The following is a 57,163-nucleotide window of genomic DNA, read 5'->3' as shown; positions in this document are numbered from 1 at the left end:
AGTTGGTTGCGGGGGCCGGATTTGAACCGACGACCTTCGGGTTATGAGCCCGACGAGCTACCGAGCTGCTCCACCCCGCGTCCGAATTGTCACCCTCAAGCCGAGCAGTAGCTTGGTGGCGTTTGTCTGCCTTCGACTGTTTACACAATCGCATGCTGACGAAAGAGTTGGTTGCGGGGGCCGGATTTGAACCGACGACCTTCGGGTTATGAGCCCGACGAGCTACCGAGCTGCTCCACCCCGCGTCCGATTTTTTTCTCGAAGTGGCCGAGCAGTAGCCAGTTCGATTTCTCCTTTCCCACCAACCGGTTACACCGGCTTGACTGGTCAGGATCTCAGATGGTTGCGGGGGCCGGATTTGAACCGACGACCTTCGGGTTATGAGCCCGACGAGCTACCGAGCTGCTCCACCCCGCGCCTGAGGTCGCCAATAATAGGCGCCAGCGCACAGATTGCAAGTAAATATCTCAAAAAAAGTTTATTCGTAGATTAATCGGACAAATAGTGCGGTCATTAGCAGCATCATGCTGTTTTTTCAGGCAATCGAGTCCTTGCCAGGCATCCGGCACTACACTCAATAAGGTGAACACTCCTCATTTTGGGTAGGTAGAATATGCGCATCTCCGCCGGTCACTGCCGTCAGTTGGGGGCCACACCCGACAGTCACGGCGTCAACTTCGCGATCTGGGCACGCCTCGCCAGCCGGGTCGAACTGCTGCTCTTCGCAAGCGCAGACGATGTGACCCCCGAGGTGATCCCCCTCTCCCCGCGCCTCAACCGCACCGCCTACTACTGGCATATCCATGTGGAGGGGATCTCGGTCGGGCAACGTTACGCCTATCGCATTCAGGGCCCGTGGCGCCCATATGGCGGCACCCGCTTCGATGCCGAGAAGGTGTTGCTCGACCCTTACGGCCGCAGCATCGAGCTTGGCGCCCATTACGATCGATGGGCGGCGGCCCGTCCAGGCAGCAATCTGGCTTGTTGCGCCAAGAACAAGGTGGTCGATACTCGCTACTACGACTGGGAAGGAGACAAACTGCCCGCTCACTCCCTCTCCCGCTCGGTGATCTACGAACTGCATCTGGGGGGCTTTACCAAGTCCCCGAGCTCCGGGGTCGATCCGGCGCTGCGTGGCACCTATCTCGGGCTGATTGAGAAGATCCCCTATCTGCAATATCTCGGTGTCACCGCCGTCGAGCTGCTGCCGGTGTTCCAGTTCGATCCTCAGGATGCGCCCAAAGGACTCTCCAACTACTGGGGTTACAGCCCCATGTCCTTTTTCGCCCCCCATGCCCAATACGCCTGCGGCGATGATCCGCTGACCGAATTTCGCGACATGGTCAAGGCGCTGCACAAGGCCAATATCGAGGTGATCCTGGACGTGGTTTACAACCACACCGCCGAAGGGGGTGATGATGGCCCCACCTTCTCGTTTCGCGGCATCGACAACGAGGCCTACTACATCCTCGACAACAACCAGAAGGACACCAACTATTCGGGATGCGGCAACACCTTCAACGGCGCTCATCCGGTGGTGCTGCGGATGATCATGGACAGCCTCCACTTCTGGCGTCAGGAGATGCACGTCGATGGCTTTCGGTTTGATCTGGCGGCCATTCTGTCGCGGGATGAATCGGGTCAGCCGCAGGCCAATGCGCCTACCCTGCGCACCATAGATACCGACCCCAACATCGCCGACATCAAGCTGATTGCCGAAGCCTGGGATGCGGGGGGACTCTATCAGGTGGGGTCACTGGCCGGCGCCCGCTGGCGTGAGTGGAACGGCCAGTTCCGGGATGATGTGCGCCGCTTCCTGCGCGGGGATGACAACAGCGTCACCGCCTTTGTCGAGCGGCTGTGCGGCAGTCCCGACATCTACCACTATCACCACGCCGATCCCGAGAAAAGCATCAACTTCGTTACCTGCCACGACGGTTTTACCCTGTGGGACTGGGCCAGTTACAACAGCAAGCACAACGAGGCCAACGGGGAGGAGAACCGTGACGGCTGCGATCATAACTTCAGCTGGAACCACGGCCATGAAGGGGTGACAGAAGATCCCCAGATCAACGCCCTGCGGATGCGCCAGGCCAAAAACATGATGGTGGCGACCCTGCTCTCGGTGGGCTCCCCCATGCTGCTGATGGGAGACGAGCTGCTGCGCACCCAGCGGGGCAACAACAACGGCTACTGTCAGGACAACGCCACCTGCTGGATGAACTGGCTGCCCAATGCCCGCAGTCAGGAGATGTTCCGCTTTATGAAGGAGCTGATCCAGTACCGCAAACACCTGTTTCAGCGCCCGGAACAGGAGAGCATGCCGCTGTCACTCACCGAGATCCTGCGCCACAGCGAGATCTGCTGGCACGGGGTCAACGCCGGGCAACCGGATTTCAGCCCCCACTCCCACGCCATCGCCATGTCGGCGCTGTCGAGCGAAACCAAGCTGGCGCTCTATGTGCTGTTCAACGCCTACTGGGAGCCCCTCACCTTCAACCTGCCGAGCCCGCCAAAGGGGGTCGGCGGCTACTGGCGGCGGATCCTCGATACCGCCCTCCCCTCGCCGCAAGATATCTGCACCTTCGGCATGCCGCTGGAGGGGCTGACCCGGGAGTATCTCGCCCAGCCGCGCAGCAGCTGCCTCTTTATCTGCGGGGCCGACGATTTCTATTGATCGATTGCTGTGAATTGATAGTTGCGATTCCTGCAAGCCAGATATGCAAAAGCCCCGAGCCAAGGCTCGGGGCTTTCTCTTTTCAGCGCCAGTGTCAGATCAGCTGGTGCAACACACTGGTAGCGGCAATCTGGGCGATCAGCAGGCCACACAGGGAGGTGGAGACCACCACTGGCGCGGTATCACGCTGCAAATAGAGCGGGCTGAACCAGAGCAGCAGAGAGGCCACCAGCAACGCTGCCTGGGTCACCACCGCCGGGATCAGGGCATCAAGATTGGCCTCCCCCCCTTGCCAGCCCACCAGCACTGCCAGCCAGACAAGGCTGGCCATCGCCCCCACCAGACCGGCCAGCGGCAACAGGGTGTTGAATGCCTTGAGACGATGACGGGCCCGCAGCAGCATCAGGTGGGCAAAGGCCGCCCCCAGTATCGCCATCTGCAGCAGGCCGCTCACCCAGCCCTGCAGTTGCAGCAGCCCGATGCCATAGAGAGCGAGCGGCAACGCTGGTAGCCAGAGCAGTGTCGAGGGGACTGAACGCTTGCCCTCCAGCCGTGACTGAGCCAGTGACAAGCCGACGCCGAGCACCAGTGCGCCCCCACCACTCCAGATGAGCCAGCTGGCCGCCTTGGCCTCTACCGCCAGCATCAGGGAGAGCGCGGTAATGACCCAGATGGAGAAGAGCTGCTGACTGATGCGCGAGCGCTGGCCAGGGCAGATATCACCGCGCCACAGCACGATGCCGAGGGCGATCAGGGCGCCAAGCGCCATCAATCCGGTGAGAGGAAAGAGCCAAAAAGGGAGTTGGACGAACACGACGCCTCCAGCAGTAAAGATTCGAGGTGCGCCACCGGGGCGCCAGAGAGGGGCGAGTATACCCAAACCGGCGGCTATCCCCAATCGCGACAAACAATCGCGGGCAAACAATCCGGGGCAATTTGCGCCAGCAGGGCCCACCTTGAAGGGTGCCCTGCTGGCAGCCATGTCCATAGGGACGGGATACGGCGCTGGCTTTAGCCCTGACCGCGGGCCAGCGCCACCACCCGGGCAAACATCTGGCGGATCACCGGCGGAATATGCTCGGCGCCGAGCCGCTCCGCCTCTTCCACCACCGCCAGCGCCATTCCCGGCTTGCTGCGGTGATGAATAGCCTTATTGATGATGTGACTGGCGCTCCACATGGCACGCCCGCCCACCCCGGCTTCGCGGCGAAACACAGCTTCAAAACCGTTGTGATAGAGGTAGTGCTCGATGTCGGCGGCAGGGAGCTGGGTCAGTCGGTCCCGCTCCCGCTCTCCCTTGAGCTGGCCCCGGGCCGAGGTGGCATACTTGAGCCCCGCCTCGTCGCCATCGGTCAGCAGGTGCCACTCGATGCCAAAGTCCCGCGCCACCTTGATCAGCGGCGACTGGCCGCACTGGGCAAACTCGATGATCCGCACCCCTTCGGCCCGCAGACTGTAACCGCAGATCTGCGCCAGCTCGGAGAGCAGCCAGATCTCGGTCTCCCCCTCCACCAGCAGCCAGCAACGGGCAAACAGCGACATGGGGCGGTTGATCCGCACGTGGAAGGCGATCTTGCGCAGATCGTCGCTGCTGTAACGCTCGCCCCCCAGCTGGTGACAGAGGATATCCTGTTGACGGCGCACCAGCCGCCGCACCTGATTGAGAGGCAGGGAGGAGAGCAAGTCCCCCGAGTTGGTGGTGAGCAGCTTCTGGCCCGGCAGTTGTTCCAGCAGCCCCCACGCCAGCGCCAGCATGGTCGGGTGCAGCCGGCTCTCCGGGTCCTCCAGGATCATGATGGGACGGGCCCCCTCCTCCAGCTCGCGGTTGCCCCGCGCTTGCAACAGGGTAGCCGCCATCCCCGCCATCGCCAGCTGCAGCGCGCGGTTATCGGCGCGGCGCAGCAGGGTATGCAGGTTGCCCGGGTTGCGCAATGTCATGGGGCGATTGATGATGTCGCGCTGACTGCGTGGTTTGTTCTTGATGGGGGCTAGTGCGTTGAAGTAGTGATCCATCAGCTGGCGCACCGCCTGCAATGCCTCTTTGAGCTCCGGCTCGCCGATCCGCTGGGGTTCGTCGATCAGCTTGTCCGCCAGCTCGCTCAGGCGATGCTCGGAGAGATCACCCCATTGCAATGTCTCCACCCCGTTGCGAGCGGTACGAGCGTCCCGCAGCCGGAACACCGGGTTCATGGTGATGAGCATGCAGACCAGCTCGTGGGTGTTGGCGATGGGCAGGCTCTTGCCTACCCCGTCGAGAAAGTCGTGAATGGTGAGCACAGAGCCATCCGCCTGCAGCTCGGCGCTGGCGCGATAGTGAATGCGGTGGAATTTGTCCTTGTGCAGCACCCAGGAGGGGCAAAGACGGGCCAGCCGACGGGAGTGCTGACACATCTGGGGTCTGTGCTCACTGAAGGTGAGCACCAGTTGCAGGTGGCGCGCCGGGGCCAATTCGGGATCTTCCGGTTGGTGAAAATCCTCAGCGGTGAACTGATAGGGCTCGGCATCCTGCCCCAGCAGACACCAGAGGGCGCGCAGCAGGCTCGATTTACCCCAGGTATTCTCACCGATCAGCACCGTTGTCTGATCCAGCCCGAGCGACAGGCGATTTATACCGCGAAAACCTTTTACTTCAATACGTTCCAGAAACATCCAGCCATGTCCACATCATTGTGATGGGGCAATAGTGGCAAAGTTACCGGAAAAATCCTATCGCAGGCGGGGCTTTTTCAACGTGAACTGTGAGGCACTGCAGGTTCGGGAGGGGTAACAACAGCGGTGCGATCTTGCGGGGCATTCCAGTGGCTGAACCAGAGATGACGGGTACGGATTTGACGTTTGCGATAATTCAATGGGCATTCCTTTCAATGGATAAGTGGTAGAGAGTACACCTCTTTTGCCCAAAGTCTCAGGGTTATCTGTGACGAGAAGATGACAATTGCGCCCGCCACTGCCCCGGCGTCAAACCAAACGCCTCGCGAAAACGATTGCCGAAATGGGCCTGGGAAGAGAAGCCACACTGACTGGCGATACTGGCCAGCGGCTCAGGGCCGGCCAACAGCTGCTTGGCCCGTTTGAGCCGCAGCCCAAGCAGATAGCGGTGGGGCGGGCAGCCGAGACTCTGGCCGAACATGCGGGCAAAGTGATACTCGCTCAGCCCCGCCTGCTGGGCCAGCTCTGCCAGCGTGACCGAATCGGCCAGATGGGCCTGCAGATACTCCTGCACCCGCTTGATCACCACGGGCGCCAGCCCGCCGCGTAGAGGCGGCAAACCGGGAGCCTCCTCGGTGTGGTGGCGGTAGGCGTGGAGGATCAACATCCAGGCGCCGTGGGAGAGTGCTAGCCGATCGACCCCGTGCTGCCACTGAAGCTGCATCAACTGGCGCTGCACCAGCGAAGCCGCCTGCGGATCGTCGATAAAGGTCTTGTCCACCAGTTGCAGGTGGCGCCCCTCCTTGTCACACACCTCCTCGGCGATACGGGTGAGGTGAGCCGGGGTGAAGTAGAGATGAAAGAAGCGAAACTCTTCGCGCACCAGCCACTCGGATCTGTGGTGATCCGGCATAATGCACACCTTGCCGGTGCCGCCGTGGCCACCCGGCCCATCGAGTCGCTCGGTCTGCTCGCCTCCTTGCAGATAGACGCTCAGGGTGTGGTGGCCCGGCTTGTGATAGCGGGTCTGGTCATAGCAGTTGCGCCAACTGGCGACGCCAAGCCCGGGTTCGAGCCAGCAGGCGTCCTCCAGCCGGGCGCCGGTGCTGACCAGTGCATCAAATACCCCTGCTGTTTTCATTCGCCCCTGCCGCCTGTTCCGGTGTACATGTTATGCCGCTGCCATCCATCTTACCGACCGCGCCCGCAGATGACAGCGCGTGACGATGAAAAACCGCAAGATGGTGCAATCCAGCCATCAGGGCTCGCCCCATAGTGGGTCATCTCTCCCTGACTCACCGGAACTGTGATGAATCTGATGCTCTATCTTGCCACCGTGCTTATCTGGGGTAGCACCTGGATTGCCATCGCCTGGCAACTTGGCCCCATCCCCATCGAGGTGTCGGTGCTCTATCGCTTCCTGCTGGCAGCGGTTGCGCTGTTTGCACTGCTCACCGCCAGCGGCCGCTTTCCGCGCCTCCCCTGGCACGGCCAGCGTTACGCAGCACTGCTCGGTGCCCTGCTCTTTTCCACCAACTTTCTCTGCTTCTACCACGCCACCCGCTATATCCCGAGCGGCATGTCGGCAGTGATCTTTGCCAGTGCCAGCATCTTCAACGGCCTCAACCTCTGGCTGTTCGAGAACAAGCGCCCCACCCTGCGCTGGTTGCAAGGCTCTTTGCTGGGGCTCTTTGGCACCCTGTTACTGTTCTGGCCGGTGCTGGCAGATGCGCAATTGGGTGCAAACGGCTGGAAGGGGCTGCTGCTCGCCTGTTGCGGCACCCTCTGCTTTTCGCTGGGCAATCTGGTCTCGGCCCGGGGCCAACGCCACGGCTACCACGTACTGCAACTGGTGCCCTGGGGCATGGTTTACGGCGTGGTGCTGTTGCTGGGCTGGGTCATATTGCTCGGGCAGCAACTGGTGGTGCCGACCGATGGCCACTATCTGGCGGCCATGGTCTACCTCGCCCTGTTTGGCTCGGTGATCGCTTTTACCGCCTACCTGACGCTAGTGGGGCGCATCGGTGCCAGCAAGGCCTCCTACGCCACAGTGCTCTTTCCGCTGGTGGCACTTACCCTCTCCACCTTTTACGAAGGTTTTGTCTGGCAGCCGGTCTCGGTGGCCGGAGTGGTGATCAGCCTCATCGGCAATCTGGTGATCTTCGCGCCGCCCTTAAGCGAATGGCGCATTCGACCGGCCAAGGCAGCAAACGACCCTTGCTCCTGAACCAGTCAGCCCCTAAGGTAGCGCTCAATCTGTGACGATCCTGATGGCGATAAACAAGGGGGCGAGATGTTACTGGAAGGGCTGGAGACGCTGAGCCTGCTGGCAAGTGAAAGAACCATGGCCAAGGTGGCCAGTCGCCTCTATATCAGCCAGTCGGCGGTGAGCAAGCGAATTGCCCAGCTGGAGCAGCGCCTCGGCAAGAAGCTGATCGAGCCGGAGGGGCGCCAGATCCGCCTCACCCCGCAGGCCAAGGAGCTGCTGGAACGAGTGGCCCCGAGTCTGGCCGAAATGAAGGGGGTGCTGGCCGATAGCCAGGATCTGGCGGATCAGAGCCCCCTCCCCATCGCCTGCTCCGAAACCCTGCTGGCGGGTTATCTCGCCCACTTTATGCGCGACTATCTGGAGCGCGATCCCCACCTTGCCCTCTCCACCCACCACACGCCGGTCATTCTGGCACGGGTGCGCAGCGGCGATGCCCTGCTCGGCATCTGCGCCGGTCGGCTCCCTCCCGGCCATGGCCTCGGCGCCGATCTGCTGCTTGAGGAGCCCTTCTATCTGGTGGGCGAGGCGCAGCAGATCCTGCCGCCAGCCAGCGCAGAGAGCAGGCGCAAGATCCTCACCATGGATCTGGAGAACCCCTCCAACCGCTACCTGCGCCAACCGCTGGCAGATATGGGATTGGAGCCCACCATGGAGCTCGACTCCTATCTGGCGCTCATCGAACTCGCCAAGGCAGGCATTGGCCCTGTGCTGCTCCCCGCTGGCCTGCTGGGGCTGGTGGGAGAACAGGGGGAGATGGCGCGCCCACTGCCCGGGCTGGGCCGCCCCCTGCATCTGGTCTACCGGCCAAACAGCCTAAAGCGCGAGCGCATTGCCAGGCTGGTGAGCGCCCTGCACCAACACTTTCTCCACCGCAGCGACACGCCGCGCTAGCCGTGTAAAACACCTGATATGACAACGGGGCCCAAGGGCCCCGTTAACAATTGCGATGCGGCAAGCAAGGCGCACATCAGATCCAGGCAAACAACTCCGGATACTGGCTCCACACCAGCTTGGCAGACATCAGCAAGGAGACGGTCACCAGCAGCGGCTTGATCAGCTTCACCCCTTTTTTCAGCACCATCTTGGAGCCAAAGCGGGCGCCGATAAACTGCCCCAGCGCCATGCAAAAACCGACACTCCACACCACCTTGCCACCGAGCGCAAAGAACAGCAGGGAGGCGATATTCGAGGTGAAGTTGAGCAGCTTGGTATGGGCGGTGGCCCGCGCCATGCCAAACCCTGCCAGCGCCACGAAACCGATGGCAAAAAACGAGCCTGTGCCCGGCCCGAAAAAGCCGTCATAAAAGCCGACGCCGCCCCCCACCAGCAGCGCAAACAGCATGGGAGTCAGACGGCGGGAGCTCTCGGCATCGCTTACCCGCGGCGAGAAGTAGAAGTAGCAGGCAAAAGCCATCAGCAGGAAAGGGAGCAGGCGCTCGAGAATGGCGGCGTCTATGTTCTGCACTGCCAGCGTGCCGATAGCCGCACCGATAAAGGTGCAGATCACCGCAGGCCAGATCATGGCCCACTCAAGCAGCCCCTTGCGAGCATAGAACCAGGTGGCAGAGAAGGAGCCAAAACTACTCTGCAGCTTGTTGGTGCCGAGCACCAGCGCGGGGGGCATGCCGGTGGCCAGCAGGGCCGGTACCGTCAACAGGCCACCGCCACCGGCGATGGCATCGATAAAGCCGGCGACAAGCGCTACACCGAACAGGGCAAACAGGGTAACCAGTTCCAATTCCATCCATAGACCTCACGAGAGTGGGTTGCCCGAAGGAGCAACCGGATATAACCAAAACGACGTTGTGCGGGGGGCTGCACAGGCTGTCCGCTATCCTAACGGGCCACTGACCATGAATCTAACGAAACAGTGGCAGCCAATTGATTCCTGATTTTCATTGATTTGAGCTATCAGGCCCCTGCCTCCTCAGAAGAGGGCCCCGTTAGCAAACCGTTGAAGCGACGTTCGCTTCCTTGATGGCCGCCAGCGCCTCACAGAGATGATCCTCATCGGCACCGGGGAAACGGCTGACCCGACCGGCCATGTAGCGGCTGCTGAACAAGTTGAACCAGTGCTGCAGTGCCTGCCCTGCCTTGAGCTCTCCCGCCACTTCCAGCACGCAGGCCGCCACTTCGGCGGTGCAGAGGTGCTCCTCGCTGTTGGCCACCCGCATGCCGTAGGTGGAGAGCGCATCGGGTTTGATGGCGAGCACCGGAAAACCGTCCAGGTAGGGGCTCTTGTTGAACATCTTGCGCGCCTCCGGCCAGGTGCCATCGAGCAGGATAAAGAGCGGTTTTTTACCCGGTGCCAGCGTCACCTCGCCGGTCAGGCGGGCAGGCTCCTTCTCGCAAGCGGGAAAGACCACATAGGGCTGCCAGGCGGGATCGGCCAGCAGGGCCAGCAACTCTGGATGGGGCTGGGTACGTGACCAGAGAAAGGCCCAGGTGGTATCCGGCAACACATCGGCGATGAGACGGCCGGTGTTGGAGGGCTTCATCGGCTCGCTGTCATACATCAGCAGGCAGAAACCGGCCTCCGCTTTGAGCTCGGGGCGCCACTCGCAGGCACACCAATCCTCGCGCAGCTGACAAGCCGGGCAGCGGGCCAGGGTGCCGCCACGGGCAAGAAACGGTCGGGTAGAGATACTCTTGCGCCAAGCCCGCAGGCGGTTGACGGCGTGATCAGGAACAGGCTTCATCTAGGTTCACAACTGGAGTCAAAACAGGAACGGCAGCGGTGCCAACAAGTCACGGCGCCACAGGGCCCGATAACAGGGGGACTGCCGGAAAAGCGCAAGATTGTACCGAGTTACGCGCTGGCGGAACAGCAATCCCTGCCCTTTTCGCCAGACACTGCGCCAACTCCTCTTGTCTTACGACTCCTGACAGCTGCGCAGCAGCTCCAGCAACAGGCTGCCATCGCGCAGCGCCTTGTGCACCTGCACCGAAGTGGGCTTGGTGGGATCTTCGTAGAAGTGGGTGGATTCAATCTGCAGCCGAACCAGATATTCGGCGGGCAACTGGCTGGCCAGCGACTGGTGCAGCATGGGGAACAGCAGCCGATCGGCACGGGTGATCTCGCCCCCGAGCAGCAGCTTGCCCGGATTGAGCAGGCAGATGAGATTGGAGAGCACCTTGGAGAGGCGACCTGCCGCCTGATGGAGAATATCCTGACAAAGGCTGTTGCCTGCCAGCGCCAGCTCGCACAGCTCGCGGATGGTGACGCTCTCGGGCAAGTCGTGTTCCTGCATCCGCTCGCGCAGATCCCGGTATTGCGCCTCCAGCGCCTGATTGGTCACCAGGGTGCAGGCGCAGCCAAAACCGCCGCAGTAGCAGCGCTGGCCATAGGGCTCGAGCTGCAGGTGGCTGAGATCCCCGAGCAGCGCATTCTCGCTCTCGATAAGCTGACCATTGACCACCATGCCGACCCCGATGTCGTTGTGGACAAACACCAGCACCGCGTCGGCGCAATTTTTGGCGGCCCCCCACTCCCGCTCGGCCTGGATCCAGGTGCGCACGTCACCGCTCACCAGCACAGGTACCGAGAACGCCTGTTGCAGAGTCGGGCCAAGGGGCCAGTTGCGCAGATCGTAGAAGGGGAAGTGCTTGACCATACCGGAGTGGCGCTCTACCTGACCCGGCAGACAGAGGGCGATACAGGCCAGACTGAGAGATTTTCTCGGCAAAAACACCTTGATGGCGTGTACCAGACTGCCCAGCAGATCGGCGCGCTCCTCCTCGGTAAAGAGGTGGCGCTGGCGAGCCAGCGAACGGCCGGAAAAGTCAAACAGCGCCATATCCACGTAGCCACGGCCGAGACGCATGGAGAGAAACTGGAAGCGGCGTTCGTTGATGCGCAGCAAGGTCTGACGACGGCCGCGCCCCACTGAACTTTCACCACAGGTGACCACCAAACCGCCATCGAGCAGTTCCCTGGTGATCTTGGTGATACTGGCAGGCGAGAGGCCGGTCAGGCGGGAGAGATCGGTGCGCGACAGCTCCTTGTGCTCTTCCAGGCTGGCATAGACCAGGCCGTAGTTGAGCTGCCGGATCAAATCGATACTACCTTTCACGATCTCATTCATAGGGTATGGGGCAAAGGCTGAAAAAAAGAGGCTGGCAATTTTCACACATTATTGGTCAATCCCCAAATAAAGTGCGGCCTGAACCGGGGGTCAGGCCGCATCTTGTGGTTGCCGTCACGGACCCAGGCAGGATCAATATCGGAATTGCGATACCAGTTTGCGCAATTTGTCGCCGGTACTGGCCAGATCGCGGGTGGTGCTGTTGGATTCCACCGCCGCGCTGGTCAGCTCGCTGACAATCTGCTGAATGGCCACCAGGTTCTTGTTGATCTCCTCGGAGACCGCGTGCTGCTCCTCGGCGGCGGTGGCGATCTGGATGTTCATGTCGTTGATGGTACTGACCGCCATCACCATGCTGTCGAGGGAGCTGGCGATATGGCTCGCCTCCTGCACCGTCTCCTGGCTGCGATCCTCGCTCGCCTGCATCACCTCCACCGCCTGCTTCACCCCGCCCTGCAGACGTTGCAGCATCTCGTTGATCTCTTTGGTGCTCTGTTGGGTACGGCCGGCCAGCGAACGCACTTCGTCCGCCACCACCGCAAAGCCCCGCCCCTGCTCACCGGCACGGGCCGCCTCAATAGCGGCGTTCAGCGCCAGCAGGTTGGTCTGCTCGGCAATGCCGCGAATGACCTCCACCACAGAGCCAATCTTGGCGGTCTCTTGCGCCAATTGCTCGATAACGCCGGAGGCGGTATGTACCTCCCCCACCAGCCGGTTGATACTGTTGATGGCCCCGCTCACCACACCTCGGGCGGCGTCCGATTCACGGGCCGCATCGCTGGTTGCCGTCGCGGCATTGGAGGCACTGGCCGCCACCTCCTGCGCGGTGGAGCTCATTTCGGTCACCGCTGTGACCACCTGATCGGTCTCGCGGCTGTGGCCCTGCATCTGATGGTCATAGTGCTCGCTCAGATGGTGCAACTTGTCGACCGCGCTAAAGAGGTGGTTGCTGGTCTCGCCCACCTGACTTACCACCGACTGGATCCGCTCGACAAAGCGGTTGAAAGCGCTGGCCAGCTGGCCAATCTCGTCCTGACTCTGCACCTTGAGACGCTGGGTCAGATCCCCGTCGCCGTTGGCAATATCGTTCAATGCCAGCACCGCATCCGCCAACGGCTTGGTGACCCGGTTGCCCACAATGACGGTCGCCGCCAGGGTGATACCCAGGATCAGCAGGATCACCAGCACACTGCTCTGCAACGAGGCATGCATGTTGCTCTCGCGCTCTGCCCGCAAGGCCGCAAGTTCGTTGTCGATATCATCGATATAAAAACCGGTACCAATAGCCCACTGGTATTTGTCCAGCACCAGAGTAAAGGCCAGCTTGGGGGCATCGCGACTGATGGAGGGCTTGGCCGTCCAGTATTCGGTAAAACCATCCCCCTGACGGGCCGACTTGAGGATCTCCTGGATCAGCAACTTGCCCTTGGCATCCTTGTCGTTCCAGCGGTTTTTCCCCTCCAGCTCGGTACGCACCGGCAACAGTATGGTGTTGCCCTCGAAGTCATAGACAAAGAAGTAGCCGTCACTGCTGTAACGCAGCGGCCTGAGCAACTCTTTGACCTTTTGACGATTTTCCGGAGAATCCGGCAGGGAATACACGGCATCGACGGCGGTTTTGGCCATCATGATGTAACTGCTGAGCAGCGCTTTACGCTCCTTGATGGCATTTTCCCTCGCCACCACCAGATCAGACTCCAGATCGCGCTTGGAGACCATGTAGTTACTGAGATTGACCACCAGGGCCATCAGCAGCACGGGTACTGCACCCAGTAACAGGATTTTCTGCTTTAGCGTCATCTTTCACATCCTTGCAGCTGTTTTTATTGGAATTCCTTGCTTACTCATCAGTATAGGTGCTGGCAGGGCGAGCCCAGCTTTCGTTACAATTCCCTTAAACAAATCGGCCAGAACGTAAAAATCATGAATCTTTGTCCTTGCGGCTCAACCCTTTCTCTCGAATTGTGCTGTGGCTCACGTCACAGTGGCGCTGTGGCTGACACCCCGGAACAGCTGATGCGCTCGCGCTACAGCGCTTTTGTGCTTGGTCTGGGGGAGTATCTGGTCCATAGCTGGCACCCGGCCCACCTTGGCGGCCTCACCGCCGAAGAGCTTTCACGCATCGACACCCGCTGGGATGGTCTCGAGATCATCGCCAGCCAGGGTGGCCCGGAGGATGAAACCGGGATGGTGGAGTTCAAAGCCTGGTTTCTGGAAGGGGATGAGCGTCACTGCCTCCATGAGCGTTCTCGCTTCGTGCGTTATCAGGGGCGCTGGGTCTACACCGAGGGAGAGCAGGATCCAGCCCCCCTCAAGGCAGGACGCAACGATCCCTGCCCCTGTGGCAGCGGCAAAAAGCACAAGAAGTGCTGCGGCTGACGCATCACACCCCCACCAGACTCGTCAAACAGTGACAAGGGGCATCCGATGCCCCTTTTTTGTGCCTGTTATTCGCCAACAGCCTACAAACCGATGCGATAACAAGCGTGACAAATGTCACATAATGCTCATTAACGCGCGAGCAAATGAGCGTTTGCGAACGCAAATTTGGCCCATATCAAACATTTCCACTCAGAAGTAGGCCACACTGGCCTCATCTGGAAGAGATGAGACGGGCAACAATGAAAAGAATAACTACACAAGTCGTCATCATAGGCGGCGGTGCCACAGGGGCCGGCATCATGCGCGATTGCGCACTGCGCGGCATCGACTGCATCCTGCTCGAGCGCGATGATATCGCCGCCGGCACCACCGGCCGCAACCACGGCCTGCTCCACTCCGGTGCCCGCTACGCGGTAACGGATCAGGAGTCCGCCCGCGAATGCATCCAGGAAAACCGCATCCTCAAGCGGATTGCCAGCCACTGTGTCGAGGACACGGGCGGCCTCTTCCTCACCCTGCCGGAAGATGACATCAATTTCCAACGCACCTTTATGGATGCCTGCGCCCTGGCCGGTATCGAAACTCGCCAACTTGATCCCCGCGAAGCGCTGCTGCTCGAGCCCAATGCCAACCCGGCGATGATCGGCGCCATCCATGTGCCGGATGGCACGGTCGACCCGTTCCGCCTTGCTGCTGCCAACGTGCTGGACGCCAAAGAGCACGGCGCGCGCATCTTTACCCACTGCAAGGTGCTGGGGCTCTTGCGCACGCAAGATCGGGTGCACGGGGTCAAGGCCATCAACACCCGCACCTGCGAAGCGTTCGAGGTGGAGTGTCAGGAGGTGATCAACGCCGCCGGCATCTGGGGCCAGCAAATTTGCGAATACGCCGATCTCGGCATCCGCATGTTCCCGGCCAAGGGCTCCCTGCTCATCATGGATTACCGCATCAACCAGCTGGTGCTCAACCGCGCCCGCAAACCGGCGGATGCGGACATTCTGGTGCCGGGCGATACCATCTCCCTCATCGGCACCACCTCCAGTCGCATCGATTACAACAAGATTGACCAGCTCACCGTCGAACCCGAAGAGGTCGAAGTGTTGCTGCGCGAGGGGATCAAGCTCGCTCCCATCATGGCCCGCACCCGTCTGCTGCGCGCCTACGCCGGGGTGCGCCCGCTGGTGGCGGTGGACGGTGACGACACCGGCCGCAACATCAGCCGCGGTATCGTGCTGCTCGATCACGCCGAGCGGGATGGTCTCAAGGGCTTCAACACCATCACCGGCGGCAAGCTGATGACCTACCGCCTGATGGCTGAGTGGGCCACCGATCTGCTGGCCAAGAAACTCGGTAACAGCAAGCCCTGCCAGACCGCCGAACTGAGCCTGCCCGGCTCGCGGGATCCGGAAAAGGTCTCCGCCCCCGGTCTCTCGGTGCCGGTCGAAGGCTCAGCCCAATACCGCCACGGCGAGCGGGTCATCGCCTTCTTCCGTGACAATCCCAAGGCCAACGCCCTGATCTGCGAGTGCGAAATGGTCACTGCGGGCGAAATCGAATACGCCCTGCGCGAGCTGGATGTGGACAACCTCATCGATCTGCGCCGCCGCACCCGTCTGGGAATGGGGCCCTGTCAGGGCGAGCTGTGTGCCTACCGCGCCGCCGGCCTGATGCAGGAGTATGGCAAGGCGGACGGTCGTCAGGCCTGCGTCATGCTGCGCCAGTTCCTGGAAGAGCGCTACAAGGGAACCCGCCCCGTCCTGTGGGGTGATGCCCTGCGCGAGGCCGAGTTCACCTACTGGATCTACGAAGGGCTGTTTGGCTTGGGGGAATGGACGGCGCCACAGCTGGTCGCCGATACCCCACGCGACCCAACCAGCGAGACCACTCACAAGGAGAGCCGTCATGAAGTTTGACAATATCGTTATCGGCGGTGGCATGGCGGGACTCTCGGCTGCCCTGCGGCTGGTGGAGGCGGGCCAGAAGACTCTGCTGATGGCCTCCGGCCAGAGTGCCCTGCACTTCTCCTCCGGCTCAGTCGATCTGCTCGAAAGCGAGGGAGATCCCCGCGCGACGCTGCCTGCATTTATGGCAGCCCATCCGGATCACCCCTACAGCAAAGTCGGAATGCAAAATATCGAAGCGAGCCTGGCCGATCTGCAGCGCCACTGCGCCGAACAGGGATTGCCTCTAGTGCGCCACGACACCAATCACCAGCGCCTGACCCCCATCGGCACCCTCAAGCGTACCTGGCTCTCCCCCGATACCTGTGCCTGCGTGACCGATGCGCCGATCCCGGACGTGCTGCTGCTGGCCACCCTCGAGGGCTTTCGTGACTTTCATCCGGCACTGGCGGCCGCCAATCTGGCGACCCATCCGCGCTTTGCCCACTGCCGCATTCTGACTGGCGAAATCCGCCTGCCCCAGCTGGCGGAATTCAGCCGCAATCCCCACGAGTTTCGCTCAGCCGATATCGCGCGCCTGTGTGACAAGCATCATCTGGTGGCCGATCTGGCCCGCGAGATCAGCCGCATGGTGCAGGAGAGCGGCGTACCCGGCTGCCGCCATATCGTGCTGCCCGCCTGCCTGTCGTTGGGGCTGGTAGGCCCGCGTCTGGCGGAGCTGGAACAGCGTACCGGCTGCACCATCAAGGAGGTGGCCACCATGCCGCCGTCTCTGATCGGAATGAGAATGCAGGAGGCGCTCAAGCGCCGCTTTATGGCCCTTGGCGGCACCTTCCTCACCAGCGAGCGGGTGCTGGGCGCCCGCTACGACGGTGACCGGGTGGTCGGCGTACATACCCAGAATGGCGATGATCAGCTGTTCGAGGCGGACAACTTCGTGCTCGCCTCCGGCAGCTTCTTCAGCCGTGGGCTGGAGTCCCGTCTGCGTGGCATTCGCGAGCCCATCTTCGATGCCGATGTGCTGAGTCTGGAGGAGCGTGACGCCTGGGCCGGTCGCCGCCTGTTCGACCATCACCCTTTCATGGGCTTCGGGGTCAAGACCGACAACAAACTCAGAGTGCTGCGTGGCGGCAAACCGCTCACCAACCTCTATGGCGCTGGCAGTGTCTTGGCCCATTACGACCCCATTAAAGAGGGCTCAGGCTCCGGCGTTGCCGTTGCCACCGGCTGGCAGGCTGCCGGCCATATTCTGGGCGCGGCCCAATGATTACTACGTCCCATATCCCGTGTCTTCATCATCGCCGGGAGGAGAACTGACATGCTACTGGATCACGCCAACCAAACTTTCGATCAGTGCATCAAATGCACCGTCTGTACCGCCTACTGCCCGGTGGCCAAGGCCAACCCCGCCTACCCCGGCCCGAAACAGGCGGGCCCGGATGGGGAGCGGCTGCGCATCAAGAGCCCCGAGCTGTTCGATAGCGCCCTCAAACACTGCACCAACTGCAAGCGCTGCGAAGTAGCCTGCCCGAGCGGGGTGCGCATCGGTGACATCATTGCCAAGGCCAAGCATCAGTACAGCGGTTTCAAACCGGGGATCCGCGAGTTCGTGCTCTCCCACACCGATCTGATGGGCAGCATGTCTACCCTGATGGCGCCGGTGGTCAACTTCACCACCGGCCTCAAGCCGATGAAGCTGGTGCTGGACAAGGCGCTGGGGGTCTCATCCCACCGCGATCTGCCCAAATACTCCCAGGGCACCTTCCGCGGCTGGTACAAGAAGCAAAAAGAATCTCAGGCCCGCTTTGCGCGGCAGATCGCCTACTTCCACGGCTGCTATGTCAACTACAACCACCCGCAGCTTGGCAAGGAGCTGGTACAGGTGCTCAACGCCATGAACATCGGCGTGCAGTTGCTGGAGCGGGAGAAGTGCTGCGGCGTGCCGCTGATTGCCAACGGCTTCATGGACAAGGCCAAGCAACAGGCGGCCTTCAACATCAAGCAGATGGAGGACTCCCTGCTGGGCAACGAGATGCCGCTGCTGGCCACCTCCTCCACCTGCGGCTTCACCCTGCGGGACGAATACCCCCACCTGCTGGAGCAGGATAACCACAAGGTGCGGGATCGCATCTCGCTGGTGACCCGCTTCCTGTGGAACGAGTTCTACAAGGGCAACAAACCGGCGATGAAGCCGCTCAATCTGCACATCGCCTACCACACCCCCTGCCACATGGAGAAGATGGGGGGCGTCATCTACACCCTCGAATTGCTGCGCGCCATTCCCGGAGTCAAGGTGACGGTGCTGGAGTCCCAGTGCTGCGGTATCGCCGGCACCTACGGCTTCAAGTCGGAGAACTACCAGACCAGCCAGACCATCGGCGAGGGGCTATTTGATCAAATCAACCGCCTCTCCCCCGATCTGGTGATCACCGACTGCGAGACCTGCAAATGGCAGATCGAGATGAGCACCAGCTTCCGCTGTGAACATCCGATCCACCTGCTGGCCCAGGCGTTGGCCTGAATCCCCGGCCCTTACGGCCGCATAAAAACAATCCACGCAGAGATAAACAAAGAGCCGGCAATTGCCGGCTCTTCTTTTTTAAGCTTCACGCACGCTATCAGGGGTGCTGGATGATCAGGCTATGTTGATCTTCCAGCATGCTCTGCAGGATATCGTGGGACGAGGTGCTGGTGAGATTCCAGCTGGTTAGATCCACATCCTTCAGGGTGATCTGCTGAGTTATCTGGCCATCACCCGCGGGGGAAACCGAGAGATTCACATCGCTCAGGCCATTGCTCCCCGTGGTCACCGAGGCTGAGAGATGCTTGAGCAGATCATCGACACCATTGCCAGTGACCCCTTGCAGCATATCAGCCAGATCGATCTTGTCCCCCTGTTCCGGATGGAAGTCGGTGATGGTATCGATGGCGGGCTGCCCCTGACTCCCCTCATCCCCGTTCTGCCAGACGAAGAGATCGCTGCCAGCCCCGCCGGTGAGGATGTCGTTGCCATGCCCCCCTAATAGACGGTCATCGCCAGCGGAGCCAAACAGCCAATCCCCCTGATCGGAACCGACCAACTCATTACCACTCTGGCCGTGCACCGTAATGGTCTCAAGGGGCGTGCTGACGGTTGAGCCGCCGACACTCGACTCGGCACTGATCCCCAGCACATGGTCACCGTCGCCAAAACCGCTGAAGTAGAGCAGAACCGAGTGATCGGCCGGGATCAGCCAGTCGCCATTGCCATCGGCATGACCAACGATCTGACCATGCTCGTCCTGCACCTGCGCCCCATCCAGACCGCTGATGCGGATGGAGAGCTCACCGGTTGCCGGATTGACCACGCTGGCATTGATGCCAAGGGGGATAACGGCCCCCTGCAAGGCATGGAACGCATGCTGATCCACCGTCAGACCCGGCATATCCGGCTCGGGAGTGACAGTGATTGTCACCTGATCGGTGTCGCTCAGAGAACCGCCCGCACCACTGTTGCCCTGATCAGAGGTAGTGACGGTAAGGGTATCCTCTCCCCAGAAATCTTTGGCCGGTTCATAGTGCAGGTTGCTTGCCAGCAACTGGTTGAGATCAGCCAGCGACCCCACCAAGGTGATCTCGCTGGTACCCGCCCCCTGCACAATCACGGCACCGGTTGCACCCAGCAAGGTCAGCACACCATGCTCGACCCGCAGCACCATGGAGACAGGCGCACTGCCTGCATCCACATCCTTCACGCTGACGCCAGAGAGCGACAGGGAGCCATCCTCTTTGACCGTCATGCTGCCAGGCAGCTGATTGACCGGCGCATCGTTGACCGGCTGCACCTCGATGGGCAGCACATCGGTATCGCTGAGTGCCCCGCCACTACCCGTGTTCCCCTGATCGTTGGTGACCATGGTCAGAGCGTCATTGCCGTAGAAATCACTGTTGCCCTGATAGGTGACCCCACCAGAGAGCAAGGCATTGAGATCGGCCAGCGTGCCGGTCAGCACCAGCGAACCGGTGCCGTTGCCGACCACCGTCACGCCGCTGCCAGCAGGCAGCGTCAGGGTACCATGCTCCACCGAGAGGGTGATCTTGATGGGGCTGTTGCCCGCATCCACATCTTTCACCTGCAAACCGTGGATAACGAAGGGCTGATCTTCCTGCGCGACTTGAGGGGTCGTTGGCAATACGTTGATTGGCGCATCGTTGACCGGGCTCACCTCCACATGGATGGTGCCATTGACCTCGGGGCCAAGGGTGCCGTTGTCGAGGCTCTGGGCGGTGATCTTGAGATCCAGTGCACCGTTGGCATCATTGGTCACCAGCTCGACCGTACCCAGCTTGCCGCCCTCGGTAGTGACCTGCCAGCGACCGCCACCCAGATCAACAACCGTCCCCGCCACGCCATTTGGCAAGCGGATCTCGGCGCCATCAGGCACCCCTTCGATGGTGACCCGCACCTGCTCTGGCTTGTTCTCATGCACATTACCCGCACTGCCGCCGGTTGGCTGGGTATCCCGGGTCTCCAGCCCCAGATCCAGCGTGATCACATCCCCTTCGGTACCGCTCGCCTGACCCTGAATGTCGGCGATAAGGGCATCCCCCACCGGATTGACGGTGACGGTAAAGCTGCCACTGGTTTCGAGTGGAATGGTGAGCCCCTTGTCGAGGGTAAAGGCGCTCAGCGACAGCTCCACGGTGCCGCTGAAATCAGCTGGCGGGATCAGGGTCAGCTTGGAGAAATCGGTCCCCACCGGGATCTGCCAGACGCCGCCACCATTGTTGACCGCCGGAGCCGACAGGGTGAAGCCATCCGGTACCCCCTTGATCTGCAGCGCGACGATCTGCTCCGAGCCATCGTTATCGATTAGGGTTGCGCCAAATCCGGCAAGGTTGACCGTACCATCCTCGCTCCCGGTGACGCTATGCACCGAGAGCTGGGCCGGATCGTTGACCGGTCTCACCTCAAAGCCGACCTGTCCGCTCCAGCTGCCGCTGTCAGTCACCTGCTGGCCGCCGACCAGCGCGGTATCGACGATATCGACCTTGATGTCGAGCGGTACCTGACCGCTGAAGTGCTCTTTGGGCACAAACACCAAGTCCTTGAGGGCTGCCACATCGTTGACCACCAGGGTGTTGACCGGATTGCCGCTGCCATCGAGGAAGTAACCATATTTCGTATCCACCGTGATGGTGACCCGCTCAACGGTTTCGAGACCGCCGCCCGCGATGGAGGGGCTGATATCGGCCAGTTTCACCGAGAGATCGAGGTGGATCTCGCTATCTTCCAGATTGTCCGGCTGCCCGTCCTGATTGGTGTCCTGCACGGTCAGTGTCAGTTCCGGATGCTCGCCACGACCACCATTCACATCGACTACGGGGGCCACATCGACCCTAACCGTGCTGCTGTCAACCTTGATATCGCCACTGGCGGTATCGGTATTCACCACCTTCACCTCGATATTGAGCGAGCCAGCAAAGTCCTGTGGCAAGCCAAGGGTCAACCCTTCCAGGCCCGCCAGTGACGGCGGCACCTTGATGACGTATTCACCGGTCGAGATATTGTACTCGGCCCCGCTGATGGTGACGCCCGCTGGCAACCCCTTGAGGACAATGGTCACCTCGTCGCTCGCCTGGTCGGCGGCGCCGATATGGATCACGCCTTTGAGCTGCTGACCAAAATCAACCCGGATATCCTCCTTGCCCACCAGCACGGCGTTGTCGTCGATATCGACAGTCGCCGCCGGCGTCTTGGGCGTCACTGGCTGGTTCTCAAATTCGGCACTGGTTTCCAGGCTCACTTTGACATGGGCACTGGCATCGCCATCATCGCCCCTGTCGATCACCATGGCATCGATGCGGATCGGTTCGACCTTGCCGACAAACCCGTCCGGCGCATGCAGCTTGAAGCTGCCGAGGTTGCCCGCCGGCACGATCCAGCTGCCGTTACCGTTGTTGATACCGCCAACCACCACGAACTGATCGCCTGCACCACCATTCAACACCGGCAGGTTGATCACCAGATAGTCGATCTCCTCCACGCTCGAGGGATCGAGGTCGGTAAAGACGAAGCGTCCAGTCAGGTCTATATCAGCACCGCTCTGCCCCACGAGAGCTCCACCGCTCTGGGTCAGCACGCCATCGGGCTCCACCACGGCCTGGATATCGACATGCAGATTGCCATCGATCACCTTCTCGGCCACCGCGCCCGAATCCACATCATGCTGGGTCACGGTGACGTGGCTCTGTATAGTGGTATCCCGATCGCTATCCTCCGGCGCCTTCACCAGCAGCTGGCCCCCGTTGAGCAGGCTGTCGAGCTGGGCAGCAGTCAGGGTGACCTTGCCACTGACCAAGATCAGCTGGCTCTCGACACCGCCGACTCGCAGCCAGATCTGGTAGCCATCCTCCACCCCGGAGAGACTCAGCGCCGTGACTTTCTCGGCGCCGTCAGTAAGGGTCGGATGCCAGTCCAGCACGGTAAACTGATCTTCCAGGCCATGACTGGTCTTGCTGTAGTCGTTGGCGTCAATCTCCGGCTCCACCTTGATATGCAGCGGCACATCGAAGCTCTTGTGGTCGCCATCGTTCTCGGTCACCACCACCTTGGCGATCAGGTTCAAATCCGCCGTGCTGTTATGGGGCGGCTGAATAAGCAGGTTGCCAAAATCGGAGACATCGACCTGATAGGTCGGCTTGCCATGGGCGTCGAGTCCGGCAAAGGTGAGGGTCAGCTCCTTGCCATTGGCATCAAAGACCCGGGCACCTTCCGGCAGCCCTTGCAGCACCACGTTGAGGCTCTCGGAGGTGTCGTGCGGGGTATCGGCCCACTCGCCCGAGGTGAGGGTAAAGTTGAGCGGTGCCCGTCCATCCTCACCCACTGTGGTGGCATAGCCTGTCCCCTCTACCTCCCAGCCGGTATTGCCAAGCTCGAAATGGGGCTGATCCACCACCCCCACCAGATCCACATGAATGGTCTGGGAGCCCGTCTCCTTCTCGTTCACCACGGTATGGGTCTGGCCACTGGCATCGGTCAAGGTCGCCGTGTCTTTCACCACCCCCTTGATGGTCAGGTCGAAATCGACGTTGCTGTTTTTCGGCGGTTGCAGCTTGAGTTCGCCAATCCGATCAAAAGGAACCTCATAGTAACCGGCTATGTTCTGTGCAACGGCGGAACCACCCAGCAACAAGGTTGCACCGTCAGGCAGGCCACTGATGCGGACAAACATCTGCTCGGAGCCATCGAGTTTGTCACCCAGATGAGCAAGGGCAATCTTGCTGCCCAGATCGAGCAGGGTGTCTTCCTTGCCCTGAATGTCACGCACGGTGAGCTTGGCGTCATCGGCCACCGGATTGACATTGATCACCAGATCAATTTTGTCTCCCTGCGCCGTACCCTGACCCTGAGCGATCGGGTTCTTCTCGGTGCTGATCGGCGTCACCGACAGCTTGATGTCACCACTGAAATCCTTGCCCGGAACCACAGTCACCTTGTTGATGTTGCCTACCGAAACGGTGTAGATGCCACTGCTATTTGGCTTGAGCTCGACACCGTTGAGCATCAGGGTTCCCTTGCCCGCTTCCAGCTTGATCTGATAGGTCAACGTCTCGGAGCTGTCGGTGTCAGTCAGGCTCGCCTTGACGTCCAGCTTGATACCCGTGCTGTCTTCATTGGTGTCATAGTGGCGAGTGGTGTTGGCTGTGTCCCACATCGGCTTGTCGGCCACGCCGCGCACTGTCACAGCCAGATCCCCCGTTACAGCCGCAGGTGCCGCCCCTGCGGTGACACCGACCTGCAGTTGCACCTGGAAGTGCAGCGGCTGACCGCCATTGCTCCAGCTCGACCAGTTGCTTGAAGGCACAAAGGTCACCCCCTGAGTGGTGTAGTGAACATTATCACTGGTCACCATGGCCGCTGGCGGCACGATAAACCACTTGCCATCAGCCGTGGTGGTGAGGGCAACCCCGTTGTAATAGAAGGTGCCATGGGCATTGGCAGGCGCCTGGATAAGCAACTGATCCACATGCTCACCGCGATCGAAATCGCCAATATCGAGCTGCATGTTGATAGGGATACCCAGCCTCGGGTCTTGCGCCCCCTGATCTTCGTTACCAATGGCTGCGCTAACGGTAAAACGCACCCCTTCATCCTGCAGATTGAGGGTCAGGGTGCTGTCTGCTCGATCGCCATCGCCATCGACCAGATGGGCTGTCACCACCTGGCTGAGCTGACTTGCATCGTGATTGAAACCGGCCGCAGGATTGAAGGAGTAGGAGCCATCGGCAGAGATGGTCAGGGTTCCCATCACCTGCTTGCCATCGGGGCTCATCACATCTTGTATCAAAGAGCCATTGATGGCGTACGTCTGGCCATTGATGGTAATCGACTCGACGCGGGCACCATCCGCACCTTCATTGGCAGTAGGCAGCAGATCGCCGGTCACGGTACTGCTCCCCTCGCTCAGGGTATGTGCCAGCACAGTGCCGATAGGCATGTCATCTTGTACCGTCACGGTCACACTGACGTTCGGACTGCGATCGCCATCATGATCGGTGACAAACAGCGGCACTTCGATGGTCAACTCATCCTTGCCCTGTGCACCGTGATCAAGCTGGCCAACCAGATGGACGCTGTAACTGCCGTTAACATCGAGGTGGACCCAGAAAACGGGTTTGCCCCCCTCGGCCGTAGCCAGATACCAGCCGGTGCTGTGTGGAGCCAGCGTAACCGCTTTGCCACCCGACATGAGGTGATTGGCCTGATTGAATGCAGCCACATCCAGCTCAAGGGAGGCAACCCGATCCGAACCGGCGGTGATGGTCACCTTGCCACTATCGGTTTCTCCACTCCCTGCAGGTGTGGTCCCCGGATGCTGACCGTTCACTGCATCGAGATCAGACTCCTCGACCCGAACCGGTTCAATGGCGGATATGATTGGGTTGATGCCATCAGTCACCGTGACAGTGGCGGTTCCCTGATTTTTGCTGCCGTCACTGTCTGTGACTTCTACCGGCAGATTCAGTTCCAGCTTGTTGTCTGCCCCGTGATCCAGGTTGGTATGCACCGTCACCTGATAACCTATCTCTGCGCTGGTGTGAGCGGCGATGCTGGCGGGGACGGTCGGGATGGAGACCGTCATCACAACCAGACCGCCACTGGTCACCGCCTGGAAGGTGTGACCATCAGTGCCAACCGCTTTCCAGGTCAGGGTTTCGCCATTATGGGTGATGGGCTTGCCGCTGGTATCCATGACCTGACCGAAGAGGGTCAGCCGCACATCTGTCACCGGATCCGAGTCGGCCTTGATGGTGATCTTTCCGCTCGTCTGCTGGTCATCAGTGGCAGAATTGGCGCCATCGAAGCGCCCTTCATTGAGGGTTACATCGGTCAGGGTCAGGGTCGGTTTTTCCCCTTCCCCAATCTGGATATTGAGGGTGCCGCTGGTGCTGTCGTTGTTGCCGCCCGCCTTGTCGTAGTCGTTGACGATCACCTTGATGGGCAGCTCGATCACGGCGTTGGCGCCCTGATGAAGCCCCTGATAAAGGGTGACCTGATAGTCAAACCCGTTCTTGCCCGCCTGATCGAGGCTGCCAACCAGCTTGACCTCGAACACCTCGACCCGCTGGCCATCCACCATCACATAGCCCTTGAGCAGCTGGCTGCCGGGGATCTGCGGGTCACCATCCACCAGCTCGTACTGCACCGGTTTACCCAATGCGGTCAGCGCAGGCTGTTCGCTGCCATCGGCAAAGGCCACCTCGACCACCCGATCCGACCCGGCTTGCACATCGAAGTGACCGGTTTGGCTCAGGCTGTTGCTGCCGGTGAGGCCCCCCTCATCCAGGGACACGCCTTTGCCCGGAATAAAGCTCGGCGCCTTGCCGTCCGCAATGGTGAGCGGCAGCGTGGTACCGATGCGATCGCCATCCTTATCGGCCAGGGTGACGGCCAGCGGCAGGTTGAGGGATTCACTCCCCTTGTGATCCAGCTCGCCGCTCAGGGTGACCTTGGCGGTGACGCTCCAGTTACCGTTGTTATCGACCAGGCTGAGCTCGGCGCGCAGCACCACCTGGCCACCGGCGGTTCCGACCAGCTGGCCGGTTGCGGGATCAACAGCGAAAGTGACCGGGTTACCGTGGCTGGTGAGTCCGGTCAGGGTGCTCTGAATAGCGGCGATATCAAAGCCGAGGGATGCTGGGTCAAGGGCATCACTGCCGTGCGCGACCGAGAAACTCATGGTGCTGACGGCAGCCGTCTCCCCTTGCGCCATCTCGGTGATGGTGGTACCGGTCACGGCAGAGATGGTCGGATTGGCACCATCACCCACCGCCACGGTAATAGTGGAGGAGACCTTGTCACCATCGCTGTCGAGCAGGGTAAAGCCCGCCTTGAGCAGGCTGTCGGCACTGCCCTGATCCAGCGGTTGATGGAGGGTAAAGCTGTATTTGCCATCGTTACCGAGGGTCAGCTCAAACACCAGCTTGCCATCTGGGGTACGTCCCTCGATACGATGATCGGCCACCGCGATGGTCACGGCCTGCTTGCCCGAGGTGAACCCTTGCAGCCCCGGCTGATTGGCATCGAAAGTGATGCTGGCCAGCGGATCGCTGCCAGCCGTGATAGTCAGATCACCGTCAAGGGTCTGGCCTTGCTGCCAGTTGCTATCTTCGGTGAGCGTGAGGGAGACAGGGTCTACCTGCGGCAAGGCACCATCGGTAATGGTGATATTGAGGGTGCCGAGGTTGCTCTTGTCGCCGTCAAAATCTGAACCCTGTACCTTCAGGCCAAGGTTGAGGCTGTTGGTCGCTTCCGGCTCGTCAAACACGCCGGTCAGGGAGACGTTGTATTTGCCATCCAGTCCGATGGTAACGGTGAGGATTGCCTTGCCCTGCCAATCCTTGACGATCAGTTGGTTGTCTTTAACCTCGTAAGTCGTCGCCTTGCCCTGGCTGGTGAGCCCCGCCAACGCTGGCTGGCTCGCCTCAAAGTTGAGGGAGACCAGACGATCGCTGCCCACCGTCACCGGCAGCTGACCATCGATGCTCTGGTTGCCCCCCTCTTGCAGCGAGACGCCCTTGTCGATGCCCAATGCGGGATCACTGCCATCATTGACGGTCAGGGTCAGGTTGGCGTTGGTGCTGTCGCCATCGATCTCGTTGGCGCTTACCTGCAAACCGAGGGAAAGCGTGTCGCTGCCCTGATGATCGAGCGGGCCGGTGAGGGTGACCACCACCCGCCCAGCCAGATCGCTGCCCTGCTGCTGCGCATTCAATTCGGCGCGCAGCACCTCCACCCGTTGGCCACTGCCATCCAGGTAGTAACCCACCAAGGTGCGATCATCGGCAAATTCAAAGGTCAGCGGATGACCATCGCTGGCAAGACCCGAGCCGTTGAGGGTAGTCAGGGTACTGTTCTGATTACTGAACACCAGCGAATCCACCAGCAGAGGATCGGCGGTGTGTTTGACCACAAAGCTGCTCTCGCCCACCACGGCGGCGCCGTTGGTAAAGGCATCTTCGGTCAGAGGAATGGCCGGGATCTCGAAACTGGGCGGATTGCTGTCCACCAGATTGATCACCAGCGGCGCCTTCACCAGATCGCCGTCGCTGTCGCGATATTCGAGGTTGAACGGCAGGCGCAACGCGTCCTGACCGTGATCCAGGCTCTGACTCCAGACGATGCGGTAACTTCCGTCATTGTTGAGGGTCAGGGTGAAGACAGTCGCCCCACCAGCACTGGCGGTCAAGGTCTGACCGTTGATGGTGTAGCCAAGGGGCGCGCCATGGCTGACGAGCCCCAGCCCTTCCAAGGCACTCTGATCAGCGGCGAACTGGACTTGCAGATTGCCATCCTGACCGGCACCGGTATTGAGGCTACCGGTCGCGGTGATCGGGCCACCGGCCAATCCGGCTTCGGAGAGCGTCAGGGTCTCACTCTGACCGATAAACGGTGCCCCATCGCTGGCGCTGTTGCCCGCCAGATCGGTGACACTGGCACGCACTTCAAAGGATTGATTGATACCGGAGAGATCAAGACCTGATACCTGCCAGCGGCCATCGGCCCCGACCTGTGCCGAGGTGGTCAACAGCGGCTGGCCATTGCTGTCGACTAGTGTGATGGTGACACTCTGACCCGCCTCCACATTGCTGGTGGAGCCGCTCAGGGTGGCGCTGCTGTTGCCAAACAGGGCTGCGGTATCGAGATCATCGATATCGATAAAGGCCTGGGTATCGACATTGATAACGAGGGTATCGCTGGCGCGGTTGCCGGCAATATCCACTGAATTGACCTGAAACTGGTACTGGCCATCGGCCAGGGTTTGCGGCAACGGATACTGCCAGTTACCGGCGGCATCCACCGTCAGGACGGTTAGCACGCTGCCGCCAAGGCTCAGGGTTACGGTGGCGCCGGGCTCCCCCTTCCCTTGCAGCAGCGGGGTATTGTCGCGGGTCAGATCATCGATCTGGCTGGCGCCGGTGTCGCTCTCATCGGCGAGATCGAGGGTAATGGTGGTGATGGTATCGAGCAGAGTCTGTCCGGTATCGCTGGCGTTGTTGCCCGCCTGATCCTGGGTATTGGCCACAATCTGCAACGGGCCATCCACCAGCTTGCCGGTCACATCGCCAAAATTGGCTTCCCACACCAAGCCGGGCAGTACCACAGTCGTCACCGTCAATGAATTGCCCGCCTGATCGATAAGGGTGACTGTGATCGGCTGGCCCACCTCCACATCATCCACCACACCACGAATGATGACGCCAGCCGCTTCATCGGCGTTGATAATGTTGTCGCTGGTTTGGGGCTCGGTGATGGTGATGGCAGCAAAGAAATCACGCTCTTCGGAAAACAGCAGCTCATCGCCGACAGGTTGCACCGCATGGTCGGTATCAAAACCGGCCTCGGCCAGGGTGGCGTCATTGGTACGATCGACCACCACAAAACCACCCGAGCTGGAACCGGCTACACCACCGATATTACCCGCAGCGGCTGCGTTACCGGCAGCGGTCTCCTGGAACAATTCGGTCGGGTCAATACCCTGACGGATCGCCTCTTGCAACGAGGCCAGTTCCGGATCGGTCGGTTGTCCATCAGCAGCAGGCGTCACGGGCTCAGGTTTGGCGGCCATATCTTGCTCACCAGCAGGATCACTGCCCGGCTCGGCTAGTTGAAAGTGGCCCCCTTGGGCAGTTTGCAGGCGGTCCCCCGGCTGCAATGCCATCCCCACCTTTGCTCGTATGACAGATCCATCTGCACTGATGACAAACACGGAGCCCTCGAGTTGGGAGATCACCGTGGACTTTTCAATTTGCAACTCAGCCATACAACCTCCAGCAAAACCTTAACCACCAACATCAGTACCTACAGGGTACTTGTCTGTTCAATAATCATACCGCACCAGACTAAGTGGGTCTTTTCGCTATTTTCGACAATGATTGCAATAAAATGGCCATAACTTACAAGATTGTGCATCTAACAGGCCCTTTTTAATAAAATGAGATTTGTATGAACCCAACCCCATCACCTTTATTAATAGGTCTATCAGACTTCATATGACCATTTCTGTCGTTTGACGATAAATCCACTGCATCTTCAATAAATGGATCATAATCCGAAGGTCAAAAGCTCATACAACAACACCGAAAATTTGCATATTGAGTCAATTATTAGCATAAGTCATTGCCAAAATCTGTGAACAATACGGCAGCAATCAGGATCAGCAGCAAAAAGTGCCAGTATGTAACTGTACCGTTCAAACTCCTGCCATCGAATGCTCTGCAGTTAACAAGAAGTTGAGTTTCCATAAAATTTAATCCAGATCTCATTTCAGCGATCAATCCTGTGCACCAATTGATCTGGCACAACTCTCCCTCCGATAAATCATCATTAAATTTACCTATTTGTTAGGGTAACCCTCGAGCAATCATATATTGCGCGGTTTTATTCACCCGCAAGCGAATGTCTGCCCACCCCGCCCGACGGGGGGAAGATCCACACCAAGATGGAACGGGTCAGACGAGACCAAAACATTTATCTGGGAGTGATAAACGTGGGTTCACAACACAGGCATATCAAACTGGGCCTCGCCACCCTGCTGCTGACTACCAGCCTTGGCACCAGCGGCTGGGCACTGGCTGATGACGCAACCACCAATGGCAAGATAGAGGCGCGCAGCGAGCTGTTCGCCAAGGATCACGCCGATCAGTTCACTAGCTGGCAAGCCACCAGCGAAAGCAGGGAACGCACCGATGCGCTGGCGGAAGATCCCAATATGGTGGTGCTGTGGGGCGGTTACCCCTTCGCCAAGGATTACAACAAGCCACGCGGTCACTTCTATGCCCTGACCGACGTGCGGGAAACCCTGCGTACCGGCGCCCCGAAAACCGCCGAAGATGGCCCGCTGCCCATGGCCTGCTGGAGCTGCAAAGGCCCGGACGTGGCCCGCGTCATCGACGAGAAGGGTGAGGATGGCTACTTCAAAGGGATGTGGGCCAAGGGTGGGCCGGAAGTAGTCAACACCATCGGCTGCGCCGACTGCCACGACACCGCCTCGAAGGAGTTCAAGGCGGGTAAACCTGCCCTGCACCTCTCCCGTCCCTATGCCGATCGGGCCATGACAGCCATCGGCAAGCCGTTCAAGGAGCTGGGGCGCTTTGATCAGCAGTCCCAGGTGTGCGGCCAGTGCCACGTGGAGTATTACTTCAGCGGCCCCACCAAGGCTGTCAAATTCCCCTGGGACAAGGGCACCACTGTGGAGCAGATGGAGGCCTATTACGATGAAATCGGCTTTGCCGACTGGACCCATGCCCTCTCCAAAACCCCCATGCTGAAAGCCCAGCACCCCGAGTACGAAACCTGGCGCGCCGGCATTCACGGCCAGAACAACGTCGCCTGTGTCGATTGCCACATGCCCAAGGTGCAAAACGAGCAGGGCAAGGTCTACACCGATCACAAAGTGGGGAACCCCTTCGATCGTTTCGAGCAGACCTGCCGCAACTGCCACACCCAGAGCAAGGAGATGCTGCAAGGGATCGTCAAGCAGCGCAAAGAGGCGGTGATCGACACCAAGCTGAAGGTCGAGAAGCAGCTGGTACACGCCCACTTTGAAGCCAAGGCGGCCTGGGATGCCGGCGCCACCGAGGCAGAGATGAAGGATATTCTGCAGGACATCCGTCACGCCCAGTGGCGCTGGGACTACGCCATCGCCTCCCACGGGGTGCAGATGCACGCCCCCGAAGTGGCCCTCAAGGTACTTGGCAGCGCGCTGGATAAAGCCGCTGACGCCCGCACCAAGCTGGCGCGCCTGTTGGCCAGCAAGGGGATCAGCCACGAGATCGCCATCCCCGATATCTCCACCAAGGAGAAAGCGCAAGCCGCCCTTGGCATGGACATGAAGCAGTTCAACAGCGACAAGGCCCAGTTCCTCAAGACCACGGTCCCCGCCTGGGATGCCGAGGCTAAAGCGGCCGGACGGCTGGCACAGTAACGGCGCCTGCGGGTCCGGCGCCAAGTCGGACCCGCAGCGGATGGAGGTTTCCTATGGGTGATTTAACGATGGATTTCTTACGACTGATGCTGATGGCAGCCATGCTACTCACCAGCCTGCAGGGTCAGGCGGCCGAGCCGGCAGCAGCCCCTGTACCAGCTACACATGAGGTGGAATTTTTACGCAATCCCGACAAGGCCTGCACCGACTGTCACAAGGAGCAGAGCGAGGGAATGCACGGCAAGCATGGTCAGGCGACCAATCCCAACAACCTCAAGCCGGTGACCTGCACCAACTGCCACGGCCAGCCCTCCCCCCAGCACCGGGAAGGGGTCAAGGATGTGATGCGCTTCAGCCACAGCCTGAAGGATAAAGAGAGCATCAAGCTTTATCCCATCAGCGAGCAGAATGGAGTCTGCATGAGCTGCCACGAGCCCAAACCACTGCGCGAGGCGCTCTGGGCCCACGACGTGCACGCCACCAAGCTCACCTGCACCAGCTGCCACCAGTTGCATCCGGCCAAGGAGCCCATGGTGGGGATCCCGGAAAAATCCCGCATCAAGCTCTGCGTCGACTGCCACAGCAAGCAACATGAGGCCAGCAAGGCCCGGCAGGAGCAGTCCAAACCGGCTACCGGCAAGGAGGCATCATGAGCTGCTCTCGCCGTGACTTTATGGCGGGCGTGGGCGCGGGGGCCCTTATCATGATGACGGGGCCGACTCGTTCCCTTGCTACCCCCCTCGCCCACAGCCAGACCATCGACGGGATCCGCTATGGCATGATCCACGATGAGACGGCCTGCATCGGCTGCACCGCCTGCATGGATGCCTGCCGGGAGGTCAATAAGGTGCCGGAAGGGGTCTCGCGCCTCGAGATCATCCGCTCAGGCCCCATCGGTGAATTTCCCGACGCCGAGTACCGCTTCTTTCGCAAGTCCTGCCAGCACTGCGACAACGCCCCCTGCGTGCATGTCTGCCCCACCGGCGCCTCCCATATCCGCCAGGAGGATGGCATCGTCGACGTCAACCCGGATCTCTGCGTCGGTTGCATGTATTGCCTGGCCGCCTGCCCCTATCAGGTGCGCTTTATCAACCCGGTCACCCGAGTGGCGGACAAATGCGATTTTTGCCGCAAGACCAACCTGGCGGCGGGCAAGGAGCCAGCCTGCGTGGAGTCCTGCCCCACCAAGGCGCTGGTGTTCGGTAATCTGGATGATCCGGACAGCCCCATCGCCAAACGGCTGGTGAAAGAGACCACCTATCGCTACAAGCAAGCACTCGGCACCTCGCCCAAGATGTACCGCGTGCCCAAAGGGGAGATAACGTCATGACCATACAAGCGGCATTTCACTTCCCTTCACTTGTCTGGGACTGGCCCATCGCTATCTATCTGTTCCTGCTCGGCATCTCCGCCGGGGCCACCACCCTCTCGGTGCTGCTGCGCCGCAAGGGGGCAGGCAGCGAGAGCGGCATCATCAAGGCAACCGCCATTCTGGCGCCAGCGAGCGTGATCCTGGGGTTACTGATCCTTATCTTCCATCTGGCCCGCCCCTGGACCTTCTGGAAGCTGATGTTCCACTACCAGTTCGACTCAGTGATGTCGATGGGGGTCATGCTGTTTCAGCTCTATATGGCGGTGCTGTTCGCCTGGCTGGCGGTGGTGTTTCGCACCGAGATCGAGACAATGCGCAGCCGATTGCTGAAAGAGAAGTTCGCTTTTGTGGATGGGCTGATTGGCTTGCTCGCCCGCATCGAACGGCTGCTGGCGCCGCTCTTGCTGCTGCTTGCCGTGCTGCTAGGGGCCTACACTGGCTTTCTGCTCTCGGCACTCAAGACCTATCCGCTCTTGAACAACCCGGTGCTGCCGGTGTTGTTTCTGGTCTCGGGCATCAGCTCAGGTATCGCCTCCACCATCTTGCTGGCGGTGACGATCTTCAAGGAGAACCATCACAGCCAGGGGGTGAGCTTTGTCCACCGCTTCGAGCGACCCGTGCTGGCGGTGGAGGTGCTGCTGCTGGTCTGCTTCTTTACCGGCCTCTACTTCGGTGGCGGCCAGAAGGAGGCAGCCATGTGGGCGGCCATCGGCAGCGGCTTCTGGGCTCAGGTGTTCTGGGTCGGCGTGGTGGGGGTCGGCATGCTGCTGCCCCAGCTGCTGGCCCTGCTGACCCCAGCGCCCCTGCGGGAGCGAAACGGCCATCTGGTGCTGGTCTGCAGCCTGACACTGGTGGGGATCCTGCTGCTGCGCTACTTCGTGCTCTATGCCGGCCAGATGACGGTCGTTTAAAGATATGATCACCAGCGCCAGCCGCCCTCGGGTGACTGGCGCTGGCTTGTTGCTGGCCCAATGAATTTCTGGTGATGCCACACCCGTTGCTTGGCAATGTTCTCCGCCAAAGGGAGACGACGCGGCGTGTGTGTCATGACATGAATGAGATCAAAGATTGAACCGGAGGTTGTGTGCTGGCGGAGCTCGGCTATCTCTCACTGTTGCTGGCGACCGGGCTCGCCCTGCTGCAAGGGCTGCTGCCCTGGCTGGGATTGCGGCTCGCCTCACCGACCCTGCTGCGCTGCGCAAAGCCGCTGGCCCTCCTGGTCGCGCTCCTGCTGTTAGCCTCCCTACTGCTGCTCGCCAGCTGCTTTGGCCAGGATGATTTCACCGTCAGCTATGTGACCCACCACGCCAACAGCGCCCTGCCGCTGGGCTTCAAGCTGGCAGCGGTATGGGGGGGCCATGAAGGCTCCATGCTCTTTTTCGTCTTTGCGTTGGGGCTGTGGGGCGCTCTGGTGGCCCTTTGCTCCAAGCGGGTCGATCCGCTGATCACAGCTCGAGTACTGGCCATCATGGGCCTGATCGTCGGGCTCTTTGCCCTCTATACCCTGATCTTCTCCAGCCCGTTTGACCGCCAGTTCCCGGGGCCGCTGGAGGGGCGCGATCTCAACCCCATGCTGCAGGATATCGGCCTTATCATCCACCCGCCCCTGCTCTATCTCGGCTACGTCGGCTTTGCGGTCAACTTCGCCTTCGCCATGGCGGCGCTCCATTCGGGCAGGCTGGATGGTGCCGTGGCCCACTGGAGTCGCCCCTGGGCGCTCGGCTCCTGGGTGTTTCTCACCGCCGGTATCGTGCTGGGCTCCTGGTGGGCCTACTACGAACTGGGCTGGGGCGGCTGGTGGTTCTGGGATCCGGTAGAAAATGCCTCCCTCTTGCCCTGGCTGCTGGGCACTGCCCTGCTGCACGCTCTGATTGTCTGCGAGAAGCGCGGCGCTTACGGCCACGCCGTGCTGTTGCTCTCCATCTTCACCTTCGCCTTGAGCCTGCTCGGCACCTTTGTGGTGCGCTCCGGGGTGCTCACCTCGGTGCACGCCTTTGCGGTGGACCCCAGCCGCGGCCTCACCCTCTTGTTGCTGCTCGGCTTGCTATTGACCAGCGCCCTCACCCTGTTTGCCCTGCGTGCAGACATTCGCGCCCCCTATGCCCGCTGTGGCTTACTGTCAAAGGAGGGGCTGCTCGGCGCTGCTATCCTGCTGCTCTGCGTGGCCTGCGCCAGCGTGCTGCTTGGCACCTTCTACCCCATGGTGTTCCAGTCGCTCCATCTGGGCTCGCTCTCGGTGGGTGCCCCCTATTTCAATACCATCTTCGTGCCGCTGGCCCTGCTGCTGATGGCGCTGATGACCCAACTGCCGCGCCTGCGCTGGCAGCAGCTTGCGCCACATTCCCGACTCAACGCTCTGTTGCCGCCGCTGTTTGGCCTGCTTGGCGGCGGGCTCATTAGCCTTGCCTATCTGGAACAGGGATCTTTTTCCGGTAACTGGAACGGCATCCTCGCCAATATAGTGAGCCTCTGGCTGATGGCTAGCCTGTTGCTCCCGCTCTTGCAACTGACGTCGCTGCGCGAGCTCACCCTCAATCGGTTTGGCAGCTTGCTGACCCACCTCGGGGTGGCGGTGTGTGCCCTTGGCATCGCGCAGGTGAGTCACCACAGTCAGGAGGGGGGCACTGTGCTAAGTGCCAACCAGCCCTACCAGCTCGATGCCTTCGAGTTTCGCTATGAAGGGCGCGAGCCGGTGATCGGCCCCAACTATACCGCCGAGCGGATCACGCTTAGCGTGCACAAGAATGGTAAAGAGGTGGCGCGGCTGACGCCGGAACGGCGCCACTACAGCGTGCGCACCATGAACATGAACGAACCGGGCATCGCGTGGGGACTTTTTGGCGATCTCTACGTGGTGCTGGGTGAGAAGATGGGGCCAGATGCCTATGCCATGCGGCTGCACTACAAGCCGCTGGTGCGCTGGATCTGGCTCGGCGGCCTGTTGATGATGGCGGGCGGCACCCTACGCCTGATCGCACGTCGCCCCTTGCTCGCCTCCCGTTCCGTTACGGTTGGCACCTCCCATCACCAGCTCGGACAGGAGGCGTTATGAGATCCCGCCTGCGCCTCTTTGTTCCCTTGCTGCTGACCCTGAGCCTCGGCATCCTGCTCTGGCTCGGCCTTGGCAACAACCCCTACAGCCAGGATGAGGCCGTCGCCGGGCGCCCCCTGCCTGCATGGCAGAGTGACGACCTGTTTGGCGGCGCCACCATCCACACCGAGGCGCTCAAGGGGGAGCCCTTCGTACTCAACGTCTGGGCCAGCTGGTGCGCCAACTGCCGCGCCGAGCATCCGTTGCTCAGCGAGCTCGCGGGCACCGTGCCCCTCTACGGTCTCAACTACCGGGACAAGGGGGATGCCGCCCGCGCTTGGCTTATCCAGGCGGGCAACCCCTATCGCGCGGTACTGGCCGACCCCGACGGCAAATTGGCTCTTGAGCTCGGCGTCTACGGCACGCCAGAAACCTATCTGTTTGATGCCGATGGCGCCCTGCTGACCCGCCATACTGGCCTGCTCACCCGGGAGATCTGGCAACGCCAGTTTGCCCCCCTGCTCAACAAGGCACGAACGGACGCGCAGATGAAGGCCACCACGACTGCACCAGCTATTGCACCATCTATTGCAATATCAGCTCGGGAGACACAGCCATGATGTGCCGTCCTCTTGCCTGCGCCCTGCTGGCCTTCGGCATGCTGCTGAGTACCACTGCATATTCCAGCGGGGTCGACACCTATCAGTTTCGCCACCCCGAGCTGCAGACCCGCGCTCAGGAAGTGGCCCGCGCCCTGCGCTGCCCCCAGTGCCAAAACCAGAATCTGGTGGAGTCCAACTCCCCCATCGCCCGGGATCTGCGGCTAGAGGTCTACCGCTGGGTGGACGAGGGGCAGTCTGATGAGCAGGTTATCGCCCGCATGACGGAGCGCTTCGGCGATTTCGTCCGCTACGATCCCCCCTTAAAGGCCAGCACGGCGCTGCTGTGGGGCGGTCCCCTGCTGCTGTTGGGGCTGGCGCTGTTGATCCTGTTTCGCCGCCTGACACGCACAAAGGCGCACCCCATCCCTGTCGTTAAGGCCATCGTTGAGGCCCCCCCTCAACCCGCAGCCGATCCGCGCAGCGAATTGAATTTGCTGATCATGCACGGGGAGCAGGTGGGCCTCTCCCCAGACCAGCCACTCTTCAGGGAGCTGAGCGCCGCCCGCCTGGCGAATACCATCCCGACAGCTGAGCTGGCCCTGCGCGAGCGACTGGCCAACCTGCATGACAATCGCGGTCGCAATCATCGGCACGGGCGGGCCTTGTTGCTGCTTGGCCTCCTGGCCATCGCGACTGTTGCCGCTCTCTATCTCAGCACCGGCCGTTATCAGGCATGGCAGGCGCATCAATCCCGTCCCGACCCGCTGGCGGGCTTGAGCCCGCGGGATCTGCAGGACAAGGAGCTGGGGAGTCTGCATCAGAAGCTTCAGCGCAACCCCACCGATCTCGACGCTTGGGCGGCGCTCGGCCAGCTCTATCTCTATCGGAACGAGTATGACAACGCCCTGCTCGCCTACCAGCGCCTCGCCCTGCTGGAGGGGGGCGCCAGCGCAGCGACTCAGGCCGCCCAAGCCACTGTGCTCTACTATCAGGCGGGCCAGCAGCTGACTCCCGAGGCAACCGGCCTGCTGGAGAGCGCCCTCAAGCAGGACAAGGGCGAAGTGAGCGCCCTGATGCTGCTTGCCTCCGATCACTTCCTGCACGGCCGCTACTCCCAGGCTATCGCCCTCTGGCAGCAGTTGCTGGACGAGGAGCGCCCTCGCATCAACCGGGCCGCGCTGATCGAGGCGATCCAGACGGCAAGCATAATGGGCGGGTAACCCCTTGATTGAAGGAGGGTAATCGTGGTGATATGGCGCCGCGACCACGCAAGTGGCTCAGCACTCTCTTTCAATAGACAAGGATGTCTGGATGCAACTCACCCTGTTAAACGACTCGGGCAAATTCGATGGGCTCGATGACACCATTAGGCACGTTTTTGCCGAGACGGCGCACAAATTGAATACCTTGTTCGATCTCTCCCAACTGGATGTCACCTTCAGCCCTTTTGCCGAGGGGGATGCTCCCGATTCGGGTATCGGTGGCTGGGCCATCAACATGTATCGAATAGAACTCCAGCTTGATCTGGAACGGCCTGATATCAAAGAGGTGATCATCACCGAATTACCTGCCGTGCTGGCCCACGAAGTCCACCATATCGTGCAAAAGAAGAACAAGGTGGAAGCAGAAACACTGGCCGAAAACCTGATTTTTGAAGGGCTGGCCTGCTACTTTGAGCAGAGGTTCAATGGCGGCACACTCCCCTCGCTGTTCAAGGAGTCTCATCACCATGACTGGCAATCGCTCCTGGCAGAGATGACGCCCCATCTATCCAGCAAGCAGTTCAACTTTTTAGACTTTTTCTACTGCCGTGATAACCGGCCATTTCCCAAATATGCCGGTTACTGGGTGGGGTTCAATCTGGTGGCCAACTATCTGGCCAAAAATGGACTGAATGAAATAGAGGTCATGGGCCTACCCGCCGAGGCGTATTTCAATTAACACGCCTTCACACTGTTCATGGCTATCACAGAGCCCAAATCCGGAGAGAAGATCATGATCCCCATTCGCTGCAAGGCCGTCTCCGGCGTTGCCCTCACCACTGTCGATGGCGAAACAAAATTGCTGGTGATGAAGCGGGTCAAGGGAGGCTTCTGGTGCCATGTGGCGGGCACGGTGGAGGTGGGTGAAACCGGCTGGCAGACCATTATTCGGGAGTTTGGCGAAGAGACGGGTATCACGGTTTGCGAGTTATACACAGCCCATTATCTGGAACAATTTTACGAAAGCGCTTCAAATACGGTGGAGGTGGTGCCGGTCTTTGTGGTCTATTGTCCGCCCAATCAGGCGGTGACCCTCAACGACGAGCACACCGACTATCGCTGGTGTTCCCTGGCCGAGGCCAAGGCGCTGGTGAGTTTCCCCGGCCAGAAGGCGCTCTACGACCATATCTGGCACCACTTTGTCGACAACGCCCCCTCTCCCCTGATGCGGGTCGATATCCGCTGACCGCGCACGGCTTCCCCCTGTAAATGCAACACGCCCCCGGATGGGGGCGTGTTGTATCTAAAGCCAGCCAAGCGCTTATGTTAGACCACGCCGATGGCCTACGGCCGCTCGCCAGCGGCCAGACGGCGGTTGATATCGGCGATAACCGGGGCGATGTCGGCAAGGGTATCAATCACATAGTGTGCCCCCGCCGCCCGCAGTTTGGCCTCGGCCGGTGCGCGCCGGGCGGCGATCTCCGCCTCGCTCATGGCGGCAAACTCTTCCCAGGTGGCACCAAATTCGTTGCCGGAAACCGACAATCCCACCGTCCACATGCCCGCGTTAAGCCCTTCGCTGATACCCGGCACGGCGTCATCCACCTTGATGCAGCGATGCACGGCGCTCACTCCGAGCTCAATTACGTTGGCCAGCGCCATCCAGGGGCCGGGACGACCACCGGCTTTGAGATCGTCGGTGGCGACCCAGTGATCCGGGCGGTAGCCGTGATTGGCCGCCGCTGGCACCAGCGCTTCCATCACCGGACGGGGGTAACCGGAGCAGGAGCCGATTTTCATTCCCTGCCCCCGCAAAGCGTCCAGCACCGGCAGCACACCGGGGATGGGGGCGGCAAAGCGGGTCACGGCGGCAATCTGCAGCGGCATAAAGGTGTGATAAATGTGGTCCACCTCGGCGTGGCTCATGGGGTGGCCGAAGCGGGCCTGCCAGCGCGCATCCACCGAGGGCAGACGGCCCAGCGCGGCGATATGATCCCACTTGCCAAGGCCCATGGGCTGGCGTGCTTCGTCCAGGGTCACGGGAAAGTCATAGGCGCGGGCGAAGGCCTCGACGAAGATGGAAGTGGGGGCGAAGGAGCCGAAATCGACGACGGTGCCGGCCCAGTCGAGGATCAGCGCCTCCACGTCGGTGGTCGGGTCGATGGCAGTCTGCAAGTCAGTCATGGTGATGTTCCTGTTTCGGTGAAAGTGCGATCTCGCCCAATGCGCGATCGAGAATGGTGATGGCGCGCACCAGATCGGCGCGGGCGATATTGAGTGGGGGCGAGAGCTGGATGACGTTCCCTTGGGAGACTTTGAAGCTGAGCCCCAGCTCCAGACAGCGGTAGAGCAGGCGCTCGGCGGCCTGGCTGTTGCGGGTGCGACTCTGGTGATCGACCACCAGATCGAGCGCCCAAAGCATACCGATACCGCGCACCTGCCCGATCAGCGGGTGACGTTCGGCCAACTTGCCGAGCTCGGCCGCCATAAAACGGCCATCCTCCTGCGCTTTTGCCAGCAACCCCTCTTCGCGGATGGTCGCGATGGTCGCGAGCGCCGCCGCGCAGCCGATAGGGCTCTTCTCGTGGGTGTAGTGACCGAGCGAGATGGCCGCAGCCTGATTGAAACGGTCGCGGGTAATGAGAGCCGCAAACGGTACCACCCCGCCCCCCACCCCCTTGCCCAAGCAGATGATGTCGGGCTCGATGCCGAACTCTTCAAAGCTGAACCAGTGGCCGGTGCGGCCCAGAGCATTGGGGATCTCGTCGACGATCAGCAGCACCTTGTGGCGATCGCAGATCTCCCGCACCCGCTGCCAGTAGGCCTTCGAGGGCACCTGCACATCGGTGTTGCGGATAGGTTCGGCGATAAAGGCGCCGATCCCTCCCTCCTTCTCGATGACGTACTCCAGATAATCGGCGTAGTGCAGGTCATCCCCCTCCCCGCGGTACCAGACACCGCGATAACGGGTGGGCGGCGGGATGCGCTCCACTCCGGCCATCAGCGGGCCCATACCGGCGCGAAAACAGGCCTCGCCACCGACCGAGATGGCATCGAGGGAGGCGCCGTGAAAGGCATCCCAGAGGGACACCACCTTGCTGTTGCCGGTAATAAAGCGGGCAAGCTTCAGGGCAATCCCCACTACCTCGCTGCCGCCGGGGGCGAACAGCACCCGGTTGAGATCGCCAGGAGCCAGTTCGGCCAGGGTGCGGGCACAGTCGATAGCAACCTGATGGGTGTAGCGGCGGGGCGCAAACGGCAGATCGGCGAGTTGCTGCTGCACCGCGGCCACCACTCTGGGGTGGCCGTGGCCCAGCTGATGGACGCTGTTGCCGTGAAAATCGAGGTAACGCTTGCCCGATACGCTGGTCAACCAGCTCCCCTGCGCGCGCTCAAGCAGATCGAGACAGGGGGTGGAGAGGGCCTGATGGAGAAAGTAGCGGCTATCCTCCGCCAATCCGGCCTGTACATCTTCGCTCTGACCCGCCCACCAGCGCGCCCGCCCCTCGCCGAGGTTGATATCCCCTTCGCTGTCGGCGCGGCCGCTGCCGTGCAGCTTATGGTCATGCAAATCGCGGCCACGCAGATCGCAACCCTGAGGCGCCATGCTGGTCATCGCGCGTCCCCCTGCCAGTAGCAGGCGCTGGCCATGGCGGCGAGCAGATCGCGCACCCGCTCTGGGGTCACATCGCCTATATTACCGATACGGAAGCAGTCGGCCTGCGAGACCTTGCCCGGGTAGATGACAAAGCCCTGCGCCTTGAGCCGCTGGTAGAAGTCGGCGAAGCGGTAGTCAGGGTGGGTCGGAGAGTAGAATGCGGTGATGATGGGAGACTGCCATTTTTCTGGCAGCAGCGGCGCAAAGCCGAGAGCGGCCATCCCCGTCACCAGGGTGCGCTGGTTCTCGCTATAGCGCCGATGGCGGGCGGCAATGCCCCCCTCCTCGTCCAGCTCGCGCAGGGCCTGGGCAAAGGCAAGCACGGTATGGGTGGGCGAAGTAAAGCGCCACTTGCCCCCCTGCTGCTCCATGGTCTGCCACTGGGCATGCAGGTCGAGGGAGACCGAGCGGGCACGACCGGCGCAGGCCGCCAGCGCAGCGCGGCGGGCGATGACGAAGCCAAAGCCCGGCACCCCCTGAATGCACTTGTTGGCCGAGCTAATGAGAAACTCGATGCCAAGTCGCCCCATGTCGATGGGGATACCGCCAAAGCTGCTCATGGCATCGACGATCAGACGGATGCCGCGGCGCTGGCAGAGCTCAGCTACCTCATCGAGCGGATTGAGCATGCCGGTGGTGGTCTCGCAGTGCACCATGGCCAGATGGGTGATCTCGGGGTGGCGCGCCAGCATCGCCTCGATGGTGGCGGGTTCCGGGCGGGTCGTCTCACCGCAGTCCAGCTCATGGTGACGCAGGCCAAGGCAGCGGGCCATCTCCCCCATGCGGGCGCCGTAGGCGCCATTGTTGATGATCAGCAGACACTCATCGATGCCGATCGCCGAGCCCAGCACGCTCTCCACCACATAGCTGCCACTCCCCTGCAGCAAGACGGCGCTGTAGTCACTTTGATATTCCGGGCCAGTAGCGAGGCGCACCAGCTCGCGGCGGATGGGCTCCACCACCCCCTGGTTGTAGTCCGCATCCCAGGTACAGCTGTCTTGCAGCATGGCGGCGCGCACCGTGGCTGTGGTCGAGAGGGGGCCCGGGGTCAGCAGCAGGTAATCGACGGCGGCAGGGGCCGCTGGAATATGGGTCATGACTTCGCTCCTTTTGGTATATACCAGAATGAGCGCATTGTGGGTAACTGCCCCGCCAAGGTCAAAGGGGTGGCGCTACGTGCAACAAAAAATTCATTTTCAGCGCCGGGATCGCGATAATCTAGGAGGCCTGAACAGCAGGGGCGATACTGGTATCTACCAACGCATGTTGATGTTGCCGTTTAACGACCGGGCAGATGACCTGCCCTGTGCCTAGCCCATTGTCCAACTCATTGCACAACTTATTGCAAAACCAGGGATTTTCATGAGCAAACCGCAATATCTGCAGATCAAGGATGCCCTCGCCAACCAGATCCTGGCGGGGGGGCTGGCCCCCAACGACAAGCTCCCCTCCGAGCGGCTGCTGGGGGAACTCTATGGCACCACCCGGGTTACCATCCGCGAGGCGCTGGTGCAGCTGGAGGCGAACGGCCTTATCTATCGGGAGGATCGCCGCGGCTGGTTCGTCACTCCGCCGCGCTTTCGCTTGAACCCCAGACGCACCTCCAACTTTCACCAGATAGTGCGGGAGCAAGGGGGGGAGCCGCGCACCGAACTGCTGGAAAAAAGCCGCCAGGCGGTACCGCCCACGTTGATGGTGCAGTTGCAGCTCAAGCCGTTCGACAGCCTGTTTCTGCTCAAGCGGCTGCGCTACGCCAACGGGCGCGCCATCTGCTACTGCGAGAACCACTGCCTGCCTGAGCGGGTACCGGGCCTGCTGGCGCTGGATCTCAACGGCAGTCTGACCGAGATCTACCAGGCCCATTACGATCTTCATTATGCCCGCATGCAGGTGCGTTTCTTCCCCACCGCCCTGCCGGACGAAGTGGCCAAGGCGCTGGGGGCCACCGCCGGTCTGCCCGCCCTGCGCCTCGAGCGACTCAACTTCGATCAGCACGGCCGGGTGCTCGACTTCGATCTGGAGTACTGGCGCCACGACAGTCTGGAGATCGAGGTGGATACCCAGGATTAGTCACGGATAAATCAGGAACGGCAAAACGTCACGGGGCTGTCACGGTCACGTCATAAAGATCCCCTAGCCTCTCTCTCGACCAATCTGGTTTATACCAAACCAATTTAACTGGAGAAGAGGATGAAACAGGGAACCCATCTGCTGGCCGCCGCCGTGCTGGCTGCCATGACCGCCCCGGCACTGGCCGCGACCGATCTCACCGTCTACACCGCCTTCGAACCGGAGCAGCTCAACGAGCTGAAAACCGCGTTCGAGCGCCAGCATCCGGACATCAACATCAAATGGGTGCGTGACTCCACCGGCGTGGTCACCGCCCGCTTGCTGGCAGAAAAAGCCCAGCCCAAGGCGGATGTGGTGTGGGGACTGGCCGCCACCAGCCTGATGCAGCTCGATCAGCAGCAGATGCTCAATGCCTATGCACCGAAAGGACTGGAGAAGCTTGACAGCCGCTTTCGCGACAGCAAGGCCGAGCCGCACTGGATCGGTCTGGACGCCTTCTTCAGCGCCATCTGCTTCAACAAGGTAGAGGCGGAGAAACAGGGGATCCCGGCCCCCACCAGCTGGGCCGACCTCACCAAGCCCATCTACAAGGGCAAGGTGATCATGCCCAACCCCAGCTCCTCCGGCACCGGTTACCTGAGCGTTGCTGGCTGGCTGCAGACCATGGGCGAGCAGCAGGGCTGGCAATTCATGAACGGCCTGCACCAGAACATCGACCGTTACACCCACTCGGGCTCCGCCCCCTGCAAGCTGGCCGCCAGCGGTGAAACGGTGATCGGGATCTCCTTCGACTTCCCAGCCACCAGCCTCAAGGCCAAGGGTGCCCCCATCGAGGTGGTGTTCCCGACAGAGGGGTCGGGCTGGGATATGGAAGCAGCCGCCATCATCAAGGGCACCCCCAAGCTGGAAGCCGCCAAACAGCTGCTCGACTTTGCCGCCACCGAACAGGCCAACGCCCTCTACAACAAGTCGTTCGCCGTGGTCGCCATCCCCGATGTAGCCCAACCGAGAGCAGGCTATCCGGCGGATATCAAAGGCCAGATGATCGACAACGACTTTAGCTGGGCAGCCCGCGAGCGTAACGCCATCCTGGCCCAGTGGAGCGCCAGCTTCGACGGCAAGACCGAAGCCAAGCAGTAAGCGTGAAGGTCAGCGGTTTGTTCACGCCAGACACACCGCTGCCAATAAACTGCCAGTCGAAGGCCAACAGCTGTTGGCCTTCGCTTTTTGGTTTTAACTTCCCGAGTTTGTATTGCCTTCAATTAGCGATGCTTAGTCCATTCGCACAGCGCCCAGCCACTTGCTGGCGACCCGATCTCATTTGACTGTCATCAAGCTGTCATCCCCCGATCACCTGACCGTCACACTTCACCTGCAAACTGGTATATACCAAATCAGTAGCGAGTCGAACCATGACCCAGCCCTATCTGGACATTCAACATCTCAACAAGCAGTTCGGTGCTTTTCAGGCCCTTAAAGGGATCTCTCTGACCATTGAGCCGGGGGAGTTTATCTGCTTTCTCGGCCCCTCCGGCTGCGGCAAAACCACCCTGCTCAGAGCGATCGCCGGGCTGGATCTGCCAGACAACGGCGAGATCTGGCAAGGGGGGCGCAATATCTCTCGCCTGCCGCCCCAGGAGCGCGATTTTGGCATCGTGTTTCAGTCCTATGCTCTCTTCCCCAACCTGACGGTGGCCCAGAACATCGCCTTCGGCCTTGAAAATCAGGGGTTGGCGCGGGATCTCATCAAGGAGCGGGTGGACCACTGGCTGGGGCTGGTGGATCTCACGGCCCAGTCCCACAAATACCCGAGCCAGATCTCCGGCGGCCAGCAGCAGCGGGTGGCGCTGGCCCGGGCGCTCGCCCTCTCCCCCGGCCTGCTGTTGCTGGACGAACCGCTCAGCGCGCTGGATGCGCTGGTGCGCACCCATCTTCGAAGCGAGATCCGCGCCCTGCAGCAGCGCCTTGGCATCACCACCATCATGGTGACCCACGATCAGGAAGAGGCGCTGACCATGGCCGACCGCATCGTGGTGATGGAGGGCGGCCGCATCGTACAGGTGGGCACCCCGCAGGAGATCTACCACCAGCCTGCCAGCCGCTTCGTGGCAAGCTTCGTCGGCACCATGAACTTCCTCGAGACCCTGGTGCTGAGCCCCAATCAGGTGCGCCTCAACGAACAACCGCTGACACTTGCCAACCAGGCCGCTGCCGGCAGCAAATTGCAGGTGGCGATCCGCCCCGAGGCGATCACCCTGAGTGCGCCGAGCGAACCGTATCTTGGACAACATGGCGTTGAAGCAACCATCGATCAGGTGGAGTTTCTCGGCGCCGCCCAGCGTCTTATCTGCACCGCTGACACCTATCTGGGCCCGCAGCAAATTCTGGTGGAGCGCCCGACCCACGAGCTGCCCCGCCACGAACAGGGTGGCTGGCGCAGCGGCATGCGCTGCTCGCTGCACTGGCCTGCCGGGGCGATGCAGCTGTTTGAAGGAGATCGCCCATGACAGCCCCCTTCGCGACCTCCTCCCTGCTGCCACCAGTGACAGCCCGCCAAGACTCTCGCTGGCAGCGGCTCTGTCGCGGCTGGAGCCGGGATCAGCTGCTGCAACTGATCCTGCTGGTGCTCGGCATCGCCCTGCTCACCGGCGGCTTGCTGCTGCCGCTGCTCACCATGTTGCAAAAGAGTCTGCAGGATGAGAACGGCCTCTGGGTGGGCCTTGCCAACTTCAGCGCCTACTTCGACTCCCCTCATCTGGGGCGCACCATAGGCAACACCCTCTGGCTCGGGGTGCTGATCACCGCGCTGGTGGTGACCATCGCCTTTGGCTACGCCTATGCCCTCACCCGCACCTGCATGCCGGGCAAGCCCCTGTTTCGCCTCATCGGTTTGATCCCGCTGTTGATGCCCTCCCTGTTGCCCGCCATCAGTCTGGTCTACTGGTTTGGCAATCAGGGGATCGCCAAGGGGCTGCTCGGCGGCGAGAGCATCTACGGCCCCATCGGCATCGTCATCGGTCTTGGCTTCTGGTGCTTCCCCCACGCCCTGATGATCCTTATCACGGCGCTCGGTCAGAGCGATGCCCGCCTCTATGAAGCCTCCCGGGTGCTGGGCAGCAGCGGCTGGCGCACCTTTGTCACCGTCACCCTGCCTACCGCCCGTTATGGCCTGCTCAGCGCCGCCATCGCGGTCTTCACCCTCACCATCTGCGACTTCGGGGTGGCCAAGGTGATTGGCGGCCAGTACAGCGTGCTGGCCACCGATATCTACCGGCAGGTGATCGGGATGCAGAACTTCTCCCTCGGCGCCGTTGCCAGCGTCACCCTGCTGCTGCCGGCGCTGTTGAGCTTTGCGCTGGAGCACAGAGTGCGCAGCAAGATGCAGGAGCAGAGCAGCACCAAGGCGGTGCCCTATCAACCCAAACCCCATCGGCTGCGGGATCTGCTGGCGCTCGGTTGGTGCACGCTCTGGGCCCTGCTGTTTCTGGCACTGGTGGGCATGGCCGTTTACGGCTCCCTGGTGCAGTTCTGGCCCTACAACCTCGGACTGACGCTGGATCACTACGCCTTTGACAGCAACAGCGTCTACGGCTGGCAGCCCTTTACCAACACCTTGCAGCTGGGCCTCTATACCGCGCTTATCGGCACCGTGCTGGTGATGGTGCTGGCCTGGGCGCAGGAGAAGGGGCGCCACTTTGCGCCGCTGCGCCAATTGCTACATCTGCTTGCCATGCTGTCGCTGGCGGTGCCCGGCATGGTGCTGGGGCTGGGTTACATCTTCTTTTTCAACGGCAATCCGCTCTTTGGCAGCCTCTATGGCACTCTGCCGCTGATGGTGCTCTCCTGCGTCATCCACTACTACACCGTGGGCCATATGACGGCGCTGACCAGCCTCAAGCAGTTGCCCAAGGAGCTGGAGCTGGTGGCCATCTCATTGCGCATTCCGCTCTGGAAGGCGTTCTGGCGAGTCACCCTGCCCGCCTCCCTGCCCGCACTGCTGGAGATCTTCATCTATCTGTTCGTCAATGCCATGACCACCACCTCGGCCGTGATCTTCCTCTATTCGAGCGACAGCGTGCTCGCCTCCATCGCCGTGCTCAATATGGAGGATTCCGGCGATACCGCCGCGGCCGCCGCCATGGCCACCCTGATCCTGCTGGCCGCCGCCACTGTCAAGCTGCTCCAGCTCTTTTTGAGCCGCGCCCTGCTGGATCGCACCCAGCGCTGGCGCCACCAATAACCTTATCGAGGAGTCATCATGTCCACTCTCCCCTTCTGGCTGGCCGAAGCGCTCGCCGCCGAACAACCCGCACCGCCCACGCCCCTAGTCGGCAACCACGAGGCCGATGTCTGCATCGTCGGTGGCGGCTTTACCGGGCTGTGGAGCGCCATCGCCCTTAAACAGGCCGAGCCAGCCTTACGCATCATGGTGCTGGAGAAAGATCGCTGTGGCAGCGGCGCCTCCGGGCGCAACGGCGGCTGTTTGCTCACCTGGTCGGCCAAATACCTGACGTTAAAGCGCCTGTTTGGCGAAGAGCAGGCTGCCTGGCTGGTACAAAGATCCGAGCAGGCGGTGCACGAGATCGCCCGCTTCTGCGAAACGCACAACATAGAGGCAGAGCTGAGGGTCGAGGGCACCTGCTACACCGCCACCAACGAGGCCCAGCGCGGCCTGATGGAGCCGGTATTGCAGGAACTCAAACGCGCAGACCTTAACCAGTGGCAAGTGATTGAAGAGGATAAACTGGCGAGCCAGAGCGGCTCCCACGTTCATCTGGAGGGGCTCTACAGCCCCCACGCGGGTTCGGTGCAACCGGCACTGCTGGTGCGCGGCCTGCTGCGGGTGGCGCGGGAACTGGGGGTCGAGGTCTATGAACACTCCCCCATGCAGCGCCTTGAGGCGGGCCAGCCAGCACGGGTGCAAACGCCGCAGGGCGAGGTGCGTGCCCGCAAGGTGGTACTGGCCCTCAACAGTGCCATGGTGCAGCACTTTCGCGAGTTTCGCCGCAGCATAGTGCTGGTCTCCTCCGATATGGTGATAACCGACCCCGCGCCGGATGCACTGGCTGCCCAGCAGCTTGAGCACGGCCGCAGCGTGGTGGATGGCCGCACCTTTGTGCATTACTACCGCTCCACCCCGCAAGGGCGGCTGATGCTGGGCAAGGGGGGCAACACCTTCGCCTTTGCCAACCGCCATCTGGCCGAGTTTGATGCGCCGAGCCGTTATCTTGCCCCCCTCACCCGCACCCTGCGCCGCTTCTTTCCGGCGCTCAAAGAGGTGCCCATCGCCGCCAGCTGGTGCGGCGCCTCCGACCGCTCGGTAGATGGCCTCCCCTTCTTCGGCCACTGGCGAGGGCAGCCCAATATCGTCTATGGTCTCGGCTACTCCGGCAACGGAGTGGCGCAAAGCTGGATCGGCGGCCAGATCCTGGCGGCCCTGGTGAGAGATGAAGTGCGGGAGGAGGATAAACCCTGGCGTGAATGCGCGCTGGTCAGCGGCCCGCGCGGCTATTTTCCGCCCGAACCCTTTCGCTGGCTGGGCGCCATGGCGGTGCGCAACGCCATCAGGCGCAAAGAGCGGGCGGAAGATGAGAACCGCCCGGTGGCCTGGTATGACAAACAGCTTGCCAAACTTGCCGATGCGGCGGGCAAGGCGGATAAATAGCCCGGCGATAGAGGGCAACCATTTCTCATACTGTTTCGCCCCACACCCTATTTCTTGAAAATGCCGACCCGAGGGCCGGCATTTTTACAGGTGAAATCTGAGGGAGCATTATCGCCAAGCGTGATCCGCTGATGGGCCCCAGCGGCGGCAGGGTTGAGATAGCGTGATTTGTAGGTTGGCGCAGAGCGTAGCGAAGCCCAACAGACGAGCATGATTACGTCAACCAGAGCGGAATAAACAAGGATGTGGCGAAGCCGTAAAACAGATTTACAGGCATATTCCACGATAAACGTGGGGCTTCACTTCGTGAAGCACGGACCTACCATTTTTAGCCCAGCATACGAGATAATACGTGTGTGCAAATAAAGCTAAAAATAATATATTCAACCCTATTACATACATGTTTCTTCACAGCTGCAGCCATGATAATGTAAATTTACATTTCAGAAATTTGTATACCACATCTTTTTAAGAGGCTCACCATGAACCCAGAAAAAATTCAATCTGATATTGATGCGTTGTTAACCTATATGAATGATGATATGGAAAGCTTAGGTGAAACTATCAAAACGGTTTATTTTGGGTTTAATGAAGGTGAAAACGACAGAGTCGCTATAGATAAAAACTTAGGTTGGCCAGAAGAACATTTATTTAAAATAATAAACATTTCGCACTCCCGTGGCCTTGTAATAAAAAGCTATAGGGATTTTTCACAGGTTCAACTCACTGAAGAGGGGCAAAGCAGAGCCATCTCCGTCAAACATGGTAAAGATCGTTCATATGAGTTAGGTGCCAGCATGCAAATATCAACATTAAATGTTAATGCGCCATCTCAAATTGGAAATGGAAATACCCAGAATATAAGCAACATTTTCAATCAATTAATTCAAGATATTGATAAATCTCAAGCTTCAACTGAAGAAAAGAGCGAAGCTAAAAAACGGCTTACTACATTTCTCGAACATCCTCTTGTTAGCTCCATTCTTGGAGGAGTTGCAGGCTCACTAACTGGACTTATTTAACTATGGATGAACTACATAAAACGATTAAGTTACGCTGCACTTTCTGTCACTCAGAACAGTTTGCCATACCTTATTCTGACTACACGCCTCCTAGCCATAGTTTTGTTGTATGTGCTAATTGCGGCAGAGAAAATGATGTTACATCCTTATTAATAACAGCAAAATCAAAAGGACTTTCGATTGCACAAGATTATGTGGAAGAATTAGTAGATAAAATGAAATCAGATATAGCAAAAACATTTAAGAACAGTAAGTTCATAAAAATAAAGTAACTTATCAATCTGTACAGATCTAGTTATCACCTGACTCCGGCCTCAAACCGGTGTCTTGTTTACGCTACTTTAATGCGCACTTCCTTCGGTATCAATTTCAGACCCTTCTTGAACATGTTGTAGGGGGTTTGACCCTCCATCATCCTGCCTTGATGTGGCCGTTCGATAAAGCCGTTGCTCTGCGGCCTGCGTACCTTGGTTGTCCGGTGCTCAATCCCCTCCAGTTGCAGGAACAGCTCGTAGGGATGGTGGTCTGGGCGCCCACAGAACTCGCGCCCGTTGTCCGACAGGATGGTATAGACCCGAGCCTCATGGGCTTCAAAGAACGGCAGCACCGTTTCATTGAGCACATGAACCGAGGTCACCGGCAGCTTGCTGGTGTAGAGCCGCCCCCAGGCGTGGCGGCTATAGCAGTCCAGCACGGTTTGCAGATACACCTTACCGACCCCCTTGAGCGCGCCGACGAAGAAGGTGTCGACCGCCACCAGTTCTCCGGTGTAGTGAACCTCAATCTGGCGTTCTCGGAACTCGGGACTGAATCGCTCTAACAGGCGAATTTGTTCGTCATTGAGCTCAATGGTCTGCTCACGGTGAGTTTTCTCAAGGCGCAGCAAGCGGTCGTGTTTAGAGAGCAAGTCGTGCCGTTGCCACACGCCACGCACACCGCCCGCACTGCCATTGATGCCTTGCAGAGCCAGTTCTTACGCGACCCGCAGCGGGCCTTGAGTTGGTCTGGTGAGGGAGTAATCGAGGATGGCCTGTTCAATCTCGGGCGCAACCCGATTGGGATGAGCCCCTTTACAGCCCGGCAATTTGTCGAGCAAGCTCTCGGCGCCATAGGTCTAGTACTTACGGCGAATTTCGTAGAACTGCTGGCGGCTGTAGCCAATGAGCTTGCAGGCTTTACTGACGTTATTGAGCTCTTTGGCGAGCTCTAGCAGGCTGAGTTTGCGACGTGCTACTTTCTCGTTGGTGGTCATACGGTGACTCCAGATAACACGGTAGGGTTACCGGTTTGAAGCCGTATGACCACTCCCTACCATCTCCATACAGACCACAATTATGCATTTCCACTGATTTACCATTTTTGTTGTGCATTGATGTCACAGAATTCCGTAACCTCCCTCCCCCGCCAGCAAGCGGGTCGCGGGAAAACGCTGCGCGGGATCCTGGCTAAAGAACTGGCTCAGTTGCCGGTATACCGCGGGATAGACCTGCTGCAGCCGAAGCGGATCGGTAAAGAAACACTCGCAGCTGACGGCAAAAAACTCGGCGGGATGTTCAGCAGCATAGGGATCGATATCGGTCACTTCGTCCCGATCAAGCTGCTGGCACAGCTCATCGAAGGCTGCCTGAAAGGCCTGCTGCCACAGCTGGCTGCTCATCGGCCCCGGCAACGGCGGCGCACCGTCCGCCTCACCGCCCAGCATATCGAGCTTGTGAGCCAGCTCGTGGATCACCAGATTAAAGCCGTCCCAGTCGCCATCTTGCTGCAGTTCGCTCCAGGCCAGCACCAGCGGCCCTTGCGGCCAGGATTCGCCGGCGTTCTCCTCTTCAAACTCGCTCACCAGCCCGAACTCATCCTGCACCTCCTGACGCCGGGTGACGGGCTCGGGAATGATGATGATTTCGTGAAAGCCGCGATACCAGTCAAGGCCAAGGTGCAAGATGGGCAACGCAGCCTGCAGCGCCAGCACCGCCTGTTGGCGGGGGCTGAGCTCGACCCCGATCAGGGTCAGAGTCTTGCGCTTGAGTAGCTGTTGCCCCAAGCCGATAAGCGTCGTCTGCTCGGTGTCGCTGAGCCCTTGCAAGATGGGCACTGCCGCCAGCGCCTGACGCCACAATGCCAACTCATCCTCACTCATGGACGTTTGCGGGCGACCACCCAGCCATTTGAACCATCCCAGCACGCCTACTCCTTCTTTTGATGCAAACAACAGGTCACAGCAGTTTGACGAACCGTTTCGGCCGCTCCAGATAATCCTGCGCCAGATAGAAACGGTGGGCCGCCTCGCGCTTGAGACTGCTGGATAGCTCCAGCTGGGCGCAACCTGCGGCCCGCGCCATCACTTCGGCTCCCTTGAGCAGGGCTGCGCCCACTCCCGCCCCTCTTGCCCCTTCATCGACAACCAGCGCCGAGATCAGGCCCCAAGCTGGTGCAACATGCAGCGGTGCCAGCTTGTGCCACACCAACACGCCGACCACCTTGTCGGCCAGGGATGCCAGCAGCACAACGCTCGCGGGATCCGGCACCAACAGGCGCGCCGTCACGTCAGCGCCTTCGGCAGGATACCCCAATTGGGTGAACAGGTGGGCGATGGCGCTCCCGTCGTCGGCCTCGGGGGGACGGATCGTCAACGTCTCAGGGTCATTTTTCATTGTTGGCCTCATGTTTGCTTTCCATTGTGTTACGCCCGTCACATTGTCCGGCGCAGATCAACAAGGAGGATCTCATCTTTACTCATAGAAAACGCTGCCTGCCATTATCCCCCCACCCTTGTCAATTCACAAATTTGCAACAAGGCAACATTTTTCGCTGGGAAGCACCGATACAACTCGATATGTTACAAGCCATGCATGGCGCGTGTTTGCGCTCTGCTTAACCCCTCAACCTCGTGCTCATTTGTTAACTGGATTGTTAACAAACAGGGCCGAAGACAGTGACAGAGAGCGAGGCCAAGATCTCGCCAAGACAGCGCCACAAACACAGCAAAGGAGTTGTTGTACATGAATGAAATCGTCAATGCCATCAATGGTGTAATCTGGAGCCCTGCGCTCATCTACCTGTGTCTGGGGGTCGGTCTTTACTTCTCCCTGCGCACCCGTTTTTTACAACTGCGTCATATCAAAGAGATGGTGCGCCTGATGTTTGATGGCAAGAGCACCGATGCCGGTGTCTCCTCCTTCCAGGCGCTGGCCATGACCCTGGCCGGTCGCGTGGGTACCGGTAACATCGCCGGTGTGGCCACCGCCATCACCTTCGGTGGCCCGGGCGCCCTGTTCTGGATGTGGATGGTCGCCTTCCTCGGCGCCAGCTCCGCCTTCGTGGAGTCCACCCTGGGTCAGGTTTACAAAGAGAAGATCAACGGTGAATACCGCGGCGGCCCGGCCTTCTACATCGAGAAAGGGCTTGGCATGAAGTGGTACGCCTGGACCTTCGCCATCGCTACCGTCTTCGCCTGCGGCGTGCTGCTGCCGGGCGTGCAGGCCAACTCCATCGGCTCCAGCCTGCAGACCGCCTTTAATATCGATCCGAACGTCACCGCCGCCGGTCTGGCGCTGCTGCTCGGCTTTATTATCTTCGGCGGCGTCAAGCGTATCGCCAGCTTTGCCAGTACCGTGGTGCCCTTTATGGCGCTGGGCTACATCATCGTGGCTTGCGTCATCATCGCCCTCAATATCGGCCAGCTGCCGAGCGTGATCCTGCTGATCTGGAAGAGCGCCTTCGGTCTGGATGCCGGTTTCGGTGCCATTTTGGGTCTGGCCATCATGTGGGGGGTAAAACGCGGGGTCTACTCCAACGAAGCGGGCCAGGGTACCGGGCCGCACGCCTCCTCTGCTGCGGCAGTGAGCCACCCGGCCAAGCAGGGTCTGGTGCAGGCGTTCTCCGTCTATATCGACACCCTGTTCGTCTGCTCCGCCACCGGCTTTATGCTGCTGATCACCGGCCTCTATAACGTACAAGGGCCGGACGGCGCAGCCATCTACACGGGTATTGCCGGTATCGCAGCAGGCCCGGGCTATGTGCAGACCGCCATGGAGAGCATGATGCCGGGCTTTGGCAGCATTTTCGTGGCCATCGCGTTGTTCTTCTTCGCGTTCACCACCATCGTTGCCTACTACTACATCGCCGAAACCAACATCGCCTACATCAACCGCAAGATTAATCGCCCCTGGCTCACCTTCTTGCTGAAGATTGCGCTGATGGCAGCCACTGTCTACGGCACCGTCAAGACGGCGGATCTGGCGTGGGGTATGGGGGATATCGGGGTCGGCCTGATGGCATGGCTCAACATCATCGCCATCCTGCTGCTGCAAAAGACCGCCTTCACCTGTCTGAAGGATTATGAAGCGCAGCAGGCACAAGGGATTGACCCCGTATTCCACCCGGAGAAGCTCGGCATCAAGAACGCCGATTACTGGGTGGGCAAGCGCTCCGAAGAGAACCTGGAGCTGGAGAGATCGGGCCATCAGTTCGAGCCGGATCAGGATCGCAAGACCTCCTGAACCAGAACGACATAAGACATCAATAAAAATGGCAGCCTCGGCTGCCATCTTTATTTCTTTAATTTCAACGAGTTGCATTTAAATCAAGGAGTTAAATGCCACATAAGGGGACACTTCGGGACGTGAAAAGACACCAAAATTGGCAAAATGTGGACACTTTTTTCTGCCCATTCCCGGGGGAAATCACGCTGGTTGAAGATGGTTTTCCAACGGGTTAAAGCGGACAGCGTCATTGACGATAATCCGGTGCAAAGTGGGCATAGGTCATCGTCTGATGAAATATCAAGTGGCCGCCCTCAAACGATGGAACGCCCCCGTTTATGGATTTCGCGTGTGCGAGGCTCACCACGACGGCACGCTGCACTGGTATCTGCTGCTATTTATGCGCCCGGAAGATCGCAACCGGGTGTTCGGCATCCTGCAACGCTATACCCTGACCGATGACCACGACGAGCTGGTACGGGATATCAAGGGCGCCCCACTCTTTACCGACTTTACTCCCCGCTTTGACTGGAAAGAGATAGACCCGGCCAAGGGGGATGCCGCGGCTATATCGCCAAATACATTGCCAAGAACATCGACGGCGCCTACCTGGACGACGAAGAGGCTGGCACTGCCGCCGATGAGGGCGCCCTGCATGCCGTGGCCTGGGCCAGTTGGTGGGGCATTCGCACCTTTCAGCAGATCGGCGGCGCCCCGGTCGGGGTATGGCGCGAGCTGCGCCGCATCAGCAATGCCAAAAAGAATGCCGAACTGGTTGGCCCGCCCAAGCCCGTACTGCAAGACCCGCGCTTTGAGGCGGCCCGATTTGCCGCGGATAACGGCATCTTTCGCTGCTACCTGCACGCCATGGGCGGTGCACTGGCCACCCGTGCCGAACACCCCATCAAGCTGGCCCACCTCATCGAGGAGCAGGCCAACTGTTATGGCGAAGACATCAAACGCCTGATGGGCATTACCTCCGCTCGCCTGGGCATCAAAACCCGCCTGCAAGGGTGGGAAGTTGTGCCCGCCGGCACCCATGAAGCCAGAAAAGCCGCCGAGGCTGCAGCGAGGGGGGTTGGGGTTAAGACGGGCGACAGCCCGGCACCTTGGAGCTCTGACAATAACTGTACGCTACCGGATCCTGATGCCTTCACAGACCAGATCATGAGGGAACAATGGGGGTTATCGCCCTTCTCTATCGACCGATTGCGGGCTGGTTCTAACGTAACGGTGGACGGTTTCACCCTCTGGCGGGAGAACGGCCAAGTACAGTCGAGCCGAACGCTCCCAAGCGAGCCGGATTGGCTGCCAGAGGACATACGGCCAGCAGAACAGGACCAGCCGGATGAGTACGCGGTACCAGAAGACGATCCGGACTGGCCGATGCTGGTTGAGCTCTGCGGTGAAGTCTACCGGGCACAAGGCCATGCCGGGGCGCACAGCTGGATCGAGATGCTGCCGGAGAGAGATGTGGGCAGCGTTGGAGAAACTTGATAAAACTGAGTTCCAGCGCATCACGAACAGGAAAAGCCTATCGAGGCGGGAATTCAGATAATAAGTGCGACACTCATGGATGAATGGCGAGAGGTGGCCAACTGCTGATTGGTGGTACCCTTCTGCTCGCCAAAGTAAAAGCAGTATCACCATGAGCTATCAGCAGTTGACCGAGGGGCAACGATACCAGTTATCGGTGCTTCGCGCACAGGGGATGTCCATCCTTGCCACCGCACGCGCCATTGGCGTTCATCGCTCCACCCTCTACCGGGAGCTGCGTCGTAACGCCGGGCCGCAGGGCTACCAGCCAGACAATGCGCATCAGCACGCCACCCACCGACGGGCCAGTGCGGCCAAATCTCGGCTATCTGCCGATGTCATCCAGTTTGTCGAGCTGACACTCGCCTGGTGGTGGAGCCCGGAGCAGATAAGCGCGGTGGGCAAGCAGATAGGCCTCATGGTGAGTCACGAGTGGATATACCGCCATGTGGCCGCCGACAAAGCCCGGGGTGGCCAGTTGTACCGCCATCTGCGCCAGGGCCACAAGCGCTACCGCAAGGGGGCGAGCAGCCTGCGTTCTCCCATCAAGGAAGCCCGCTCTATTGATGAACGGCCGGCTATCGTCGATAGCCGGGAGCGGCTCGGTGATTGGGAGGCGGACACGGTGCTGGGCAAGCAAGGCACAGGTGCACTGGTCACCCTGGTGGAGCGCAAGAGCCGGCTCTATCTGGTCAAGCGGGTCGCGAGCAAACAGGCTGGGGTGGTGCGGGATGCGATAATCGAGATGTTAACTCCCTACATCGAGCAGGTGCATACCATCACCTTTGACAACGGCGGCGAGTTTGCCGAACACAAGGCGATAGAGGAAGCGCTGGGTGCCGAGACTTACTTTGCGCACCCTTACTCTTCGTGGGAGCGCGGTCTGAACGAGAACAGCAATGGGCTGTTGAGGCAGTTTATCCCAAAGGGAACAGACCTGAGAGAGGTCACGGACGAGGATGTCAGGAGAGCGGAGCAGTGGCTCAACCTACGACCTCGGAAATGTCTCGGATTCAGGCAGCCTGTCAAGGTATTCGAAGAGTACCGTCAGGCGGCATAGGCGAGTGTCGCACTTCGAAGTTGAATTCGCG

General features: G+C 60.4%; 38 protein-coding genes, 3 tRNA genes and 2 pseudogenes. 26 read left to right on the top strand and 17 right to left on the bottom strand.

The window, feature by feature from the left end; genetic code table 11:
* Positions 1 to 3 precede the first annotated feature (3 nt).
* The 3 genes from AB5Y67_RS09765 to AB5Y67_RS09755 all read right to left on the bottom strand — a co-directional run bounded on the left by AB5Y67_RS09765 (position 4) and on the right by AB5Y67_RS09755 (position 417).
* A tRNA-Met gene (locus tag AB5Y67_RS09765) sits at positions 4 to 80 on the bottom strand.
* 88 nt (positions 81 to 168) lie between these two features.
* Positions 169 to 245: transfer RNA gene (locus AB5Y67_RS09760), tRNA-Met, on the bottom strand.
* A gap of 95 nt (positions 246 to 340) precedes the next feature.
* A tRNA-Met gene (locus tag AB5Y67_RS09755) sits at positions 341 to 417 on the bottom strand.
* A 196-nt stretch (positions 418 to 613) separates the two neighbouring features.
* Here AB5Y67_RS09755 and glgX point away from each other — a divergent pair.
* Positions 614 to 2,677 (top strand): glycogen debranching protein GlgX, encoded by a 2,064-nt coding sequence (glgX, locus tag AB5Y67_RS09750; RefSeq protein WP_199428594.1) that lies wholly within the window; start codon positions 614 to 616, stop codon positions 2,675 to 2,677.
* Positions 2,678 to 2,771: 94 nt separating this feature from the next.
* Here the strand turns inward: glgX and AB5Y67_RS09745 are convergent, their stop codons facing one another.
* From AB5Y67_RS09745 to AB5Y67_RS09735, 3 genes are all read right to left on the bottom strand, one after another.
* Complete coding sequence (locus tag AB5Y67_RS09745) at positions 2,772 to 3,491, bottom strand: hypothetical protein (RefSeq protein WP_042055862.1); 720 nt, start codon at positions 3,489 to 3,491, stop codon at positions 2,772 to 2,774.
* Positions 3,492 to 3,688: 197 nt separating this feature from the next.
* Entirely contained in the window at positions 3,689 to 5,326 is a 1,638-nt protein-coding gene (locus AB5Y67_RS09740; protein WP_005333463.1) for an ATP-dependent endonuclease, read from the bottom strand.
* A 262-nt stretch (positions 5,327 to 5,588) separates the two neighbouring features.
* The gene (locus AB5Y67_RS09735) at positions 5,589 to 6,467 is read right to left on the bottom strand and encodes a helix-turn-helix domain-containing protein (RefSeq protein ID WP_005352438.1); all 879 of its coding nucleotides are present in this window, start codon (positions 6,465 to 6,467) and stop codon (positions 5,589 to 5,591) included.
* Positions 6,468 to 6,635: 168 nt separating this feature from the next.
* Between AB5Y67_RS09735 and AB5Y67_RS09730 the strand changes: the two genes are divergently transcribed.
* Both AB5Y67_RS09730 and AB5Y67_RS09725 read left to right on the top strand, forming a co-directional pair.
* Positions 6,636 to 7,553 (top strand): DMT family transporter, encoded by a 918-nt coding sequence (locus AB5Y67_RS09730; RefSeq protein WP_199428593.1) that lies wholly within the window; start codon positions 6,636 to 6,638, stop codon positions 7,551 to 7,553.
* A 66-nt stretch (positions 7,554 to 7,619) separates the two neighbouring features.
* The gene (locus AB5Y67_RS09725; protein WP_199428592.1) at positions 7,620 to 8,486 is read left to right on the top strand and encodes a LysR family transcriptional regulator; all 867 of its coding nucleotides are present in this window, start codon (positions 7,620 to 7,622) and stop codon (positions 8,484 to 8,486) included.
* Between the two features lie 76 nt (positions 8,487 to 8,562).
* Here the strand turns inward: AB5Y67_RS09725 and AB5Y67_RS09720 are convergent, their stop codons facing one another.
* From AB5Y67_RS09720 to AB5Y67_RS09705, 4 genes are all read right to left on the bottom strand, one after another.
* Positions 8,563 to 9,339 carry a TSUP family transporter gene (locus AB5Y67_RS09720; protein ID WP_199428591.1) on the bottom strand — a complete coding sequence of 259 codons (777 nt, stop codon included), beginning with the start codon at positions 9,337 to 9,339 and terminating at the stop codon, positions 8,563 to 8,565.
* Between the two features lie 199 nt (positions 9,340 to 9,538).
* Complete coding sequence (locus tag AB5Y67_RS09715) at positions 9,539 to 10,294, bottom strand: tRNA-uridine aminocarboxypropyltransferase (protein ID WP_199428590.1); 756 nt, start codon at positions 10,292 to 10,294, stop codon at positions 9,539 to 9,541.
* 174 nt (positions 10,295 to 10,468) lie between these two features.
* On the bottom strand, positions 10,469 to 11,680 hold the full coding sequence (locus AB5Y67_RS09710; protein ID WP_005333476.1) for an ROK family transcriptional regulator: 1,212 nt from the start codon (positions 11,678 to 11,680) through the stop codon (positions 10,469 to 10,471).
* A gap of 132 nt (positions 11,681 to 11,812) precedes the next feature.
* Positions 11,813 to 13,480, bottom strand: coding sequence for a methyl-accepting chemotaxis protein (locus AB5Y67_RS09705; RefSeq protein ID WP_199428589.1), 1,668 nt, complete (start codon positions 13,478 to 13,480; stop codon positions 11,813 to 11,815).
* 123 nt (positions 13,481 to 13,603) lie between these two features.
* Here AB5Y67_RS09705 and AB5Y67_RS09700 point away from each other — a divergent pair, with 123 nt between their 5' ends.
* From AB5Y67_RS09700 to glpC, 4 genes are all read left to right on the top strand, one after another.
* The gene (locus tag AB5Y67_RS09700; protein WP_075115082.1) at positions 13,604 to 14,059 is read left to right on the top strand and encodes a YchJ family protein; all 456 of its coding nucleotides are present in this window, start codon (positions 13,604 to 13,606) and stop codon (positions 14,057 to 14,059) included.
* 242 nt (positions 14,060 to 14,301) lie between these two features.
* A complete protein-coding gene (gene glpA, locus AB5Y67_RS09695) occupies positions 14,302 to 15,975 on the top strand; it encodes an anaerobic glycerol-3-phosphate dehydrogenase subunit A (protein WP_199428588.1) in 1,674 nt (557 codons plus the stop codon).
* The gene (gene glpB / locus AB5Y67_RS09690; RefSeq protein ID WP_199428587.1) at positions 15,965 to 17,230 is read left to right on the top strand and encodes a glycerol-3-phosphate dehydrogenase subunit GlpB; all 1,266 of its coding nucleotides are present in this window, start codon (positions 15,965 to 15,967) and stop codon (positions 17,228 to 17,230) included. Before glpA ends, glpB begins: the two co-directional genes overlap by 11 nt.
* A gap of 51 nt (positions 17,231 to 17,281) precedes the next feature.
* Positions 17,282 to 18,484, top strand: a complete 1,203-nt coding sequence (gene glpC, locus AB5Y67_RS09685; RefSeq protein ID WP_199428586.1) for an anaerobic glycerol-3-phosphate dehydrogenase subunit GlpC — start codon at positions 17,282 to 17,284, stop codon at positions 18,482 to 18,484.
* 97 nt (positions 18,485 to 18,581) lie between these two features.
* Here the strand turns inward: glpC and AB5Y67_RS09680 are convergent, their stop codons facing one another.
* Positions 18,582 to 29,270 (bottom strand): retention module-containing protein, encoded by a 10,689-nt coding sequence (locus tag AB5Y67_RS09680; RefSeq protein WP_199428585.1) that lies wholly within the window; start codon positions 29,268 to 29,270, stop codon positions 18,582 to 18,584.
* 720 nt (positions 29,271 to 29,990) lie between these two features.
* Between AB5Y67_RS09680 and nrfA the strand changes: the two genes are divergently transcribed.
* From nrfA to AB5Y67_RS09635, 9 genes are all read left to right on the top strand, one after another.
* Entirely contained in the window at positions 29,991 to 31,433 is a 1,443-nt protein-coding gene (gene nrfA, locus AB5Y67_RS09675; RefSeq protein WP_201941748.1) for an ammonia-forming nitrite reductase cytochrome c552 subunit, read from the top strand.
* Positions 31,434 to 31,486: 53 nt separating this feature from the next.
* Positions 31,487 to 32,086, top strand: a complete 600-nt coding sequence (nrfB, locus tag AB5Y67_RS09670) for a cytochrome c nitrite reductase pentaheme subunit (protein ID WP_106843831.1) — start codon at positions 31,487 to 31,489, stop codon at positions 32,084 to 32,086.
* Positions 32,083 to 32,763 carry a cytochrome c nitrite reductase Fe-S protein gene (gene nrfC, locus AB5Y67_RS09665; protein WP_129503918.1) on the top strand — a complete coding sequence of 227 codons (681 nt, stop codon included), beginning with the start codon at positions 32,083 to 32,085 and terminating at the stop codon, positions 32,761 to 32,763. Before nrfB ends, nrfC begins: the two co-directional genes overlap by 4 nt.
* Positions 32,760 to 33,716, top strand: a complete 957-nt coding sequence (gene nrfD, locus AB5Y67_RS09660) for a cytochrome c nitrite reductase subunit NrfD (protein WP_199428598.1) — start codon at positions 32,760 to 32,762, stop codon at positions 33,714 to 33,716. The genes nrfC and nrfD overlap by 4 nt, the downstream gene beginning before the upstream one ends.
* A 173-nt stretch (positions 33,717 to 33,889) precedes the next feature.
* Positions 33,890 to 35,857 carry a heme lyase NrfEFG subunit NrfE gene (gene nrfE / locus AB5Y67_RS09655; RefSeq protein ID WP_129503917.1) on the top strand — a complete coding sequence of 656 codons (1,968 nt, stop codon included), beginning with the start codon at positions 33,890 to 33,892 and terminating at the stop codon, positions 35,855 to 35,857.
* Positions 35,854 to 36,456: a DsbE family thiol:disulfide interchange protein gene (locus AB5Y67_RS09650; RefSeq protein WP_129503916.1), complete on the top strand. Its 603-nt coding sequence runs from the start codon at positions 35,854 to 35,856 to the stop codon at positions 36,454 to 36,456. The genes nrfE and AB5Y67_RS09650 overlap by 4 nt, the downstream gene beginning before the upstream one ends.
* Positions 36,453 to 37,658, top strand: a complete 1,206-nt coding sequence (gene nrfF / locus AB5Y67_RS09645) for a heme lyase NrfEFG subunit NrfF (protein WP_199428599.1) — start codon at positions 36,453 to 36,455, stop codon at positions 37,656 to 37,658. The genes AB5Y67_RS09650 and nrfF overlap by 4 nt, the downstream gene beginning before the upstream one ends.
* A 91-nt stretch (positions 37,659 to 37,749) precedes the next feature.
* Positions 37,750 to 38,379 carry a DUF2268 domain-containing putative Zn-dependent protease gene (locus AB5Y67_RS09640; RefSeq protein ID WP_368207694.1) on the top strand — a complete coding sequence of 210 codons (630 nt, stop codon included), beginning with the start codon at positions 37,750 to 37,752 and terminating at the stop codon, positions 38,377 to 38,379.
* A 54-nt stretch (positions 38,380 to 38,433) separates the two neighbouring features.
* On the top strand, positions 38,434 to 38,886 hold the full coding sequence (locus AB5Y67_RS09635; RefSeq protein ID WP_151285674.1) for an NUDIX pyrophosphatase: 453 nt from the start codon (positions 38,434 to 38,436) through the stop codon (positions 38,884 to 38,886).
* A 98-nt stretch (positions 38,887 to 38,984) separates the two neighbouring features.
* Here AB5Y67_RS09635 and phnX read toward each other — a convergent pair whose 3' ends face one another.
* The 3 genes from phnX to phnW are packed head-to-tail and all read right to left on the bottom strand — an operon-like array spanning position 38,985 to position 42,395.
* Positions 38,985 to 39,824, bottom strand: a complete 840-nt coding sequence (gene phnX / locus AB5Y67_RS09630) for a phosphonoacetaldehyde hydrolase (RefSeq protein WP_075115090.1) — start codon at positions 39,822 to 39,824, stop codon at positions 38,985 to 38,987.
* Positions 39,817 to 41,256, bottom strand: a complete 1,440-nt coding sequence (locus AB5Y67_RS09625; RefSeq protein ID WP_058060073.1) for an aspartate aminotransferase family protein — start codon at positions 41,254 to 41,256, stop codon at positions 39,817 to 39,819. The genes phnX and AB5Y67_RS09625 overlap by 8 nt, the downstream gene beginning before the upstream one ends.
* Positions 41,253 to 42,395: a 2-aminoethylphosphonate--pyruvate transaminase gene (phnW, locus tag AB5Y67_RS09620; RefSeq protein ID WP_368207693.1), complete on the bottom strand. Its 1,143-nt coding sequence runs from the start codon at positions 42,393 to 42,395 to the stop codon at positions 41,253 to 41,255. Before phnW ends, AB5Y67_RS09625 begins: the two co-directional genes overlap by 4 nt.
* 265 nt (positions 42,396 to 42,660) lie before the next feature.
* On the opposite strand from phnW, the gene phnR reads away from it, so the two are divergent.
* The 7 genes from phnR (at position 42,661) to AB5Y67_RS09585 (ending at position 50,327) form a co-directional block, all read left to right on the top strand.
* Positions 42,661 to 43,368 carry a phosphonate utilization transcriptional regulator PhnR gene (gene phnR, locus AB5Y67_RS09615; protein WP_005361080.1) on the top strand — a complete coding sequence of 236 codons (708 nt, stop codon included), beginning with the start codon at positions 42,661 to 42,663 and terminating at the stop codon, positions 43,366 to 43,368.
* Positions 43,369 to 43,488: 120 nt separating this feature from the next.
* Positions 43,489 to 44,508: a putative 2-aminoethylphosphonate ABC transporter substrate-binding protein gene (locus tag AB5Y67_RS09610; protein ID WP_139429808.1), complete on the top strand. Its 1,020-nt coding sequence runs from the start codon at positions 43,489 to 43,491 to the stop codon at positions 44,506 to 44,508.
* A 272-nt stretch (positions 44,509 to 44,780) separates the two neighbouring features.
* Positions 44,781 to 45,875, top strand: a complete 1,095-nt coding sequence (locus AB5Y67_RS09605) for a putative 2-aminoethylphosphonate ABC transporter ATP-binding protein (RefSeq protein WP_199428605.1) — start codon at positions 44,781 to 44,783, stop codon at positions 45,873 to 45,875.
* Positions 45,872 to 47,608: a putative 2-aminoethylphosphonate ABC transporter permease subunit gene (locus AB5Y67_RS09600; RefSeq protein ID WP_199428606.1), complete on the top strand. Its 1,737-nt coding sequence runs from the start codon at positions 45,872 to 45,874 to the stop codon at positions 47,606 to 47,608. Before AB5Y67_RS09605 ends, AB5Y67_RS09600 begins: the two co-directional genes overlap by 4 nt.
* Positions 47,609 to 47,626: 18 nt before the next feature.
* A complete protein-coding gene (locus tag AB5Y67_RS09595) occupies positions 47,627 to 49,033 on the top strand; it encodes an FAD-dependent oxidoreductase (RefSeq protein ID WP_199428607.1) in 1,407 nt (468 codons plus the stop codon).
* A gap of 482 nt (positions 49,034 to 49,515) precedes the next feature.
* Positions 49,516 to 50,055, top strand: a complete 540-nt coding sequence (locus tag AB5Y67_RS09590; RefSeq protein ID WP_081250362.1) for a hypothetical protein — start codon at positions 49,516 to 49,518, stop codon at positions 50,053 to 50,055.
* A gap of 2 nt (positions 50,056 to 50,057) precedes the next feature.
* Positions 50,058 to 50,327, top strand: coding sequence for a hypothetical protein (locus tag AB5Y67_RS09585; protein ID WP_081250363.1), 270 nt, complete (start codon positions 50,058 to 50,060; stop codon positions 50,325 to 50,327).
* 59 nt (positions 50,328 to 50,386) lie between these two features.
* Here the strand turns inward: AB5Y67_RS09585 and AB5Y67_RS09580 are convergent.
* From AB5Y67_RS09580 to AB5Y67_RS09570, 3 genes and pseudogenes are all read right to left on the bottom strand, one after another.
* A pseudogene (locus AB5Y67_RS09580) lies at positions 50,387 to 51,307 on the bottom strand (DDE-type integrase/transposase/recombinase).
* 123 nt (positions 51,308 to 51,430) lie between these two features.
* Positions 51,431 to 52,192, bottom strand: a complete 762-nt coding sequence (locus tag AB5Y67_RS09575) for a zinc-dependent peptidase (protein WP_234915215.1) — start codon at positions 52,190 to 52,192, stop codon at positions 51,431 to 51,433.
* Between the two features lie 76 nt (positions 52,193 to 52,268).
* Entirely contained in the window at positions 52,269 to 52,706 is a 438-nt protein-coding gene (locus tag AB5Y67_RS09570) for a GNAT family N-acetyltransferase (RefSeq protein WP_199428609.1), read from the bottom strand.
* Positions 52,707 to 53,054: 348 nt separating this feature from the next.
* Between AB5Y67_RS09570 and AB5Y67_RS09565 the strand changes: the two genes are divergently transcribed.
* The 3 genes and pseudogenes from AB5Y67_RS09565 (at position 53,055) to AB5Y67_RS09555 (ending at position 57,132) form a co-directional block, all read left to right on the top strand.
* A complete protein-coding gene (locus AB5Y67_RS09565) occupies positions 53,055 to 54,554 on the top strand; it encodes a sodium:alanine symporter family protein (protein ID WP_201941641.1) in 1,500 nt (499 codons plus the stop codon).
* A gap of 289 nt (positions 54,555 to 54,843) precedes the next feature.
* Positions 54,844 to 56,094, top strand: a pseudogene (locus AB5Y67_RS09560) (replication endonuclease); the annotation flags it as partial.
* Between the two features lie 90 nt (positions 56,095 to 56,184).
* Complete coding sequence (locus AB5Y67_RS09555) at positions 56,185 to 57,132, top strand: IS30-like element ISAs2 family transposase (protein WP_019706001.1); 948 nt, start codon at positions 56,185 to 56,187, stop codon at positions 57,130 to 57,132.
* The last annotated feature ends 31 nt before the right edge of the window (positions 57,133 to 57,163 follow it).

The organism is Aeromonas sp. s12 (assembly GCF_040907925.1).
Lineage (GTDB): Bacteria > Pseudomonadota > Gammaproteobacteria > Enterobacterales > Aeromonadaceae > Aeromonas > Aeromonas veronii.
This window is presented reverse-complemented; position numbering and strand designations above follow the sequence as displayed.

Excerpts from the sequence above, each read along its gene's own strand:
- glgX (WP_199428594.1), top strand. The coding sequence starts at position 614 with ATGCGCATCTCCGCCGGTCACTGCCGTCAGTTGGGGGCCACACCCGAC.
- AB5Y67_RS09740 (WP_005333463.1), bottom strand. The coding sequence starts at position 5,326 with ATGTTTCTGGAACGTATTGAAGTAAAAGGTTTTCGCGGTATAAATCGC.
- AB5Y67_RS09735 (WP_005352438.1), bottom strand. The coding sequence starts at position 6,467 with ATGAAAACAGCAGGGGTATTTGATGCACTGGTCAGCACCGGCGCCCGG.
- AB5Y67_RS09730 (WP_199428593.1), top strand. The coding sequence starts at position 6,636 with ATGAATCTGATGCTCTATCTTGCCACCGTGCTTATCTGGGGTAGCACC.
- AB5Y67_RS09725 (WP_199428592.1), top strand. The coding sequence starts at position 7,620 with ATGTTACTGGAAGGGCTGGAGACGCTGAGCCTGCTGGCAAGTGAAAGA.
- AB5Y67_RS09720 (WP_199428591.1), bottom strand. The coding sequence starts at position 9,339 with ATGGAATTGGAACTGGTTACCCTGTTTGCCCTGTTCGGTGTAGCGCTT.
- AB5Y67_RS09715 (WP_199428590.1), bottom strand. The coding sequence starts at position 10,294 with ATGAAGCCTGTTCCTGATCACGCCGTCAACCGCCTGCGGGCTTGGCGC.
- AB5Y67_RS09710 (WP_005333476.1), bottom strand. The coding sequence starts at position 11,680 with ATGAATGAGATCGTGAAAGGTAGTATCGATTTGATCCGGCAGCTCAAC.
- AB5Y67_RS09705 (WP_199428589.1), bottom strand. The coding sequence starts at position 13,480 with ATGACGCTAAAGCAGAAAATCCTGTTACTGGGTGCAGTACCCGTGCTG.
- AB5Y67_RS09700 (WP_075115082.1), top strand. The coding sequence starts at position 13,604 with ATGAATCTTTGTCCTTGCGGCTCAACCCTTTCTCTCGAATTGTGCTGT.
- glpA (WP_199428588.1), top strand. The coding sequence starts at position 14,302 with ATGAAAAGAATAACTACACAAGTCGTCATCATAGGCGGCGGTGCCACA.
- glpB (WP_199428587.1), top strand. The coding sequence starts at position 15,965 with ATGAAGTTTGACAATATCGTTATCGGCGGTGGCATGGCGGGACTCTCG.
- glpC (WP_199428586.1), top strand. The coding sequence starts at position 17,282 with ATGCTACTGGATCACGCCAACCAAACTTTCGATCAGTGCATCAAATGC.
- AB5Y67_RS09680 (WP_199428585.1), bottom strand. The coding sequence starts at position 29,270 with ATGGCTGAGTTGCAAATTGAAAAGTCCACGGTGATCTCCCAACTCGAG.
- nrfB (WP_106843831.1), top strand. The coding sequence starts at position 31,487 with ATGGGTGATTTAACGATGGATTTCTTACGACTGATGCTGATGGCAGCC.
- nrfC (WP_129503918.1), top strand. The coding sequence starts at position 32,083 with ATGAGCTGCTCTCGCCGTGACTTTATGGCGGGCGTGGGCGCGGGGGCC.
- nrfD (WP_199428598.1), top strand. The coding sequence starts at position 32,760 with ATGACCATACAAGCGGCATTTCACTTCCCTTCACTTGTCTGGGACTGG.
- AB5Y67_RS09650 (WP_129503916.1), top strand. The coding sequence starts at position 35,854 with ATGAGATCCCGCCTGCGCCTCTTTGTTCCCTTGCTGCTGACCCTGAGC.
- nrfF (WP_199428599.1), top strand. The coding sequence starts at position 36,453 with ATGATGTGCCGTCCTCTTGCCTGCGCCCTGCTGGCCTTCGGCATGCTG.
- AB5Y67_RS09640 (WP_368207694.1), top strand. The coding sequence starts at position 37,750 with ATGCAACTCACCCTGTTAAACGACTCGGGCAAATTCGATGGGCTCGAT.
- AB5Y67_RS09635 (WP_151285674.1), top strand. The coding sequence starts at position 38,434 with ATGATCCCCATTCGCTGCAAGGCCGTCTCCGGCGTTGCCCTCACCACT.
- phnX (WP_075115090.1), bottom strand. The coding sequence starts at position 39,824 with ATGACTGACTTGCAGACTGCCATCGACCCGACCACCGACGTGGAGGCG.
- AB5Y67_RS09625 (WP_058060073.1), bottom strand. The coding sequence starts at position 41,256 with ATGACCAGCATGGCGCCTCAGGGTTGCGATCTGCGTGGCCGCGATTTG.
- phnW (WP_368207693.1), bottom strand. The coding sequence starts at position 42,395 with ATGACCCATATTCCAGCGGCCCCTGCCGCCGTCGATTACCTGCTGCTG.
- phnR (WP_005361080.1), top strand. The coding sequence starts at position 42,661 with ATGAGCAAACCGCAATATCTGCAGATCAAGGATGCCCTCGCCAACCAG.
- AB5Y67_RS09610 (WP_139429808.1), top strand. The coding sequence starts at position 43,489 with ATGAAACAGGGAACCCATCTGCTGGCCGCCGCCGTGCTGGCTGCCATG.
- AB5Y67_RS09605 (WP_199428605.1), top strand. The coding sequence starts at position 44,781 with ATGACCCAGCCCTATCTGGACATTCAACATCTCAACAAGCAGTTCGGT.
- AB5Y67_RS09600 (WP_199428606.1), top strand. The coding sequence starts at position 45,872 with ATGACAGCCCCCTTCGCGACCTCCTCCCTGCTGCCACCAGTGACAGCC.
- AB5Y67_RS09595 (WP_199428607.1), top strand. The coding sequence starts at position 47,627 with ATGTCCACTCTCCCCTTCTGGCTGGCCGAAGCGCTCGCCGCCGAACAA.
- AB5Y67_RS09590 (WP_081250362.1), top strand. The coding sequence starts at position 49,516 with ATGAACCCAGAAAAAATTCAATCTGATATTGATGCGTTGTTAACCTAT.
- AB5Y67_RS09585 (WP_081250363.1), top strand. The coding sequence starts at position 50,058 with ATGGATGAACTACATAAAACGATTAAGTTACGCTGCACTTTCTGTCAC.
- AB5Y67_RS09575 (WP_234915215.1), bottom strand. The coding sequence starts at position 52,192 with ATGAGTGAGGATGAGTTGGCATTGTGGCGTCAGGCGCTGGCGGCAGTG.
- AB5Y67_RS09570 (WP_199428609.1), bottom strand. The coding sequence starts at position 52,706 with ATGAAAAATGACCCTGAGACGTTGACGATCCGTCCCCCCGAGGCCGAC.
- AB5Y67_RS09565 (WP_201941641.1), top strand. The coding sequence starts at position 53,055 with ATGAATGAAATCGTCAATGCCATCAATGGTGTAATCTGGAGCCCTGCG.
- AB5Y67_RS09555 (WP_019706001.1), top strand. The coding sequence starts at position 56,185 with ATGAGCTATCAGCAGTTGACCGAGGGGCAACGATACCAGTTATCGGTG.